The sequence below is a fragment of the Bradyrhizobium sp. 132 genome, assembly GCF_023074185.1.
In the GTDB taxonomy this organism is placed as follows: domain Bacteria; phylum Pseudomonadota; class Alphaproteobacteria; order Rhizobiales; family Xanthobacteraceae; genus Bradyrhizobium.
In genome coordinates, this window is record NZ_JADPKY010000030.1 from 57672 (window position 1) to 115155 (window position 57484).

50 protein-coding genes (2 of these 50 only partly in view) are annotated in these 57484 nt (G+C 65.1%); 23 read left to right on the forward strand and 27 right to left on the reverse strand.

Annotated elements, in window-relative coordinates:
• From IVA74_RS04475 to IVA74_RS04485, 3 genes are all read right to left on the reverse strand, one after another.
• On the reverse strand, positions 1-515 hold the 5' portion of the coding sequence (locus tag IVA74_RS04475) for a hypothetical protein (protein ID WP_247340273.1). Its footprint begins 85 nt before the window's first position; 515 of the gene's 600 nt are visible here — the first part of the coding sequence; it begins with the start codon at positions 513-515; its stop codon lies beyond the left edge, outside the window.
• 112 nt (positions 516-627) lie between these two features.
• Entirely contained in the window at positions 628-1614 is a 987-nt protein-coding gene (locus IVA74_RS04480; RefSeq protein ID WP_247340277.1) for an MDR family oxidoreductase, read from the reverse strand.
• 39 nt (positions 1615-1653) lie between these two features.
• Complete coding sequence (locus IVA74_RS04485; protein ID WP_247340278.1) at positions 1654-2907, reverse strand: MFS transporter; 1254 nt, start codon at positions 2905-2907, stop codon at positions 1654-1656.
• Positions 2908-3235: 328 nt separating this feature from the next.
• On the opposite strand from IVA74_RS04485, the gene nadA reads away from it, so the two are divergent.
• The 3 genes from nadA to nadC are packed head-to-tail and all read left to right on the forward strand — an operon-like array spanning position 3236 to position 6842.
• Entirely contained in the window at positions 3236-4342 is a 1107-nt protein-coding gene (gene nadA, locus IVA74_RS04490; RefSeq protein WP_247340279.1) for a quinolinate synthase NadA, read from the forward strand.
• 9 nt (positions 4343-4351) lie between these two features.
• Positions 4352-5953 (forward strand): L-aspartate oxidase, encoded by a 1602-nt coding sequence (locus tag IVA74_RS04495; protein ID WP_247340283.1) that lies wholly within the window; start codon positions 4352-4354, stop codon positions 5951-5953.
• A 10-nt stretch (positions 5954-5963) separates the two neighbouring features.
• Positions 5964-6842, forward strand: coding sequence for a carboxylating nicotinate-nucleotide diphosphorylase (nadC, locus tag IVA74_RS04500; protein WP_247340286.1), 879 nt, complete (start codon positions 5964-5966; stop codon positions 6840-6842).
• A 3-nt stretch (positions 6843-6845) separates the two neighbouring features.
• On the opposite strand, the gene IVA74_RS04505 is transcribed toward nadC, so the two are convergent.
• From IVA74_RS04505 to IVA74_RS04515, 3 genes are all read right to left on the reverse strand, one after another.
• Positions 6846-8300 (reverse strand): cell wall hydrolase, encoded by a 1455-nt coding sequence (locus tag IVA74_RS04505; RefSeq protein ID WP_247340292.1) that lies wholly within the window; start codon positions 8298-8300, stop codon positions 6846-6848.
• Positions 8301-8647: 347 nt separating this feature from the next.
• Entirely contained in the window at positions 8648-11626 is a 2979-nt protein-coding gene (gene ppdK / locus IVA74_RS04510; RefSeq protein ID WP_247340293.1) for a pyruvate, phosphate dikinase, read from the reverse strand.
• Positions 11627-11722: 96 nt separating this feature from the next.
• Positions 11723-11878: a DUF3096 domain-containing protein gene (locus IVA74_RS04515; RefSeq protein ID WP_247340294.1), complete on the reverse strand. Its 156-nt coding sequence runs from the start codon at positions 11876-11878 to the stop codon at positions 11723-11725.
• Between the two features lie 221 nt (positions 11879-12099).
• Between IVA74_RS04515 and IVA74_RS04520 the strand changes: the two genes are divergently transcribed.
• Positions 12100-12450: a DUF1236 domain-containing protein gene (locus IVA74_RS04520; protein ID WP_247340295.1), complete on the forward strand. Its 351-nt coding sequence runs from the start codon at positions 12100-12102 to the stop codon at positions 12448-12450.
• A 253-nt stretch (positions 12451-12703) separates the two neighbouring features.
• Here IVA74_RS04520 and glyS read toward each other — a convergent pair whose 3' ends face one another.
• The 6 genes from glyS to IVA74_RS04550 all read right to left on the reverse strand — a co-directional run bounded on the left by glyS (position 12704) and on the right by IVA74_RS04550 (position 18367).
• Positions 12704-14803 carry a glycine--tRNA ligase subunit beta gene (gene glyS, locus IVA74_RS04525; RefSeq protein WP_247340296.1) on the reverse strand — a complete coding sequence of 700 codons (2100 nt, stop codon included), beginning with the start codon at positions 14801-14803 and terminating at the stop codon, positions 12704-12706.
• Positions 14803-15738 carry a glycine--tRNA ligase subunit alpha gene (locus IVA74_RS04530; protein ID WP_247340297.1) on the reverse strand — a complete coding sequence of 312 codons (936 nt, stop codon included), beginning with the start codon at positions 15736-15738 and terminating at the stop codon, positions 14803-14805. Before IVA74_RS04530 ends, glyS begins: the two co-directional genes overlap by 1 nt.
• 220 nt (positions 15739-15958) lie before the next feature.
• On the reverse strand, positions 15959-16150 hold the full coding sequence (locus tag IVA74_RS04535) for a hypothetical protein (RefSeq protein WP_247340302.1): 192 nt from the start codon (positions 16148-16150) through the stop codon (positions 15959-15961).
• 106 nt (positions 16151-16256) lie between these two features.
• Positions 16257-17165 carry a S49 family peptidase gene (locus IVA74_RS04540; protein ID WP_247340305.1) on the reverse strand — a complete coding sequence of 303 codons (909 nt, stop codon included), beginning with the start codon at positions 17163-17165 and terminating at the stop codon, positions 16257-16259.
• Between the two features lie 214 nt (positions 17166-17379).
• Entirely contained in the window at positions 17380-18147 is a 768-nt protein-coding gene (locus IVA74_RS04545) for a methyltransferase (RefSeq protein WP_247340585.1), read from the reverse strand.
• Positions 18140-18367, reverse strand: a complete 228-nt coding sequence (locus IVA74_RS04550; protein ID WP_247340307.1) for a DUF2007 domain-containing protein — start codon at positions 18365-18367, stop codon at positions 18140-18142. Before IVA74_RS04550 ends, IVA74_RS04545 begins: the two co-directional genes overlap by 8 nt.
• 131 nt (positions 18368-18498) lie before the next feature.
• Here IVA74_RS04550 and IVA74_RS04555 point away from each other — a divergent pair, with 131 nt between their 5' ends.
• From IVA74_RS04555 to IVA74_RS04575, 5 genes are all read left to right on the forward strand, one after another.
• Positions 18499-19506: a polyprenyl synthetase family protein gene (locus tag IVA74_RS04555; RefSeq protein ID WP_247340309.1), complete on the forward strand. Its 1008-nt coding sequence runs from the start codon at positions 18499-18501 to the stop codon at positions 19504-19506.
• Between the two features lie 197 nt (positions 19507-19703).
• Entirely contained in the window at positions 19704-20219 is a 516-nt protein-coding gene (locus IVA74_RS04560) for a helix-turn-helix domain-containing protein (protein ID WP_247340311.1), read from the forward strand.
• A gap of 1 nt (position 20220) precedes the next feature.
• Complete coding sequence (fabF, locus tag IVA74_RS04565; protein WP_247340314.1) at positions 20221-21483, forward strand: beta-ketoacyl-ACP synthase II; 1263 nt, start codon at positions 20221-20223, stop codon at positions 21481-21483.
• A 43-nt stretch (positions 21484-21526) separates the two neighbouring features.
• Positions 21527-22159, forward strand: a complete 633-nt coding sequence (locus IVA74_RS04570; protein WP_247340316.1) for a LysE family translocator — start codon at positions 21527-21529, stop codon at positions 22157-22159.
• A complete protein-coding gene (locus tag IVA74_RS04575) occupies positions 22152-23027 on the forward strand; it encodes an alpha/beta hydrolase (protein WP_247340318.1) in 876 nt (291 codons plus the stop codon). Before IVA74_RS04570 ends, IVA74_RS04575 begins: the two co-directional genes overlap by 8 nt.
• On the opposite strand, the gene IVA74_RS04580 is transcribed toward IVA74_RS04575, so the two are convergent.
• The 3 genes from IVA74_RS04580 to IVA74_RS04590 form a co-directional block, all read right to left on the reverse strand.
• The gene (locus tag IVA74_RS04580; RefSeq protein WP_247340320.1) at positions 23024-23908 is read right to left on the reverse strand and encodes a 4-(cytidine 5'-diphospho)-2-C-methyl-D-erythritol kinase; all 885 of its coding nucleotides are present in this window, start codon (positions 23906-23908) and stop codon (positions 23024-23026) included. The genes IVA74_RS04575 and IVA74_RS04580 overlap by 4 nt on opposite strands.
• A gap of 86 nt (positions 23909-23994) precedes the next feature.
• A complete protein-coding gene (locus IVA74_RS04585) occupies positions 23995-25800 on the reverse strand; it encodes a tetratricopeptide repeat protein (protein ID WP_247340322.1) in 1806 nt (601 codons plus the stop codon).
• A gap of 338 nt (positions 25801-26138) precedes the next feature.
• The gene (locus tag IVA74_RS04590) at positions 26139-27800 is read right to left on the reverse strand and encodes an electron transfer flavoprotein-ubiquinone oxidoreductase (RefSeq protein WP_247340324.1); all 1662 of its coding nucleotides are present in this window, start codon (positions 27798-27800) and stop codon (positions 26139-26141) included.
• A 136-nt stretch (positions 27801-27936) separates the two neighbouring features.
• Here IVA74_RS04590 and IVA74_RS04595 point away from each other — a divergent pair, with 136 nt between their 5' ends.
• A complete protein-coding gene (locus IVA74_RS04595) occupies positions 27937-28743 on the forward strand; it encodes a uracil-DNA glycosylase (protein WP_247340325.1) in 807 nt (268 codons plus the stop codon).
• Positions 28744-28877: 134 nt separating this feature from the next.
• Here IVA74_RS04595 and IVA74_RS04600 read toward each other — a convergent pair whose 3' ends face one another.
• The 4 genes from IVA74_RS04600 to IVA74_RS04615 form a co-directional block, all read right to left on the reverse strand.
• Positions 28878-30386 (reverse strand): glycosyltransferase family 39 protein, encoded by a 1509-nt coding sequence (locus IVA74_RS04600; protein WP_247340326.1) that lies wholly within the window; start codon positions 30384-30386, stop codon positions 28878-28880.
• A gap of 98 nt (positions 30387-30484) precedes the next feature.
• Positions 30485-31321, reverse strand: coding sequence for a ribonuclease HII (locus IVA74_RS04605; RefSeq protein WP_247340327.1), 837 nt, complete (start codon positions 31319-31321; stop codon positions 30485-30487).
• A gap of 78 nt (positions 31322-31399) precedes the next feature.
• Complete coding sequence (locus IVA74_RS04610) at positions 31400-31855, reverse strand: VOC family protein (protein ID WP_247340328.1); 456 nt, start codon at positions 31853-31855, stop codon at positions 31400-31402.
• 24 nt (positions 31856-31879) lie between these two features.
• On the reverse strand, positions 31880-33043 hold the full coding sequence (locus tag IVA74_RS04615) for a PA0069 family radical SAM protein (protein ID WP_247340329.1): 1164 nt from the start codon (positions 33041-33043) through the stop codon (positions 31880-31882).
• Between the two features lie 210 nt (positions 33044-33253).
• On the opposite strand from IVA74_RS04615, the gene IVA74_RS04620 reads away from it, so the two are divergent.
• Together IVA74_RS04620 and IVA74_RS04625 are read left to right on the forward strand one after the other, a co-directional pair.
• A complete protein-coding gene (locus tag IVA74_RS04620; RefSeq protein WP_247340586.1) occupies positions 33254-35668 on the forward strand; it encodes a phosphoketolase family protein in 2415 nt (804 codons plus the stop codon).
• A gap of 8 nt (positions 35669-35676) precedes the next feature.
• Positions 35677-36867, forward strand: a complete 1191-nt coding sequence (locus IVA74_RS04625; RefSeq protein ID WP_247340333.1) for an acetate/propionate family kinase — start codon at positions 35677-35679, stop codon at positions 36865-36867.
• A gap of 166 nt (positions 36868-37033) precedes the next feature.
• On the opposite strand, the gene IVA74_RS04630 is transcribed toward IVA74_RS04625, so the two are convergent.
• On the reverse strand, positions 37034-37873 hold the full coding sequence (locus IVA74_RS04630) for an RMD1 family protein (RefSeq protein WP_247340334.1): 840 nt from the start codon (positions 37871-37873) through the stop codon (positions 37034-37036).
• Positions 37874-38208: 335 nt separating this feature from the next.
• Here IVA74_RS04630 and IVA74_RS04635 point away from each other — a divergent pair, with 335 nt between their 5' ends.
• Entirely contained in the window at positions 38209-38784 is a 576-nt protein-coding gene (locus IVA74_RS04635) for a glycosyl transferase (protein ID WP_247340335.1), read from the forward strand.
• Between the two features lie 62 nt (positions 38785-38846).
• Entirely contained in the window at positions 38847-39776 is a 930-nt protein-coding gene (locus IVA74_RS04640) for a helix-turn-helix domain-containing GNAT family N-acetyltransferase (RefSeq protein WP_247340336.1), read from the forward strand.
• A 101-nt stretch (positions 39777-39877) separates the two neighbouring features.
• Here the strand turns inward: IVA74_RS04640 and moaB are convergent, their stop codons facing one another.
• Complete coding sequence (moaB, locus tag IVA74_RS04645) at positions 39878-40441, reverse strand: molybdenum cofactor biosynthesis protein B (RefSeq protein ID WP_247340341.1); 564 nt, start codon at positions 40439-40441, stop codon at positions 39878-39880.
• A 155-nt stretch (positions 40442-40596) separates the two neighbouring features.
• A complete protein-coding gene (locus tag IVA74_RS04650) occupies positions 40597-41532 on the reverse strand; it encodes a neutral zinc metallopeptidase (RefSeq protein WP_247340343.1) in 936 nt (311 codons plus the stop codon).
• A 404-nt stretch (positions 41533-41936) separates the two neighbouring features.
• On the opposite strand from IVA74_RS04650, the gene IVA74_RS04655 reads away from it, so the two are divergent.
• The 3 genes from IVA74_RS04655 to IVA74_RS04665 all read left to right on the forward strand — a co-directional run bounded on the left by IVA74_RS04655 (position 41937) and on the right by IVA74_RS04665 (position 44389).
• Complete coding sequence (locus IVA74_RS04655; RefSeq protein ID WP_276000874.1) at positions 41937-43067, forward strand: site-specific DNA-methyltransferase; 1131 nt, start codon at positions 41937-41939, stop codon at positions 43065-43067.
• A 176-nt stretch (positions 43068-43243) separates the two neighbouring features.
• Entirely contained in the window at positions 43244-43570 is a 327-nt protein-coding gene (locus tag IVA74_RS04660; RefSeq protein WP_247340348.1) for a hypothetical protein, read from the forward strand.
• A gap of 132 nt (positions 43571-43702) precedes the next feature.
• On the forward strand, positions 43703-44389 hold the full coding sequence (locus tag IVA74_RS04665; protein ID WP_247340350.1) for a glutathione S-transferase family protein: 687 nt from the start codon (positions 43703-43705) through the stop codon (positions 44387-44389).
• A gap of 58 nt (positions 44390-44447) precedes the next feature.
• Here the strand turns inward: IVA74_RS04665 and IVA74_RS04670 are convergent, their stop codons facing one another.
• Both IVA74_RS04670 and IVA74_RS04675 read right to left on the reverse strand, forming a co-directional pair.
• Complete coding sequence (locus tag IVA74_RS04670; protein WP_247340353.1) at positions 44448-46457, reverse strand: methyl-accepting chemotaxis protein; 2010 nt, start codon at positions 46455-46457, stop codon at positions 44448-44450.
• A gap of 339 nt (positions 46458-46796) precedes the next feature.
• On the reverse strand, positions 46797-47231 hold the full coding sequence (locus IVA74_RS04675) for a nuclear transport factor 2 family protein (protein WP_247340354.1): 435 nt from the start codon (positions 47229-47231) through the stop codon (positions 46797-46799).
• Positions 47232-47321: 90 nt separating this feature from the next.
• Between IVA74_RS04675 and IVA74_RS04680 the strand changes: the two genes are divergently transcribed.
• The gene (locus tag IVA74_RS04680) at positions 47322-48239 is read left to right on the forward strand and encodes a LysR family transcriptional regulator (protein ID WP_247340355.1); all 918 of its coding nucleotides are present in this window, start codon (positions 47322-47324) and stop codon (positions 48237-48239) included.
• Positions 48240-48345: 106 nt separating this feature from the next.
• Here IVA74_RS04680 and IVA74_RS04685 read toward each other — a convergent pair whose 3' ends face one another.
• Entirely contained in the window at positions 48346-48966 is a 621-nt protein-coding gene (locus tag IVA74_RS04685; protein ID WP_247340356.1) for a glutathione S-transferase family protein, read from the reverse strand.
• Between the two features lie 140 nt (positions 48967-49106).
• Here IVA74_RS04685 and IVA74_RS04690 point away from each other — a divergent pair, with 140 nt between their 5' ends.
• On the forward strand, positions 49107-50387 hold the full coding sequence (locus IVA74_RS04690) for a flavin-dependent oxidoreductase (RefSeq protein ID WP_247340357.1): 1281 nt from the start codon (positions 49107-49109) through the stop codon (positions 50385-50387).
• Positions 50388-50597: 210 nt separating this feature from the next.
• Here the strand turns inward: IVA74_RS04690 and IVA74_RS04695 are convergent, their stop codons facing one another.
• Positions 50598-51026: a PaaI family thioesterase gene (locus IVA74_RS04695; RefSeq protein ID WP_247340358.1), complete on the reverse strand. Its 429-nt coding sequence runs from the start codon at positions 51024-51026 to the stop codon at positions 50598-50600.
• 68 nt (positions 51027-51094) lie between these two features.
• Entirely contained in the window at positions 51095-52198 is a 1104-nt protein-coding gene (mutY, locus tag IVA74_RS04700) for an A/G-specific adenine glycosylase (protein ID WP_247340359.1), read from the reverse strand.
• A 122-nt stretch (positions 52199-52320) separates the two neighbouring features.
• Here mutY and IVA74_RS04705 point away from each other — a divergent pair, with 122 nt between their 5' ends.
• The 4 genes from IVA74_RS04705 to IVA74_RS04720 form a co-directional block, all read left to right on the forward strand.
• Positions 52321-52815 (forward strand): DciA family protein, encoded by a 495-nt coding sequence (locus IVA74_RS04705; protein ID WP_247340360.1) that lies wholly within the window; start codon positions 52321-52323, stop codon positions 52813-52815.
• 127 nt (positions 52816-52942) lie between these two features.
• Complete coding sequence (locus tag IVA74_RS04710) at positions 52943-53599, forward strand: DsbA family protein (RefSeq protein ID WP_247340362.1); 657 nt, start codon at positions 52943-52945, stop codon at positions 53597-53599.
• 218 nt (positions 53600-53817) lie between these two features.
• Positions 53818-57282 carry a chromosome segregation protein SMC gene (gene smc / locus IVA74_RS04715; protein WP_247340364.1) on the forward strand — a complete coding sequence of 1155 codons (3465 nt, stop codon included), beginning with the start codon at positions 53818-53820 and terminating at the stop codon, positions 57280-57282.
• 79 nt (positions 57283-57361) lie between these two features.
• On the forward strand, positions 57362-57484 hold the 5' portion of the coding sequence (locus IVA74_RS04720) for a small ribosomal subunit Rsm22 family protein (RefSeq protein ID WP_247340366.1). Its footprint extends 858 nt past the window's final position; only the first 123 of its 981 coding nucleotides appear in the window; the start codon lies at positions 57362-57364; its stop codon lies beyond the right edge, outside the window.

Consider the following 57484-nt stretch of genomic DNA (forward strand, 5'->3'; position numbering starts at 1 on the left):
CTGCTCTCGACGCGCGGGGTCTCGATGCGCGCGGCGACTTCGGTGTTGGACGCACCGACCGAACCCGTGTGTTCCGAGGTGCGCAGCGAGCGCGGCCGCGCCGCGGCGCGCGCCATCAGCATTTGGTTGCCGCCCTGGTGATGGAAGTCGCAATAGGCGAAGCCCATCCCCGACACCGAGCCGCGGAAACTGCGATCGTCGGTCTTTTCAAGGTTGAAACAGGGCTCGAACGGAATGCCCTTGATCGAGGCGCAGACGTTCTGGCCGCGGATCTGAAGCGTGTTGCCGGGCAGGCGGAGATGCTTCACCGGACCTGCGCCCGAGAACTGCACGGCGCCGGCGGCGCCGAGGTCGTCCAGGATGCGGCCTGCGCCGCGGGTGCCGTCAAAACAGGTGAACGCAAACACCTTGCCGGCGACGAAGCGGCGCGCCTCGTCGGCATTCATGCCACCGGCAATGGCCGGCGCAAACGTCACGGCCGCCGTGACAGCCCCCAACACAATACGCGCAAGCATGCTCAACTCCGAACCAACCCCGCAGCGGGCTATGCCTTGTCCCTTTACCTGCTGCTTACCATACTAACCATGGCGACATTGAAGCAGCTTGGTTGGTAAAGTCTGAACGTCGTTAGACAATTTTTACCACGATGCGACCGCGGACCTGGCCGGCCAGGATTTTCGCGCCCCACTCGGAAACTTCGGAAAGCGGAATTTCGTGAGTGATTTCAGCTAGTTTTGTCCGATCCAGATCGGACGCCAGGCGTTGCCAGGCGGCTTTCCGCGGCTCCATCGGGCACATCACGGAATCGATGCCGAGAAGGCACACCCCGCGCAAAATGAAGGGTGCGACAGAAGACGGCAGGTCCATGCCGGCAGCCAGGCCGCACGCCGCAATCGCGCCGCCGTACTTCGTCATCGACAGCAGATTCGCGAGCGTGGTCGAGCCGACACTGTCGACGCCACCAGCCCAGCGTTCCTTGCCAATGGGCTTGGCCGCTGCCGACAATTCGTTGCGGTCGATCACCTCAGTTGCGCCGATCTCCTTCAGATAGTCGGCTTCGGACGCACGGCCGGTGGACGCGATGACGTGATAACCGAGCTTCGAGAGCACGGCGGTCGCAACCGAGCCGACGCCGCCGGCCGCGCCCGTCACCACGACCGGACCACTCTTCGGCGACAGCCCGTGCTTCTCCAGCGCCAGCACGGACAGCATCGCGGTGAAGCCGGCGGTGCCGATCGCCATGGCGTCGCGCGCCGACAGGCCCTGCGGCAAGGCGACCAGCCAGTCGCCCTTCACCCGCGCCTTCTCGGCATAGGCGCCGAGATGGGTCTCGCCCATGCCCCAGCCGGTACAGACGACCTTGTCGCCCGCCTTCCACTGCGGATGCGAGGACTGCTCGACCGTGCCGGCGAAATCGATGCCGGCGATCATCGGGAAGCGGCGCACCACCGGCGCCTTGCCGGTGAGCGCGAGGCCGTCCTTGTAGTTCAGCGTCGACCATTCCACGCGAACGGTGACGTCGCCCTCCATCAGCTCTGCTTCGTCGAACTGCGTGAGCTGCGCGGTGGTGCCCTTGTCCGCCTTGTCGATCCGGATCGCCTTGAAATTGGCCATAGCAAAACTCCCTGACTTGTTTCAGGGATGTTTAGCCGATCAGGCAGGCTGCGCAACCGCTCGGACGACAGGTTTCTCCACGATCGGAAGATTGATCAGCGCGGAGAGCACGCCAAACAGGATCGAGAGCCACCAGATCGGCGTGTAGGAACCGAACCGCTCGAACACGATGCCGCCGAGCCAGACGCCGAGGAAGCCGCCGACCTGATGACTGACGAAGGCAAAGCCATAGAGGGTGGCGAACCAGCGCGTGCCGAACATCAATGCGACCAGCGCCGAGGTCGGCGGCACCGTCGACAGCCACGTCAGACCCGAGACCGCACCGAACGCGATCGCCGAGAACGGCGTGATCGGGAACGAGATGAAGGCAAGCGTCGCAAGCGCGCGGGTAAAATAGATGGTCGAGAGGATGTAGCGCTTCGGTAGTGAGTTCTGGAGATAGCCGACGCTCAGCGATCCCATGATGTTGAACAGGCCGATCGCCGCGATCACCCAGCCGCCGGTTTGCGTGGAGATGCCGCTATCGACCAGGAAGGCCGGCAGATGCACGGTGATGAAGGCGAGCTGGAAGCCGCAGGTGAAGAAACCGAGCACCAGCAGCACGTAGGAGCGATGGCCGAAGGCCTCCGCGAGTGCTTTGGTGAAGGTCTGCTCGTCCGCTGGCGCCGCGGTGGCTGTGCTTGCGACCGGTGGGGTCGAGAGCGCCAGCGACAGCGGGATGATCAGCAGCATCAGGAAGCTGAACACGGTGAGCGCCTGCTGCCAGCCGAAATTGTCGATCAGCGCCACGCCGATCGGCGCGAACAGAAACTGCCCGAACGAGCCCGCCGCAGTGCCGGCGCCAAGCGCAAGGCCGCGCTTTTCCGCCGGCAGCAGCTTGGTGAACGCCGACAGCACCAGATTGAACGAGCAGCCGGCAAGGCCGAAGCCGACCATGACGCCCGCGCCGATGTTGAGCGACAGCGGCGTCGAGGAGTAGCGCATCAGGAGCAGGCCGCCGGCATAAAGCAGAGCGCCGACGCACATCACCCGGAACAGGCCGAAGCGATCGGCGACTGCGCCGGCGACGGGCTGGCCCAGTCCCCACAGCAAATTCTGAAAAGCGATGGCGAGGCCGAACACGTCGCGGCCCCAGGCGAACTCGTGACTCATCGGCTGCACGAAGAAGCCCAGCGCCGAGCGCGGGCCGAAGCCGAGCATGCCGATTGCACAACCACAGAGAATGATGATCGCCGGCGTGCGCCAGGAGGAGGAACGCGAAACCGGACCGAGCTCGCCCGCTTGAATCGACATGGTGTTCCCCATCAGTCGGTGGCGCATCCGGAATAGGCCGCCACGAGTCAGGCGTTTAATGCAGGTGCATGAAAACCCCAAGTCAAAAATGATTGCGTTCCACGAAGAGCTGCCGCGGGAGCATTGCGTTTCGCCGAGACCTCCTGGGCGAGATGCGCCACGCCTTGACGAGAATGTGTGCGGCGGGACCTAGCGACCCTCTCCACGACGTGTTATCTTCAATTTACTCAGATTGAGTATATCAGATGCTCCGCCGGCCTCTCGGCCGGATTTCTCGGGCTCTATATATACTCATATTGAGTATATATGACATGTACGGGAGGCTTCAATGCCGCTAACTGGAATTTACGGCCCCGACGACTTTGCCAACCGGCCGCAGGGCCAGGTCACCACCTCGCCCCGGGCAGCGCCGGCGCGAACCGGACCTCCGCTGCCGATGCCTTCGCTGGAATGGACGCCGGAGGTCGAGCGCGCCACCGCGCCGCTCTATGAGCGCGTCAAGCACGTGATCCCGCCAATCGAGTGGCCGCTGATGGCGCCGACCATCAAGGTGATCAACGAGCTGAAGCGCGCGCGGGGCGCGGTGATCCTCGCGCACAATTACCAGGCGCCGGAGATCTTCCACTGCGTCGCCGACATCGGCGGCGATTCACTCCAGCTCGCGGTCGAAGCCACCAAGGTGAAAGCCGACATCATCGTCCAGTGCGGCGTGCACTTCATGGCGGAGACGGCGAAGCTGCTCAATCCGGACAAGATGGTGCTGATCCCTGATACGCGCGCCGGCTGCTCGCTCGCCGCCAGCATCACCGGCGCGGACGTTCGCCTGCTGCGCGAAAAATTTCCCGGCGTGCCTGTCGTTGCCTATGTCAACACCTCCGCGGAGGTGAAGGCCGAAGTCGACATCTGCTGCACCTCGTCGAACGCAGTGCAGGTTGTCGAGAGCCTGGGCGTGCCAAGCGTGATCTTCCTGCCCGATCGCTATCTCGCCACCTACGTGGCTTCGAAGACCGACGTGAAGATCATCGCCTGGAAGGGCGCCTGCGAGGTGCACGAGCGCTTTACGGGCGCGGAGCTGCGCAGTTACCGCGAGGCCGATCCCTCCGTGCAAATCATCGCGCATCCCGAATGCCCGCCGGACGTGCTGGCTGAGGCCGACTTCACGGGCTCGACCGCGCATATGATCAACTGGGTGCGCGAAAAGCGGCCGCGGCGGCTGGTGATGATCACGGAATGCTCGATGGCCGACAATGTGCGCGCCGAGCTCCCCGATGTGGAGATGCTGCGCCCCTGCAATATCTGCCCGCACATGAAGCGCATCACGCTCGCCAACATTCTGGAGAGCCTGCTGACGCTCCGCGAGGAGGTGACGATCGATCCCGCGCTCGCGGAACGCGCAAGGCGTTCGGTCGAGCGGATGATCAATCTGAAGAATTGAGAGCACGACATGCAAGATAACATCCATAACCTCACCCGTTCCGACGACGTCGTCATCGTCGGTGGCGGGCTTGCCGGATTGTTCTGCGCGCTAAAACTCGCGCCGCGGCCGGTGACATTGATCTCGGCCGCGCCGCTGGGACAGGGCGCGTCGTCCGCATGGGCGCAAGGCGGCATCGCGGCGGCAGTAGCCGAAGGCGATACGCCGGAAGCACATGCTGCGGATACGATTGCGGTCGGCGGCGGCCTCGTCGACGAAGCGGTGGCACTGGGAATCGCGCGCGAGGCCGCCCCGCGGGTTCACGATCTTCTCGCCTATGGCGTGCCGTTCGACCGCGATCTCGAAGGCAAGCTCGCAGTCGGGCGCGAAGCCGCACACTCCGCGCGGCGCATCGTGCACGTGCGAGGCGATGGTGCGGGGGCGGCCATCATTGCGGCGCTGAGCGATGCCGTGCGGCGCACGCCGTCGATCCGACTGATCGAAGGTCTCGTCGCCGAAGCGCTGTTGACCGAGGATGGCGCCGTCACCGGTCTTCAATTGCGTGAAGCCGGCAATTTCGCCGCACAGACGATCCTGCTCGCCGCTCGCACGGTGGTGCTCGCCACCGGCGGCATCGGACATCTCTATGCCACCACCACCAATCCGCACGAGGCCAGCGGATCCGGCCTTGCGATCGCCGCGCGCGCGGGCGCGGTGATTGCAGATCCCGAGTTCGTGCAATTCCACCCGACCGCCATCATGGCCGGACGCGATCCGGCGCCGCTCGCGACTGAAGCTCTGCGCGGCGAAGGCGCGACGCTGATCAACGGCCATGGCGAGCGTTTCATGACGGCGCGCCATCCGCTTGCCGAGCTCGCACCGCGCGACATCGTGGCTCGCGGCGTATTCGCGGAGATCGCGGGCGGGCGCGGCGCCTTCCTCGATGCGCGGCGAGCGCTGGGCGCGCGCTTCGCCGAAAGATTTCCAACGGTGCATGCAAGCTGCATCGCCGCCGGCATCGATCCCGCCACGCAGGCCATTCCGATCGCACCGGCGGCGCACTATCACATGGGTGGCATCGCGGTGGACGATCGCGGCCGCAGCTCGATCGACGGGCTCTGGGCCGGCGGCGAAGTGTCGTCCACCGGCGCGCATGGTGCCAATCGCCTCGCCTCGAATTCACTGTTGGAGGCCGTGGTCTACGCCGCGCGCATCGCCGACGACGTCGCCGGGCGCACGATCCCCTCGCCTGCCCGTCTTTCGGACGTGGTGATGCCGCGCGGCGGCGCGCCGGATACTGCGGCCGTGAAGCGGCTGCGGACGATGATGAGCGCGCATGTCGGCGTGATCCGCGACGGCGACGGGCTCGCGGAAGCGGTTCGCAGCTTCGCCACGCTCGAACGCGAGGCCACGAGCATCGCAGTCTGCAACATGGCAACGGCAGCCCTGCTTGTGGCGGCCTCCGCCTGGGACCGGCGCGAAAGCCGCGGCGCGCATTTCCGGTCCGACCATCCGGCCGATGTACCTGCGCTGGCACGACGCACCATGACCACGCTCTCGGCGACACGCGAGGTCGCGCACAGCTTGACCGAACGTCCGCTCCCACGCACCGCGCAACCTATAATCGCCTGAAGGAAACCCCATGATCACGCCGACTTCTCTGCTCTATCCCGACGCCTTCCTCTCCCCGCTCGCGATCGACGAGGCCGTGCAGCGCGCGCTCGACGAGGATCTCGGCCGCGCCGGCGATATCACCTCGGTGGCGACGATTCCCGAAGCAACCAAGGCGCAGGCGATCCTGGTCGCGCGCCAGTCCGGCGTGATCGCCGGCTTGCCGCTGGCGCTCGCAACCTTGCAAAAGCTCTCGTCCGACATCGAGGTGCGCGCACATGTTCGCGACGCCGCGCGCGTCGCCCGCGGTCAGCAGGTGCTGACGATCTCTGGACCGGCACGCGCCATTCTCACGGCGGAGCGGACCGCGCTGAATTTCGTCGGCCGCCTGTCGGGCGTTGCGACGCTCACGGCGGACTACGTTGCGCGCACCGAAGGCACCAGGATGCGGATCTGCTGCACGCGAAAGACCACGCCGGGATTGCGGGCACTGGAGAAATATGCGGTGCGCTGCGGCGGCGGCTTCAATCACCGTTTCGGCCTCGATGATGCGATCCTGATCAAGGACAATCACATCGCGGTCGCCGGCGGCATCCGCCCCGTGCTCGAGCGCGCCCGCGCCCATGCCGGCCATCTCGTCAAGATCGAGATCGAGGTCGATACGCTGTCGCAGCTGCGCGAGGTGCTCGACACCGGCCTCGCCGATGCCGTCCTGCTCGACAACATGGACAATGCGACGCTGCGCGATGCGGTCAGGCTCAACGAGGGGCGCCTCAAACTGGAGGCCTCCGGCGGCGTCACGCTGGATTCGATTGCTGCGATCGCAGCGACCGGCGTTGATTACGCGTCGGCAGGCGCGTTGACGCATTCGGCGCCGAATTTCGATTGCGCGTTGGACATCGAAGCTTAGCGGCTACCGCCGCTCGGTCGCGCCCATCTCGGCGGAGCTCTTGGCTTCCTGGGTGAGTTCGGCGGAGAGCGCGGCGGTTTGCGCCGGGGTGCCCCAGCTCGGCTCCTCGCTGCCGTCGCCCCAGGCGCGCGGGCGATAGAAGGTGTGGACGCCGGTCTTGTACATCTTCTTCATCTCGGCGACCCAGGACGGGCGCACCCAATAGGCGTGGTAGTGCGTGGACTTGCCGACTTCGGGCAGCCAGATCTGGCCGTCGAGCATCGCCTTCGATATCTTCTTCGCACGCTCCCACATCTCGGGCTCGCGGATCACGTCGGCGTTGTTGTCGCAGGCGAAGGTGAACTGGCAGGCGAGATGGCGATGCTTGTTCTGATAGACCGCGCCGCACACGGTATCTGGATATTTGCCGGAGAACACGCGGTTCATCACCACCTGCGCAACCGCCATCTGGCCGCGCACGGCCTCGCCTCGCGATTCAAAGTAGACAGCCTCCGCGAGGCACTTCTCGGACTTCGCGCGCGACTTGTCGTCGAGTGCGAGCCGCTCCGCCGGCGATCTGGCGCGCTGGTTGTCGACGTTGACCTCGCCCTTCGGCGCGACGCTCTCGCCGTTCTCGATGTCCTTCGCAATCTCCTCCGTCGGCGGCGTCAACGAGGCCGTCACCTTCATATCAGGGTCGGGCATCACGATCAGCGGCTCGGCACCGGGCTGCCAGCTCTCGATGCTCTCGACATTGCCGCCGAGCGAGGAGCTGCCGAAGAACAGGTTCGATGTCTTGACGCGGAATGGATCGCGTGGCGGTGCAGCCGGAATGGTGGCCTGCTTCAGCGCTTCGAGCGGCTGGAGCGCGAGCGAGCGCGCCGCGTCACTGGCTCGTGGCGCATTGGTGTATTGCGGCAGCGGCGGCGCACGCAGTGCTTCCGCGAGCTCGGGATCGAGCGCGGCCGCGGACTCCGGCGACATCGCTTGTGGCAGCGCGACGGTCTTGGCGCCGAACACCGAGCTATTCGAGGTCGCGGGATCTTCCTGCGCGGGCGCTGCCGTCGGCGCGCTCGCCTCGGGAGCCTGCGTCGGTGTGATCGTTGCGAGACGATCACCCTTCATGGAGCGATCGACCTTGGGAAAATCAGAGGCTTGGTAGCGGGGCGGCGCCTGAAGCGCCGGGTTGCGGTTGATCGCGCCGGTGACGTCGCGGCCATCGAGGCTTGCGAGGCGAACCATCGTGCTCTGCGGAACCGAAGTACCGATCGGCCGCGAAAAACTGTAGGTGGCGAGCTGTATGGAGGACGCAGCAGAGAACACCTGCTTTTGCCAGCGCTCAGCGACGCCGGGTTGGCGCGCCAGCAGCGAGGCAATGTCCTGATAGCCGGTCTCTCTCGGCATCAATGCGAAGATGCAGAGACCGATGCCGAAGGACGCGAACCGCGCGCCCTTCGGATGGTTACGCCACAAAAACATCGCTACGCTCACGCTACGCTTACGCTAGAAGAATCGAGCAGCAGTACATCCGTGCAATTCGATCTTTATCGTGAGTATCTAATTTAGGTTGCCGGGGCGTTAATCGACGTTGCGCATGCGGCACACGCAAGCGATCTCAGGTGTTTTCACGGGGGCGACGATGCGCATTGGTAAATGCGGCCTCACGCGACGAGGTAAACAATTGGTCAACGCGAATGGTGAAGGAACTCTTGCGCGCACGTATCCTTACGCGAGGCGCGCGGTTCCCTCCCCGACGTTGTGCTTCAAATGAAAGAGGCGGGGTTTTGCCCCCGCCTCCTTCGCTGTCAATATTTCAACTCTTCGATTTACGCCTGGCTCGCGACCGCCTTGCCGAGCGCGGCTTGCGCCGCGGCGAGGCGGGCGATCGGGACCCGGTAGGGCGAGCAGGAGACGTAGTCGAGGCCGATCGCGTGGCAGAAGGCGACTGAGGCCGGATCGCCGCCGTGCTCGCCGCAGATTCCGACCTTGAGCGAGGCGCGCGTCTTGCGGCCGCGCGCGACGCCAATCTTGACGAGCTCGCCGACGCCTTCCTGGTCGAGCGCCACAAAGGGATCGACCAACAGGATGCCCTTCGTAACGTACGGACCGAGGAAGCTCGCCGCGTCGTCACGGCTGATGCCGTACGTCGTCTGCGTGAGGTCGTTGGTGCCGAACGAGAAGAACTCGGCACTCTCCGCGATCTCGCCCGCGAGCAGGCAGGCGCGCGGCAACTCGATCATGGTACCGACCTGATAGGTCAGCTTGGTGTTGGTGTCGCGCATCACCGCCTTCGCGGTGGAATCGATCCGCGCCTTGACGAGATCGAGCTCCATCTTGGTGGCAATCAGCGGCACCATCACCTCGAGGCCGACGGCCTTGCCGGTGCGCTTCTCGGCCTCGACCGCCGCCTCGAAGATCGCGCGCGCCTGCATTTCGGCGATCTCAGGGTAGGCGATCGCGATACGGCAGCCGCGGAAGCCGAGCATCGGATTGAACTCCGACAGCTCGCGCGCACGGTCGGCCAGGCGCCGCGGGTCGGTGTTCATGGCGCGCGCCACTTCCTCGACCTCGGCATGGGTGTGCGGCAGGAACTCGTGCAGCGGCGGGTCAAGCAAGCGGATCGTGACGGGCAGGCCCTTCATGATCTCGAACAGCTCGACGAAGTCGGCGCGCTGCATCGGCAGCAGTTTTGCCAGCGCGGCGCGGCGCGACTGCTCGTCCTCGGAGAGGATCATCTCGCGCACCGTGCGGATGCGCGTCTCCTCGAAGAACATGTGCTCGGTACGGCAGAGGCCGATGCCTTCCGCGCCGAACTTGATCGCGGTGTGCGCGTCCTCCGGCGTGTCGGCGTTGACGCGCACGCCGAGCTTGCGGACCTGGTCGGCCCATTTCATCAGCGTGCCGAACTCGCCGGACAGCTCCGGCTCGATCATCGGCATGCGGCCGGCGAGCACCTGGCCGAGCGAGCCGTCGATGGTGATGACGTCGCCGGTCTTGTAGGTACGCGAGCCGATGCTCATGGTGCCGCGGCCGTAATCGACGCGGATGGTGCCACAGCCGGAGACGCAGGGCTTGCCCATGCCGCGCGCGACCACCGCAGCATGCGAGGTCATGCCGCCGCGGGTCGTCAGGATGCCTTCGGCGGCATGCATGCCGTGGATGTCTTCGGGGCTGGTCTCGATGCGGACCAGAATCACCTTGCGTCCGTCGGCCTGAAGCTTGGCCGCTTCGTCCGAGGAGAACACGATCTCGCCGGAAGCCGCACCCGGCGAGGCCGGCAGACCGGTCGCGATCACGTCGCGCTTGGCGTTGGGATCGATGGTCGGATGCAGCAGCTGGTCGAGCGAGGCGGGGTCGACCCGTGTCACCGCTTCCTTCTTGGTGATCAGGCCTTCATTGGCGAGCTCGACCGCGATGCGCAGCGCCGCTTTCGCAGTGCGCTTGCCGCCGCGGGTCTGGAGCATCCAGAGCTTGCCCTGCTCGACCGTGAACTCCATGTCCTGCATGTCGCGGTAGTGCTTCTCGAGCTGCGTGTAGATCCGCGTCAGCTCCTTGAAGGCCTCCGGCATCGCGGATTCCATCGACGCCTTGTCGGAGCCGGAGTCCTTTCGCGCTTCCTCGGTGATGTCGTGCGGCGTGCGGATGCCCGCCACCACGTCCTCACCTTGCGCGTTGATCAGGAACTCGCCGTAGAGCTTGCTCTCGCCGGTCGAGGGGTTGCGGGTGAAGGCAACGCCGGTCGCCGAGGTCTCGCCCATGTTGCCGAACACCATGGCCTGCACGTTGACCGCGGTGCCCCAGGATTCCGGAATGTCGTGCAGCTTGCGGTAGGTCACCGCGCGCGCGTTCATCCAGGAAGAAAACACCGCGCCGATCGCGCCCCAGAGCTGGTCGTGCGGATCCTGCGGAAAATCCTTGCCGGTCTCGCGCGCGACTGCGTCCTTGTATTTGCCGACCAGATCGACCCAGTCCTCGGCGGTGAGGTCGGTGTCGAGCGTGTAGCCCTGGCCGTCCTTGAAGGTGTCGAGGATTTCCTCGAAATGATGATGCTCGAAGCCGAGCACCACGTCCGAATACATGGTGATGAAGCGGCGATAGCTATCATAGGCGAAGCGGCGGTCGCCCGACAGTTCCGACAGCGCTTCCACGGTCTCGTCGTTGAGGCCGAGATTGAGCACAGTGTCCATCATGCCCGGCATCGAGGCGCGGCCGCCGGAGCGAACCGAAACGAGCAGCGGGTTCCTGGAATCGCCGAAGCTCTTGCCGGTCAACTTGCCGACATGCGCGAGCGCCTTCTCAACCTGCGACTGCAATTCCTTCGGGTAGGATTTGTCGTGCGCGTAGAAATAGGTGCAGACCGAGGTCGGGATGGTGAAGCCCGGAGGCACCGGCAGGCCGAGATTGGCCATCTCGGCGAGGTTGGCGCCCTTGCCGCCGAGCAGGTCGCGCATCTCCGCTTTGCCTTCGGCCTTGCCGTCCCCGAACGTATAGACCCACTTGCCGGCCTTGGCCGTAACAGGCGCTGCCTTGGCCGGCGCAGCCTTGCTCGGCGCGGGCTTCACGGCAACCTTCGGCGCAACCGGTTTGGTCGGTGCCTTTGAAGCACTCTTGGAAACAGTCTTGGAAACGGTCTTGGAAACAGTCTTGGCGGCAGGCTTCACAGCCGGCTTGGCAGCGGGTTTCACAGCGGCCTTGGCCACTGGCTTCGGGGCGCTCTTGGCAAGTGCCTTGCGGGCCGCCGGCACGGCTTTCGCCTTGGCGGAAGACTTTGATTTCGCTGGGATTTTCGAGGCGGCTTTGGCCATAGCTTGCACACAACCTGCGAGAGGAATGGGTAATGGCGCGCCTTACACCACTTTGGGCAGGCCCGCGCAAGTCGAAGAGTTCCGGAGAATGAAGGCCTAGAGATGGAGCCACTTCAACAATCCGAGCCCGATCGCACCATTTATGATGAGAAAAATCGCGACGATCAGGTTCAGGAGGCGCGGCATGACCAGGATGAGCACGCCCGCAAGCAGCGACAGGATTGGCGAGATGTGGGCGACGGTGATGTGCATGAATTGTCTTTCCGTGGGTGGGGCGAATCGCGGCCGGATCATAGCGGACCGGGTTCCGCGGGTAGAGACGCACATGGGACGTGGGAGTTCCCGGCTCCGCGAAAACTGCCCGAAAATGCCGCGAATGCGGCAGGTGTTTTCCGGAACATCGCGAAGACGCGCGCATTGGCAACCGGTTGCGCCAGTGGCGCTTCCCGAAAACCTTCTCGAAGGAGTTGCCCATGCGGAACAGGATTCTTGCTCTTGCAGCGCTCGCGGCCGCGATCGGCTCGCCCCTTGCGGCGCAGGCGCAAAGCGGCACGGTGGGACGCGCACCCGTCGTCGTCGACAGCGGCCCGACCATTCCGGTCGAACAGCGGCCGGCTTTCCGCGACTATGTCGTCGAACAACGTGTGCCGGCTTTCCGTATCCCCGATCGCGTGGTGGTCGGTGCCACCTTACCCGAAAGCGGCGTCACCTATTATGACGTGCCGCAACGTTTTGGCGCCACCACCTATCGCTACACCGTCGTGAACGGCGAGACCGTGCTGGTCGAGCCGCGCTCGCGGCGCATCGTCGAGGTGATGGACTAGCGCTTTCAAGGATCAACTAGATGTCCGGCGCGTCACATCAATCAGGCTGACGCGAACAGTGTAATCGGACATCTGGCCCTGTCCGGTCTTCCCCCCGCCGGGCGGGGCTTTTTTGTGCATCTCGTGTGCGTGCTCTCGTGTCCCGGGTAAGCGAAGCGCGACCCGGGACCCAGAAGCTCCAAGTCCCCGCGGCATGGGCCCCGGCTCTGCAGCGCACCGCAAAGATGCGCTGCGCTGCGTCCGGGGCACGAGATCAATCCTGGATCTTCGAGAAATCCGCGACCGCACGCGTGGCGCTGCGGATTTCGTTCAGCAGCTTCAGGCGGTTTTCGCGCACTTTCGCGTCGTCGTCGTTGACGCGGACCTTCTCGAAGAACGCATCGACCGGTGGACGCAGTTTTGCCATCGCGCTCATCGCGGCGGCAAAATCTTCCTTGGCGACGGCGGTGCTGGCTTCCGCTGTCACCTCGCCGATCGCCTTCGCCAACGCCTTTTCCTCGTCGAGGCTGTAAAGCGCGGCATCAGGTGCGCCGTCGAAGCTGCGCTTGTCCTTCTTCTCCTCGATGCCGAGAATATTGCTGGCGCGCTTGATACCGGCGAGCAGGTTCTTGCCGTCGTCGGTCTCGAGGAATTTGCCCAGCGCCTCGACGCGGCGGACGATCATCAGGAGATCGTCCTGGCCACCGAGCGCGAACACGGCGTCGACGAGATCGTGACGCGCGCCCTGCTCGCGGAGCTGGACTTTCAGGCGGTCGGCGAAGAAAGCCAACAGGTCGCTCGGAAGCTTCTGCGCATCGGCAGGCTTCACGGACAAGCCGGCGAGTGCGGACGCCGCCACCTTCATGAGCGACAGACGCAGTGCGTTTTCGGCAATCAGCCTGATCACACCCAGCGCCGCGCGACGCAGCGCATACGGGTCCTTGCTCCCCGTCGGCTTCTCATCGATGGCCCAGAAACCAACGAGCGTGTCGAGCTTGTCGGCGAGCGCCACCGCGACGCTGACCGGATCGGTCGGCACGCGATCAGCAGGGCCTTGCGGCTTGTAGTGCTCCTCGCAGGCGGCGGCGACGGAAGCGTCCTCGTCTTGGGCCAGCGCGTAGTACTTGCCCATCAGGCCCTGCACCTCGGGGAATTCGCCGACGACTTCGGTCAGCAAATCCGCCTTCGCCAGATGCGCGGCGCGCGTTGCCTTCGCGACATCGGCGCCGACCAGTGGGGCGATCTCGGCGGCGAGGCGTTCAATCCGCTTGATGCGCGCGGCCTGCGTTCCAAGCTTCTCGTGAAACACGATATGCTCGAACTTCGGCAGGCGATCCTCGAGCTTCGTCTTCAGGTCAGTCTCATAGAAGAATTTCGCATCCGACAGCCGCGGGCGGATCACGCGTTCGTTGCCGGCGACGATGGTCTTGCCGCCGTCCGCCGCCTCGATATTGGCGGTGAGGACAAACTTATTGGTCAGCTTGCCGGTCTTGGAATCCTTGACGACGAAGCACTTCTGGTTGTTGCGGATGGTGGCGCGGATCACCTCTTCGGGGATCGCGAGATATTCTGCTTCGAACGATCCCATCATGACGACCGGCCATTCGACGAGACCGGACACTTCGTCCAGCAGCACCTGATCTTCGACGAGCTCGAACCCTTGCGCGAATGTCAGCTCCTTAGCGTCCGCAAAGATGATATCCTTGCGCGCCTGCGGATCGAGGATGACTTTTGCAGCCTTCAGCTTGGCCTCATAGTCCTCGAACCGGCGCACGCTTATCGCGTCAGGCGCCATGAAGCGATGACCGTAGGTGGTCTGGCCGGTCTCAATGCCGTCCACCGAGAATTTGACGACATCGGGCTCTTCGGTCTCGGGCCCGAAGGTCGCGATGATCGTGTGCAGCGGGCGCACCCAGCTCAGCGAACCCGGTTTCCCCGAGCGCGCGCCCCAGCGCATCGATTTCGGCCAGGGGAAGGTGCGGATGATCACCGGGAGAATTTCTGCGAGTACGTCGATCGCGTCGCGGCCGGGCTTTTCGATCAGCGCGATGTAGAAATCGCCCTTCGGGTCGCGCTGGATCTTGGCTTCGTCGAGCGATGTCAGACCCGTCGCTTTCAGAAAACCCTGCACGGCCGCATCGGGCGCGCCCATTTTCGGTCCACGGCGTTCGGTCTTCAGATCAGGCTGGCGCGCAGGGATGCCGTGCACGGTGAGCGCCAGACGGCGCGGCGTCGCGAACGCCTTCGCGCCTTCGTAGACGAGGCCTTCGGCGACGAGCTTGTCGGTGACCATGCGGCGCAGATCGTCGGCCGCCTTGGCCTGCATGCGCGCGGGGATTTCTTCCGAGAACAGTTCAAGCAAAAGATCGGGCATCAGGCCGCTCCGCCCGCTTCAGTATGGATCCAGGCCTCGCCGCAGGCCTTGGCCAGCTCGCGCACGCGGAGAATGTAGCTCTGCCGCTCGGTCACCGAGATCACGCCGCGGGCATCGAGCAGGTTGAAGACGTGGCTCGCCTTGATGCACTGGTCATAGGCCGGCAGCGCCATCAGATGCGCCTCGCGCTTGCTATCCTTCCAACCGGCGTCGAGATATTTCCTGCAGGCAGTCTCGGCCATCTTGAATTGCTCGAACAGCATCGCGGTGTCGGCGACTTCGAAATTGTGCTTCGAATATTCCCGCTCGGCCTGCAGGAAGACGTCGCCATAGGTGACCTTGGCGTCACCATCGCGGCCGTTGAAGTTGAGGTCGTAGACGCGATCGACGCCCTGCACATACATCGCGAGGCGTTCGAGCCCGTAGGTGAGCTCGCCCGCGACCGGCGCGCATTCGACACCCGCGACCTGCTGGAAATAGGTGAACTGGCTCACTTCCATGCCGTCGCACCAGCACTCCCAGCCGAGGCCCCAGGCGCCCAGCGTCGGGCTCTCCCAATCGTCCTCGACGAAGCGGATGTCGTGCACGGCGGAATCGATGCCGATCGCGGCGAGCGACTTCAGGTACAGCTCCTGAAGGTTCGGCGGCGACGGCTTCATGATCACCTGGAACTGGTAGTAGTGCTGCATCCGGTTCGGATTCTCGCCATAGCGGCCGTCCTTGGGCCGGCGCGAGGGCTGCACATAGGCCGCGTTCCAGGGCTTTGGCCCGAGCGCGCGCAGCGTGGTGGCCGGATGGAAGGTGCCCGCACCCATCTCCATGTCGTAGGGCTGCAGGATCACGCAGCCCTGCTCGGCCCAGAACCGCTGGAGCGCGAGGATAAAACCCTGGAACGAGCGTTCCGGGCGCATATGGGCGGGCAATGAGGCGTCCATCGTCAGATCAGGCTCTCGCGGGGGTTTGAATCGCGCGGGACCGTATCGACGGCAGGGGTGGGAATCAAGGTGAAGGGGGCCGTTTCGGGCCAAACACTCCATCGTCCCGGGACGATGCGGCAGTGTGGGCCAAGGCGCAATTGCGTCGTGCCCACCATCTTTCCAAGATCGCGATGCCGGTGGTGGGCACGCTTCGCTTTGCCTAGGCCTACGGCACCAACTAACCCGGCCGGTAGGCTCCGGTGACGGGGTCCTGTTTCAGCGTCTGGACGGCCCCTCTATGGGCGGCCTCGGCGACGCGCGAGAGGCGCATCTCCTCCAGCTCCCGGTTGATCCTGACAGCGGTCTTGTAGGCCCAGCGGACCACGGCAAGCCCGCCCAGGACGCCCGCGAATGCGACGAACGGCGGCATTGGTCGTTCCTTGTTCACAATGCTCAGCCCCCACGCGCATTCTTGCGCAGACCGGGCCGCACCGCAATCGGCACGCCCCGGGCGAAATGGCGCGGGCGGCCTCGGTCTAGAACCCGAATTTCGCCCAGATCGCCCGTGTCTCGACAGCCGAGATCAGATCGTCCGGCAGGCCAGCCACTGATTCCATGGCCGAAAGCTGCCCGGCGCCCGGCGATTTCCGGCCCAAAAGACTGGAAAGCAGACCGGTCGGCTGGGCAATCACGGGCGTGAGAACCTTCTCACCAAAGCGGGCACGAAGAGTTGAGCGGAGATCGCCGATGCTGTCGGCGAGCCCCAGCGCGATTGAGCTTTCGCCAGCCCAGTATTCGCCCGTGAACAGGGTGTCGTCGTCGCCCTTCAACCGCGCGCCGCGGCTCTCCTTCACCAGCGCGATGAAGATCCGGTGGATCTCGCGCTGGAGCGCCTTCAGCTTGGCGACGTCTTCGGGATTCTCGGGGAGGAACGGATCGAGCATCGCCTTGTGCGCGCCGGCGGTGTAGAGGCGCCGCTCGATGCCGAGCCGCCTGATCGCTTCCTGGAAACCAAAGCTGCCGCCGACCACGCCGATCGAGCCGAGGATCGAGGACGGATCGCAGATGATCTCGTCGCCGGCGCAGGCGATCATGTAGCCGCCGGATGCGGCGACATCCTCGACGAACACCAGCACCGGCAGCTTCTTCTCCGCCGCGAGTTGCTTGATGCGCAGATAGATCTGGCGCGACTGCACCGGCGAGCCGCCGGGCGAGTTGATCACCAGCGCCACCGCCTTGGCGTTGCGCATCGAAAACGCCCGCTCCAGCACCCGCGCAACGGTCGCGAGTGTCATGCCCGGGCGCAGCGGCGTCACCGCGCCGATCACGCCGGACAGCCGCACCACCGGCACCACGGCCGTGCCGGGACGGAAGCGCGCCGGCAGATATTGCATGAGCTTGTCGGCCAGGCCGGAACTCTCACGATCGTTCAATTGTTCGGCCATGCCGTTACCTCTGATTAACCATTTCTTATCACGCGACTGTCATTGGAAGGGCCCGGAACGTGTTTTGCGGAAACTCCGTTGAGAGGCTGCAATGGGCCAGCGGAGAACACCATGAAAATCTATCTGCTGATGCTGCTGATCGGTGCGCTGTTCACGGCGATCCGCCTGACGACTCCGCAAGAGCAGCAGTCGGAATCACTTCCGCAGTAGGCCGTCACGGCTCCACCAGCGGCAACACCGCCCTTCCCTCCAGGATATCCCTCACCTCGTTGTTCGGCACGCGCGGCGCGTCGTTGAGCATGAGGCCCGGCAGCACGCGCGTCGGAGCCCGGCCGCCCTTGACTGCGCGCACCAGCACCCGGATCGCGGGCCGTCCCGCTTCGCCATGAACCGGCAGGATCGCGAGACTTCCGAAGCCGTGTGACAGCGCTGCCAAAACGTCGGCGATTCCATCTGCGCGCCAAATCAATGTCAGCGCGCCATCCGATCGGAGGATGCGCCGTGCCGCATGCACCCACGCATTCAACGTCCCGTCGGTCGCCACATGCGCGGTGTGGCGCGCTTGATCGGGCGAGCCACGATGGCGAGCGGGATCGTTGAAGGGCGGATTCATCAGCACCACGTCGACGCTGTCGGGCGCGAGCCCGCTCGCCGCAAACGCCTGTGCGTCCGCGGTGACGTCGAGCACGATGGTCTCGGCGGCAATCGCATTCGCCGCCGCATTGGCGCGCGCAAGCCCTGCCAGTTCCGGATCAATCTCGACCAGGCTGAGCCTGATACCGGCCACGCGCCGGGCCAGCGCCAACCCGGCTGTGCCGATGCCGGCGCCGAGATCGACCACGCGGTCGCCCGCTTGGGCCTGCGTCGCCGCCGCGAGCAAAATGGCGTCGTGCCCGGCGCGATGGCCGGACCGCTTCTGCTTCAGTCGCAACTGCCCGCCGAGAAAGGCGTCTTCGGTGAGGTCTGTCAGCGCTTCACCTATCGCTGCGGAGTTCGTGGCTGAGGCCGGCCTCGGTCAGGAGCTGCCGGGCCTCGAGGGCGTCGTCTTCATGGACCAGGATCCGCCGCGGCAAAATGCCCAGCGAGCCCTCGATGATGCTCATGTTCTGGTCCAGCACCAGATGATGGATGTTGGCGCCGTCGAGCAGCGCGCCGACCGCCGACACCAGCACCATATCGTTGGTCCGAACCAGTTCTCGCAAAACACAGGCCTCCTGCCTGACGGGGATTAAGCGGCAATGTCAATGGTTCCACGGCCCTTGCCGCATCCCCGTCCAGTTTCTATTGTCTTTCGATCAGAATAGCCCTTCCGGGGCAAATATTGGAGACCGGCGTGGCCGTCATCGTACCTTTCGAAACTCCCGGCGCGTCGATCGAAGAGCTGGTTGTCCTTGTCGCCGGTGACATGGAGCGCGTCAACGCCACGATCCTGTCGCGGACCGGTTCTGATGTGACCATGATCCCCGAGGTCGCCAATCATCTGATCTCCTCCGGGGGCAAGCGCCTGCGGCCGATGCTGACGCTCGCCATGGCCAACCTCGCCGGCTACGCCGGTGACGGCCATATCAAGCTCGCCGCCTCCGTCGAGTTCATGCATACCGCCACGCTCCTGCACGACGACGTCGTCGACGAGAGCGAGATGCGCCGCGGCAAGCTGTCGGCGCGGATGCTCTGGGGCAACGAAGCGAGCGTGCTGGTCGGCGACTTCCTGCTCGGCCAGGCTTTTCGCATGATGGTCGAGGTCGGCTCGCTCCGCGCGCTCGACATCCTCTCCGCGGCCGCCGCGACCATCGCCGAGGGCGAGGTGATGCAGCTTGCCGCCGCCAAGAACACCGCGACCACCGAAGACGAATATCTCGCCGTGATCCGCGGCAAGACCGCCGAGCTGTTCGCCGCTGCCTGCGAGGTCGGCCCTGTCATCGCCAACCGCCCCAAGGCGGAACAGACCGCCTGCCGATCAGTCGGCATGAATCTCGGCATCGCTTTCCAGCTGGTCGACGACGTGCTCGACTATGGCGGCAAGAGCGCAAAACTCGGCAAGAACACCGGCGACGATTTTCGCGAGGGCAAGATCACGCTGCCAGTCGTGCTCGCCTTCCGCCGCGGCAACGACACCGAGCGCGCCTTCTGGATCCGCGCGCTCGAGCGCGGCGAGGTCGGCGACACCGACCTCGACCACGCCATCGGGTTGATGAACAAGCACCGCGCCCTCGAAGACACGCGGAGCCGCGCCCAGCACTACGGCGCCATGGCTGTGGACGCGCTGGCGCTGTTCCCGTCCTCGCCAATGAAGAGCGCACTGGAGCAGGTCGTGGCGTTCTGTCTGGCACGGTCGCATTAGGGCTCGCACGCTACCCGCACATTTCGGTGTCTTGCCGGCGAAGGTCGGTGAGACAGCGCCCGACTGCATCAACAATCGTCATTGCGAGCGCAGCGAAGCAATCCAGTCTGCCACCGCGGCAAGACTCTGGATTGCTTCGCTGCGCTCGCAATGACGAGTAACTTGCATTTTGCAAGTTACCTCTCTACCTTCCCAGGATGCAGCCCAAATCCCCCTCCATCCTGGAATGCCCGGTCGGCCGCGCCGTGGAGACCGTTGGTGAATGGTGGAGCATTTTGATCCTGCGGGATGCGTTCCAGGGCGCAACAAAGTTCGACGAATTTTCACAAAGTCTCGGGATCGCGCCGAACATCCTGTCGCGGCGGTTGGCCCATCTCACCGAAAGCGGCATGTTCGTGCGCCGCCGCTATCACGAGCGGCCGCCGCGTTACGAATATGTGCTGACGGACAAGGCGCGGGATTTCTTTCCCGTGATCGTCGCGCTGCTCGCCTGGGGCAACAAGCATCTCACGCCGAAAGGCGAATCCATTTTGCTGGCGAACCGCGACGATAGTCGTCCGTTCGATCCGGTCGTGGTCGATGCCGCCGACATGCGGCCGATCACGCTCGCCAATGCGGTCATCATCGCCGGCCCCCGCGCCAGCGGTGTCATGCGCAAACGGCTGACCTCGCTCAAAGCCATGAACCCGGCCATCGCGCCGGTGGGAGACTGACATGCGTCGTATCGTCGTGACGGGAATGGGCGCGGTGTCGCCGCTTGGCTGCGGTGTCGAACTGTCCTGGCGCCGGCTGCTGGCCGGTCAAAGCGGGCTGCGCCCGCTGCCGGAATGGTCGCTGGCGCTGCCCGCGCGCATTGCCGGCCTCGTGCCCGACAAGGCCGATGACGCGGATGGCGGCTTCGATCCTGCGCAGGCCGCCGCGCCGAAAGACCAGCGCAAGATGGACCGGTTCATCCTGTTCGCGCTGCTCGCCACCGCGGAAGCGGTCGCGCAGTCCAAATGGACGCCGCAGGATGCGACCGCACTGGAACGAACCGCGACGATCATCGCCTCCGGTGTCGGCGGCTTTCCGGCGATGGCGGAGGCGGTGCGCATCACCGAACAGCGCGGCCCGCGCCGGCTGTCGCCGTTCACGATCCCCTCCTTCCTCGCCAATCTCGCGGCCGGCCACGTCTCGATCAAATACGGCTACAAGGGTGCGCTGGGCACACCGGTCACGGCGTGCGCCGCCGGCGTTCAGGCGATCGGCGACGCTGCGCGCATGATCCGCGCAGGCGAGATTGATGTGGCGATCTGCGGCGGCGCGGAGGCCTGCATCGACATCGTCAGCCTCGGCGGCTTTGCTGCGGCCCGCGCACTGTCGAGTTCCTTCAACGACGAGCCCGCACGCGCCTCGCGCCCGTTCGATCGCGACCGCGACGGTTTTGTCATGGGCGAAGGCGCCGGCATCCTGGTGATCGAGGAGCTGGAGCATGCATTGGCGCGCGGCGCGACGCCGATCGCGGAGATCGTCGGATACGGCACGACCGCGGACGCCTATCACATGACGTCGGGTCCGCCGGATGGCGACGGCGCCCGGCGCGCGATGGAGATCGCGCTCCGACAGGCGAAGCTTGCGCCCGCGGACTTGCAGCACCTGAACGCGCACGCGACGTCGACGCCGGCCGGCGACGAGAGCGAGCTTGGCGCGATTGCCGCGCTGTTCGGCCGTCACCACGGCATTGCCGTGAGCGCGACCAAATCGGCCACCGGCCATCTGCTCGGCGCCGCCGGAGGGCTCGAGGCGATCTTCACCATCCTCGCCCTGCGCGACCAGATCGCGCCGCCGACGCTCAATCTCGAAAACCCTGATCCGGGTGCGGACGGCATCGACATCGTCGCCGGCGCGGCCCGGCCGATGCCGATGCTCAACGCCATCTCCAACGGGTTCGGCTTCGGCGGGGTGAATGCCAGCGTGATCTTCCGCCGGATCGGCTAGGCAAGAGGGCTTGCAATCGCGGCAAGCTGCGCTACGAAACAGGATGATCGAAACGAATTTCTGGCTGTTCCTGGCCGCCGCTTGTCTCATTGCCGCCGTTCCCGGCCCCGGCATTTTCTACGTCGCGGCACGGACCATGTCGGAAGGGCGCGCTAGCGGTTTTGCATCGACCGCGGGCACCGCGCTCGGCGGGCTGGTTCATGTGGTCGCGGGCAGCCTCGGCATCTCCGCGATCATCCTTGCCAGCGCCGAGCTGTTTGCCGCCGTGAAATTAGTCGGCGCACTCTATCTGGTCTGGCTCGGCATCAGAACTTTCCGCAGCGCCAGCCACGCGCTGTCATTCGACAGCGAGCCCGTCGGCGACAAGCGCGCCTTTCGCGACGGCGTGCTGGTCGAGGCGCTGAACCCGAAGACCGCCGCGTTCTTCCTCGCCTTCATTCCGCAGTTCCTTGACCCGGCGGGATCGAACCCGACGCTGCAATTCATCGTGTTCGGCGCGATCTCGGTGACGCTGAACACGCTCGCCGATATCGTGGTGGTGCTGATGGCCTCCGCGACACGTACGCAGCTGATTGGAAGGCCGCATTTGATGCGGCGTCTCACCCAGGGCTCGGGCGTCTTCATCGCGGGCCTCGGCCTGTCGCTCGCACTGGCGCGGCGGCCCGTGAATGGATAGCTCCACGACGCTCGCCCCGCAAAGCCGATTCTATGAGTCGCACGGCCTGCGGCTGCATTATGCCGACTGGGGCAACGACGGCGCGCCCGTAGCCGTCCTGGTTCACGGCGGCCGCGATCACTGCCGGAGCTGGGACGTCATCGCCCGGTCGCTGCAGCCGCATTTTCACGTGCTCGCGCCCGACCTGCGCGGGCACGGCGATTCCGAATGGACCAAGGGCGGCAGCTACGCGCTGACCGAATATGTGTACGATCTCACCCAACTCGTCCGCAGCATCGCCGCGCCCCAAGTCACTCTCGTCGGCCATTCGATGGGCGGCATGGTGAGCCTGATTTTTTCAGGATCATTCCCCGAACTGGTCTCGAAGCTGGTCGTGCTCGACGGTGTGACCATGCTGCCGGATACACCGAAGTCACCGACGCATGAGCGCATCAGCAAATGGGTCGGCCAGCTTGACAGACTGCACGACCGCACGCCGCGCCGCTATTCGACCCTTGAGGATGCGGCCGCGCAGATGGTGCTTCACAACAAGCGGCTGTCCCGCGACCTCGCGCTGCATCTTGCCACCCACGGCGCGCGGCAGAACGACGACGGCACCTATAGCTGGAAGTTCGATCCGTACCAGCGCGCCTCTGCGCCGCACCGGTTCTGGCCGGACGACCACGTCGCGCTGTGGTCGCGCATCACCTGTCCGACGCTGCTCTTGAATGCCGGCGAGAGCTTTCTCGCGGGCGCCAGGGCCGCAGGCCTTGAGCGCTACTTCCCGCAGGCGCGCGTCGTGACCATTGCCGAGGCCGGACACTGGCTGCAGCATGACAAGCCGCAAGAGGTGTTGGGTGAGATTCGAAAGTTTCTCGGGCTGGCCTAGCTCAATGTCCCCGCGTGCACCCACCACCGGGAATGATCTCTGCGGATCTTCTCGGCGGCGGCATGCGCATCAGTGGACGCGCCATAGATCGCAAAGCACGTCGCACCCGAGCCGGACATGCGGGCGAGCTTGACGCCGGCGGAGTCACGCAAGGCTTCCAGCACGTCGCCGATCACGGGCTCGATGCGCATCGCCGGCGCTTCGAGATCGTTGGCGACGGTCTCGAGAGTATCGACCCAATCGGCAATGGTGGCGCCCTCGTCCGGCCAGGCCGGGGCGTCGAAGACGGAGGTGGCGCCGACCAGGAGTTCGCCGTTGCGCAGGCCCAGCGCCTGGAACACATCCTTGGTCGCGACCGGCACGCGCGGATTGACCATCACGCAGGGCATGCTCGGCAGCATCAAGGGCAGCAGCTGCTCGCCGACACCGGTCATGTCGCAGGCGCGCGAGAACAGGCACACCGGCACGTCGGCGCCGGTCGCAAGCGCGACCGTCTGGAGCCGCGGATCGTCGAGCGACAGATTGTTGAGACGTGCTAGCAACCGCAGCGCCGCCGCGGCGTCGGCCGAGCCGCCGCCAATGCCGGCCGCGACGGGGAGCACCTTGTCGAGCGCGAAGGCGCCCAGCTTCAGGTTCGGCACGGCGTCGGCCAGGAGCTTGGCCGCCTTGAACACGAGGTTGTTGGCCATATCACCGCAGGCCGCCGCGAGCGGCCCCGTGGTGGTGAGCTTCAACTCGCCGCCGGGCTCCAACGTCAGCCGGTCGGCGCAGTCGGCAAATGCGACGACGCTTTCGAGATCATGATAGCCGTCGGCACGACGGCCGACCACGCGAAGGCTCAAATTGACCTTCGCGCGCCCTTCTTCAATGAACGCCGGCATTGGCGACACGCCCCCAGAACTTAGTTTTTCCTTCGCATGATCTTGCCGGAAAACCGCTACACACTTTTCCGGATCGTGCGCTCAGCTCAGCCGCCGCCCTTGCCGTCGTCCTTCTTCTTCTCCTTCTCCGCCTGCGCAGCCGAGGAGTTCGAATTGTCGTCGGTCATACCGTTTGCGATCTTGGCTTCGATCTTCGGAAGCTCATCCGCCTCGGGCTTGAGATCGCGGGCGTGCGCCCACTGGAACTTGGCTTCCAGCGTGCGGCCGACGCGCCAATAGGCGTCGCCAAGGTGGTCGTTAATGGTGGGATCCTCGGGCTTGAGGTCGATCGCGCGCTCGAGGTTCTTCACCGCGTCCTCGTAATTGCCGATGCGGTAATAGGCCCAGCCGAGGGAGTCGACGATGTAGCCGTCGTCCGGGCGCTGCTCGACCGCCCGCTTGATCATCTTCATGCCTTCGTCGAGATTGACGCCCTGGTCGATCCAGGAATAGCCGAGATAGTTGAGGACGTGCGGCTGGTCGGGCTGCAGCTCGAGCGCCTTCTTCATGTCGGCTTCGGCCTTGCCCCACTGCTTGGAGCGCTCCTCGCAGATGCCGCGATAATAGTACCAGACGCTGTTGGCCTTGTCGTTGCCGGCCGGCAGCACGTCGACGCCTTGCGAATAGGTCGCGCCGCATTCGCCGAACTTCTTGCGGCCGCGCTCGATGTTGCCGAGCGCCATGATGGCTTCGAGATCCTTGGAATCCTCAGTGGTGACACCCTTGAGGATCTTGATCGCCTCGTCGGTGCGGTCGGCGGAATCCAGATCGATGGCGAGCTGGATCTGCGCGTTGCGCTTGAGCGGCGAGGACGACGGCACCCGCTCATAGACCTTGATCGCCATCTGCGGCCGCTTCACCGATTCATAGAGATCGGCGAGCGAGAGCAGCGCCAGGGGATGGCTGGGCTGGAGGTAGAGCGAGAGCTGGAGATAGACCAGCGCCAGATCCTCGCCGCCGCGGCGGGTCAGCGTGGCGCCAATGCCGTAGAGCGCTTCGGCGGCGCCGGCTTGCGCGGAATCGGCCAGCGGCGGCATCTTCTTGCCGGCCTTGGTCTCGCGCAGGCCTTCCACGATCAGCGGATGGCGGGCGAGCTTCTTGTCGAACGCCTGGTAGACGGTGGTCGCGGCGGCCGAGTCCTTGTTGCGCGACAGCCAGCGCGCATAGGCCTCGGTGACACGCAGCATGGAATCGTCCAGTTTGTAGGCGCGCTCGAACCGGGTGCCGGCGTCCTTCTCCTTGCCGGAGAGTTCGAGGATCATGCCGGCGTGGAGGTCCTTGAAGAGCGGATACCATTCCGGACCGGCCAGCTTGTCGATGGTCGCGACACCGCCCTTGGCATCGCCCGCACCATAGGCGGCCCAGCCCGACAGCAGCGTGGCGACGAGATCGGTGATCGGACCGCGGATCGACTGGTTGATGTTGGTCTGCGCGGTCGCGTACTTCTTGAACTTGAGATCGTGCACGCCGACGACGAGGCGCGCGACGCGGTTGGTCTTGTCGATGGTGAGGATGCGCTCGGCGAGCTTGACGGCTTCGTCGATGTCACCGTCGGCGACTGACGAGATGAAGGCGCGGTCGAGCAGCTCGTTGTTCTTCGGGTCGGTGCGCAGAGCGGAGCGGTAGAACGCGGCGGCGGAGGCAGCGTCGCGCTCGACGCTGGCGTGGCGGGCGGCGAGATAGCTGCCGGAGGTGGTGAGCGCCTTCAGATCGTTTCGGGTCGGAAACTGTACCGCCGTGTCGGACGGATGATCCGGCGTTTGCGCCAGGACCGCGCCGGGGACCGTCGCGATCGCTGTGCCCATGAGGGCGATGGCGGCAACAGTCCAGCGGTTGAAACGATTTGAAAGCATCAGGGCTCGCCTTGAGTTGGTAGTGCCTGGGTCTGCAGCAAAAGGCCGTATCGCAAGCGAACGCGGCCGGTGGCATCGGGACCCGGAACCGTCGGGCCGACAATGCCGCTTTTGGCGCTTCACCGCAAGGATTCGGGCCGGGCGATCCCCGCCGCACGTCCCAAATCGGCCAAGTGACCGGTCAAGAGCGCCCCAAGACGCTGCTAGTATGGCCTTATCGTGGCCACGGGCCGCAACCGCAGCCGGGTTCTCACGCGAACGTGCGTCACAGGGCCTGGGTCACGTCGCTTTGGTCACATTGGGCCTTGATCACCAGGGTCTTGGCTCGGTGACCCCCCTTACATCGCCTCGTAGTTCGGGCCGCCGCCGCCCTCCGGAGGAACCCAGGTGATGTTGCCGTTGGGGTCCTTCACGTCGCAGGTTTTGCAGTGAACGCAATTCTGGGCGTTGATCTGGTAGCGCGGGCTCGAACCCTCCTCGACCCATTCATAAACGCCGGCCGGGCAATAGCGATTCGAAGGACCCGCGAACACGTCGTGCTCCGAGGTCTTCTGAAGATTCATGTCCGTGACCTTGAGATGGACCGGCTGGTCCTCCTCATGATTGGTATTGGACAGGAACACCGAGGACAGCTTGTCGAAGGTAATCTTGCCGTCCGGCTTCGGGTAGTTCTTCGGCGCGTGGGCCTTGGCCGGATCGAGTGTCGAGCGATCAGGCTTGGCGTGCGGCCGGGTTCCGAACAGCGAACCTCCGAACAGCGTGTTGCACCACATGTCGAAGCCGCCGAGCGCGACGCCGAGCACGGTGCCGAATTTCGACCACAACGGCTTGACGTTGCGGACCAGGAACAAATCCTTGCCGACCGAGGAAGAGCGCCAGGCGTTCTCGTAGTCGACGATCTCGTCATTGGCGCGATTGGCGGCGAGCGCGGCCGCAACATGCTCGGCGGCAAGCATGCCTGTGCCCATCGCATTGTGCACGCCCTTGATGCGGGGAACGTTGACGAAGCCGGCCGCGCAGCCGATCAGCGCGCCGCCGGGGAAGCTGAGTTTCGGCACCGACTGATAGCCGCCCTCGGTGATGGCCCGCGCGCCATAGGCGAGCCGCTTGGCGCCCTCGAAGGTGCCGCGGATCGAGGGATGCGTCTTGAAGCGCTGGAACTCGTCGAACGGCGACAGATACGGATCGTCGTAGTTGAGATGCACGACGAAGCCGACGGCAACGAGATTGTCGTCGTAGTGATAGAGGAACGAGCCGCCGCCGGTCTTCAGGTCGAGCGGCCAGCCGAACGAATGCTGGATCATGCCCTTCTGATGCTTGGCGGGATCGATCTGCCAGACTTCCTTGAGCCCGATGCCGAACTTCGACGGTTCGCTGTTGGAGTCCAGCGCGAACTTCGCGATCAGCTGCTTGGTCAGGCTGCCGCGGGCGCCTTCGGCGAACAGGGTGTACTTGCCGAGCAATTCCATGCCGCGGGTGAAGGAGTCCTTCGGCTTGCCGTCCCGGCCGATGCCCATGTCGCCGGTGGCGATGCCCTTCACCGCGCTCTGCTCGTCATAGAGCACCTCGGCGGCGGCAAAGCCCGGATAGATCTCGACACCGAGCGCCTCGGCCTTGCGCGCGAGCCAACGGCAGACATTGCCGAGCGAGCCGATATAGCAATGATGGTTGTCCATCAGCGGCGGCATCATGAAATTCGGCAGCTTGATCGCGCCGCCGCCCGTCATCCAGTAGAAGCGGTCGTCCTTGACCTGCGTCTTCAGCGGGCAGTCGGAATCCTCGCGCCAGTCCGGGATCAGTTTGTCGAGCCCGGCCGGATCGATCACGGCGCCGGAGAGAATATGCGCGCCGACCTCGGAGCCCTTCTCCACCACGACAACGTTGAGATCGGCATTGATCTGCTTCAACCGGATCGCCGCGGCCAGGCCCGAGGGGCCGGCGCCGACGATGACGACGTCGAATTCCATGGATTCGCGCGGGGGAAGTTCTTCGGTGCTCATCTGATCTCAGCCCTTGAGACGGTCCTTGGTCGATTGCGCCCTCTTGTTTCCGATTTTTCCGGGTAGGACAACCTAGGAAATGCGTTTCGCTGGGATACAAGGCGGCCTAAACTGAACCAATAGTCAGACTTTCCAAATGATCCCAGAACCCGCACCCACCGTCCGAGAGCTTCTCGCCTTCTATCTGGAGGCTGGAGTCGATTGCGCGCTCGCGGAGGAACCGACCGACCGCCTGGCGGAATTGGATACCCCGCCTCCGGCCCCGCGTGCGCCACCTCCGGTCGAAGCACCGCGTCCGGTGGCCGCCCCCGCGGTGATACGCGGCGAGACCGCACCCGCGCCCGACATCGCGATCGCCTCGGCGCGCGAGGCTGCGCGCACCGCGCCGACGCTGGAGGCGCTACGCGAGTTGATGCAAAGTTTTGACGGCTGCGCGCTAAAACACACGGCGACGCGGTTGGTGTTCGCCGACGGCAATCCGCAGGCGCGCATCATGTTCGTCGGCGAGGCACCGGGCCGCGACGAGGACATCGAGGGGCTGCCCTTCGTCGGGCGCAGCGGAAAGCTGCTCGACCTCATGATCGGCGCGATCGGGCTCAACCGCACCACCGTCTACATCGCCAACGTGATTCCGTGGCGGCCGCCCGGCAACCGCACGCCGACGCCGCAGGAGACGCAAATCTGCCTGCCCTTCATCCAGCGCCAGATCGAGCTGGTGAATCCGGATGTGCTGGTGACGCTCGGCAATCCCGCGACGCAGACGCTGCTCTCGACCCGCGAAGGCATCATGCGCACCCGCGGCCGCTGGTTCGACTACGAGACGGGTGGCCGCACGATCCGCGCGCTGCCGACCTTCCACCCGGCCTATCTGTTGCGCTCGCCTTCGTACAAAAGGCTGGCCTGGCAGGATCTGCGGGCGATTGCGAAGATCCTGGCGGGATAGTCCTCTCGTGTCCCGGACGCGATGCAGCGCGATAGCGCTGCTTCGCAGAGCCGGGACCCAGACTGCTGCAACATGGGCCCCGGCTCTGCAGCGCATCACTTCGTGCTGCGCAGCGTCCGGGGCACGAGCGCAGTCTAACTCCCCTTCGGCCGCACGATGGCCCAGCCGATACGCAGGAGCTGCTGGCGTCCGGTCACCAGCCATTCGAAGGCGCGCGGCACTTCCGGGACGATGCCGGGAAAGCGCGCCAGGATTTCCGGCGGTGGGGTGCCGGCGGTATCTGAGGCGCGCCAGACCACGACGCCGCCGGTCTCGCTGAATTTGGCCTGATTCATCCACGGCGTACGCGCGGGCTCGGCATCGATGAAGAGATGCGGCCGGCCGGAATGCAGCGTGATCAGGCTCGCAAGCTGGGTCTCGCCGGCGACCGCGCGCAGGCGATGATTGGTGCGGCGGGCAAAGCTTTCGTCGAAGAAGTCCGAAATCGCTCGCGCCGGCATCGAGGTCGCGATCTCGTTGGCACCGGTCCAGGGCAGGAACAGGACGGCGAGCACGACGCCGATTGCGGGCGCCACGACGGCGCCGGCCCACACCATCCGCAGCATCTTCGCTCGGCGCATCGCGATGAGATCACCGGCCACCACGACCACGGCAAGCCCCGATATGACCAACACGACGCCGGCGCCGCCGACGACGGCATCGAGGCCCAGCAGGCCGGAGATCAGCACCGCGCCGAGCGCCGGCGCCAGCGCGAAGAAATAGACGAAGTTGCGCGCGAGCGGCTCGACCGGCGGGCGGTAGATGATCGGCGCCTCCTCGCTCCTGGGAACGAACAGGCCGGTGTTGAGGATCGTCAGCGCCGGGATCGCCGCCGCGCCGAGCAGGAGCCCTCCGAGCAGCCAGCCCGCGTGCAGCGCGCGGGCATTGAGTTCGGCGACCTCAGGCCAAGCCGGCAGGACGAGCGCCTCGGCGCGCATCAGCCAGACCGCATAGGGCAATGCCAGCACGGCGACGACCACCAGCGCAAACAGCGGGTCGAATGCGCGCAACGTGCGGCGGCCGCCCGCGGTTGCGAGCGCGAAGGCGATAAGCAGCAGCAGGAGGAAGATCGCCGCGGGCGTCGTCAGCAGCAGGAGGCCGGCCTCGATCGACCAGGCGAACCAGGCATTGCCGCGGCGCTGGCCGATGATCTGCCAGGAATGCAGTAGCAGCAGTGCCCAGAGCGGTCGCGCCAGCACAAGGGGGCCGAAGTCGAGTGCGGGCGACGAGAAGGCCAGCATCGTCATGGTCAGCAGCACGGCCAGCACCGCCTGCTGGGGGCCGACCACGGCGCGGGACAGATGATAGAGCGTAATGAAGGTTGCGATCCCGCAGAACTCGGCCAGGACGTAGACGCCGAACACGTGGCCGCCGGCGGCGCGATAGGCGATGTCGGCGAGCCAGACCGGCAAGGGCGGGCCCAAATCAGTGCCGACCTGGTATTCGCGGCCGAAGGCCAGCAGCGTCGCGAGGCTGCCGGGCGGGCTGCGATAGAACGCCAGCGCCACAAACAGCCACATCGCGGCCTGGAGCAGCACGGCGATCCACACGATCAGCCGCGGCCGGGCGCGAATGAGCTCGATAACCAGGGAGGTAAACCGCATGCAACGTCCGAAAGATGCAGCCAACCCGTCCAGCCGGCCCTATTCGCTCACGACTGTTTTGATAGAGGGCGCTGCGCGTCGTGGCAACCGAGTCTGGTCTAGAGATTTGCCGACGCGTCCACTTCCAGGCTGGTGTCCACCTGCACCTCGATCTCGGTCACCGCAAACAGGTCCTGCGCCGGCACAACCGTCCAGGGCATGTGCTTGGCGCGGGCGGCGACGACGGGAGCAAAGAAGCTGCGGTGGTGGACGGTGGGGCCGAGGCGGTTGAGCGCGTCGAGGTGCTCGGGAACGGCGTAGCCCTTGTGCTGCTCGAAACCATAGCCAGGGCAGTCCTGCGCCAGCGCGCACATCAGGCGGTCCCGCGTCACCTTGGCGACGATCGAGGCCGCCGCGATCGACAGGACGATGCCGTCGCCGCCGATCACGGCCTCGCAGTCGCATTCGGTATCGAGCCGGTCGCGGCCGTCGACGAAGACGTGGCGGGGCTGCTCGGGCAGCGCCACCACGGCGCGCTTCAGCGCCCACAGCGAGGCGCGCAGGATGTTGTCGCGGTCGATGCGGGAGCGCGAAGCGACGGCGACCGAGACTTGCGCGGTGGCGCAGATCTTGTCGAACAGCTTTTCGCGCGCCTCGGGCGTCAGGCGCTTGGAATCGTCGATGCCGCGCGGGATGCGGTCGGGATCGAGAATCACCGCAGCCGCCACCACAGGACCGGCCAGCGGCCCGCGGCCGGCCTCATCGCAGCCCGCGACCGGCCAGATCCCGCACTTGATCAGCGCGCGCTCGCGGCGGAAGCTTGGGGGAACGATGGTGGCGCTTTTTCCGCCGGCCAGCGCCTTGGCCAATTTTTTGGGCGCAGTCTTCTTGTTACTGGGCGCAGCCTTCTTGGGCGCACCTTTGGCCGGCTTCTTGGCGGATTGATCCCGAATCATGGCCGGGATCGTGCGCAAGCGACGTGGCCTGCGCAACCGGGAACCTCGGACAATTCCCGTTATTCAGGGTCAGCCGCCCTATTCCGCCAGATGCACCCGCCGGTCCTCGCCGACCTCGATGCCTGGCGCGACCACGACCTCCCAGGGATGGCCGTCAGGATCGGCGAAATAGCCGGAATAGCCGCCGTAGTCGGTCTGATGCGCGGCCTTCAGCAGCGCGGCTCCCTTGCTGAGGGCGAATGCCAGCACCGCGTCCACCTCCTCACGCGCGCGACAGTTCCATGCGAGCGTCATGCCGCGGAACGTCGATGGCCTCGGAGTATCGGGCAATTTGGCGTCGGCCGCGAGCTGATCCCAGGGAAACAGCGCAAGCACCGGACCGCCGGTGTCATAGAACGCAACGGCCTCACCGGTTAGCTTCAGCCGGCGCGAGAAACCAAGCGCGTCGTAGAAAGCGATGCTGGCGCGGATGTCGCTGACGCCCAGCGTGATGACCGTGAGCCGCGGCACCGGCGGCGGCAATTCCTTACTCATACGACACCTCTTCCACTTCGTCGCTCAGAACAGGCTGAGCTGATCGCCGTTCCGCTTCGGCTTGGCAAAATGATCCGTCGTCAGCTTGGAGCGCCGCTTGTTCAGCCCGAGCCTGTCGCATGCGATCTCGAAGCGGCGGCCGATGGTCCAGGCCATCGGGCCGGTGCCCTTCATGCGCTCGCCCCATTTCGCGTCGTAGTCGCGGCCGCCGCGCATGTCGCGGATCAGCGTGAAGACGTGGCGGTAGCGGTCCGGATAGTTCGCCATCAGCCATTCACGAAAGAGATCGCGTACCTCAAGCGGCAACCGCAGCAGCACGTAGGAAGCTTCCTTGACGCCGGCATGGGCGGCGGCATCCAGGATGCGCTCGATCTCGGAATCGTTCAGCGCGGGGATCACGGGCGCGACCATGACGGTGGTCGGAATGCCGGCCTCCGAGAGCTGCTTCAGCGCCTCCAGCCGCTTCGGCGGCGTCGATGCCCGCGGCTCCATGGTGCGCGCGAGCTTCGGATCGAGCGAGGTCACCGAAATCCCGACCTTGGCGAGGTTGCGCTTGGCCATACGCGCGAGAATGTCGATGTCGCGGGTCACCAGCGCCGACTTGGTGACGATGCCGACGGGATGGCCGGCGCGTTCCAGCACCTCCAGAATGCCGCGCATGATCTTGCGGTCGCGCTCGATCGGCTGATAGGGATCGGTGTTGGTGCCGATCGCGATCATCCGCGGCTCGTAGCCGGGCGCAGCAAGCTCCTTCTCGAGCAGCGCCGGTGCCTCAGGCTTCACGAACAGCTTCGATTCGAAGTCGAGCCCCGGCGACAGGCCGAGATAGGCATGGGTCGGCCGCGCGAAGCAATAGACGCAGCCGTGCTCGCAGCCGCGATAGGGATTGATCGAGCGATCGAACCCGATGTCGGGAGAATCGTTGCGGGTGATCACTTTGCGCGAGGTGTCGACGCCGACGGTGGTCTTGAACGGCGGCAGCTCTTCCAGGCTCTGCCAGCCATCGTCGAAGGCGACGCGCGCCTCAGCCTCGTACCGGCCGCTGGCATTGGATTGGGCGCCCCGCCCTCGCCTGCGCTGCTTGTCGATGGCGACCGCAAGCTCAGGGAAAGCAGAAGGCGCACCCGCCGGCTCGGAGGGCGCCGTGACCGGCGGGTGCTTGAGAGCATGAGAGGATGCTGGACTCATAAAGCCAAGATAGCATGTCGAAGGAACAAATCAAGAACACAAACAAAAAACTGAAAAACAACCCCATGCACAGTAACCGCCCAAATGTCGGGCGGGCGCCTTTGACCTCGCGCAACACGCCCGTTCCGACGAGTTCGTTTGGTGCCGGTCAGGGATCAATCGCCGCAGATCGATGTTGGTGACAATCGCTGGGTGAAGGTCGGCAAGAACATGACAAATCGAAGACAATCGCCTGCGGCGAGCAGCGACCTCGGCCTCCTCGATCGCTACTGGCGCGCTGCGAACTATCTCTCCGTCGGGCAAATCTACCTGCTCGACAACCCGCTGCTGCGCGAGCCCTTGCGGCCCGAGCACATCAAGCCGCGTTTGCTCGGCCATTGGGGCACGACGCCGGGTTTGAACTTCATTTATGCCCATCTCAACCGCGTCATCCGCGCGCTGGACCTGAGCGTGATCTATGTCTGCGGTCCCGGCCACGGCGGCCCCGGCATGGTCGCCAACACCTATCTCGAAGGCAGCTACAGCGAGATCTATCCCGATATCGCACGCGATACGGACGGATTGCGCAAGCTATTCAGACAGTTCTCCTTCCCCGGCGGCATTCCCAGCCACGCGGCGCCGGAAACGCCGGGCTCGATCCATGAAGGCGGCGAGCTCGGTTACGCGCTGGTGCATGCCTATGGCGCGGCCTTCGACAATCCCGACCTGATCGTCGCCTGTGTCGTCGGCGACGGCGAGGCCGAGACCGGCCCGCTCGCGGCGTCCTGGCAATCCAACAAGTTCCTCAATCCCGCCCATGACGGCGCGGTGCTGCCGATCCTGCATCTCAACGGCTACAAGATTGCCAATCCGACTGTGCTCGGGCGGATGCGCGATGAAGAGATCCGCGATCTCTTCCACGGGCTCGGCCACGAGCCGCTGTTCGTCGAGGGCGACGATCCCAAATTGATGCACCGGGCCATGGCGGACGCGCTCGACGTCGCGCTCGCCGGCATCCGGTCGATCCAGCAGCACACCCGCGACGGCCGCAAGAGCGTCGAACGTCCGCGTTGGCCGATGATCGTGCTGCGCAGCCCGAAGGGCTGGACCGGCCCCAAGGAGGTCGACGGCAAGAAGGTCGAAGGTTTTTGGCGTGCACATCAGGTGCCGGTCGCGAACTGCCGGGAGAATCCGGCGCATCTGAAGATTCTCGAAGACTGGATGCGCAGCTACGAGCCGGAAAAGCTGTTCGACGGGAGCGGCGCGCTCATTGCCGAGCTCCAGGCGCTCGCGCCCGAAGGCAATCGCCGCATGGGCGCCAATCCGCACGCCAATGGCGGCCTTCTGAAGAAGGAGCTGAAGCTGCCGGACTTCCGCAGCTTCGCGGTGGACGTGCGAGAGCCCGGCGGCGTCATGGGGGAAGCGACGCGCGAGCTCGGCAAATTCCTGCGCGACGTCATCCGCCTCAACGCGCAAGAGCGCAACTTCCGTATCATGGGTCCGGACGAGACCGCGTCAAACAGGTTGGACGCAGTGTTCGAGGCGACCGAACGCGTCTGGATGGAGCCGATCGAATCTTACGACGTGCATCTCGCGCAGGATGGCCGCGTGATGGAGGTACTGAGCGAGCATCTCTGCCAGGGTTGGTTAGAGGGATATCTGCTCACCGGACGGCACGGCTTGTTCTCCTGCTACGAGGCCTTCATCCACATCGTGGATTCCATGTTCAACCAGCACGCCAAATGGCTCAAGGTGACGCGGCATCTCGCATGGCGGCGCCCGATCGCCTCGCTCAATTATCTGCTGACCTCGCATGTCTGGCGCCAGGACCACAACGGCTTCAGCCATCAGGATCCCGGCTTCGTCGATCTCGTCGCCAACAAGAAGGCCGACATCGTTCGCATCTACTTCCCGCCGGATGCCAACACGCTGCTGTGGATCGCGGACCATTGCCTGCGCACCTATGATCGCATCAATGTGATCGTCGCCGGCAAGCAGCCGGCGCCGCAATGGCTGTCGATGCAGGAAGCGGCCACGCATTGCGATGCCGGCATCGGCATCTGGAGCTGGGCCGGCACGGAAGACGTGGGACAAGAGCCCGACGTGGTGATGGCCTGCGCCGGTGACGTGCCGACGCTGGAAACGCTCGCCGCGATCGACCTCCTGCGCAAGGCACTGCCCGACCTGAAGATGCGCGTCGTCAATGTCGTCGACCTGATGACCCTGCAGCCTCGGGAGCAGCATCCGCACGGTCTCGACGACCGCGACTTCGACAGCCTGTTCACGCGCGACAAGCCAGTGATCTTCGCCTATCACGGCTATCCTTACCTGATCCACCGTCTCACCTACAACCGCACCAACCATGCCGGCATGCATGTGCGCGGCTTTGCCGAGGAAGGCACCACCACCACGCCGTTCGACATGGTCGTGCTCAACGGGCTCGACCGCTATCACCTCGCGATCGAGGCGATCGAACGTGTGCCTGGGCTCGCCGCCAAGGCGGCGCAGGTGAAGCAGCAATTCCGTGACAAGCTGATCGAGCATTCGCGCTATGTGCGCGAGCACGGCGAGGACATGCCGGATGTCCAGGGCTGGGTCTGGCCGAACAGCGCAGGCGGCAACACTCCGGCGGAGGCGGGCGACTGACAGCAGCCATGTCGAAAACGGTTCTCGTTCTTAACTCGGGATCGTCGAGCATCAAGTTCGGCCTGTTCGGCATGTCGGCGGCCGAGCCCGCCCTGCTCTGCAAGGGCTTGCTCGACGAGCACGAGACCAGGCCGCGGCTGGTCGTGAAGAGCCCCGCGGGCGACGATCTGTTCGAGAAGCAGAGGAAAGCATCGGATCCGGACAGCGATCATCTTTTCGTCGACGTGCTGGGCTTCATCGAGGACCGTTTTGGCGACCGCCGCTTGGTCGCCGTCGGCCACCGCATCGTCCATGGCGGCCCGGACTATTCCGGTCCGGTCGAGCTGACGGATGATGTCTACGCGAAGCTGGAGGCGCTGACGCCGCTTGCCCCGCTGCACCAGCCGCGTTGTCTGGAGCCGGTCCGCACCATCAAGGCGATCCGGCCGGCGCTGACGCAGATTGCCTGTTTCGACACCGCCTTCCATCACGGCCTGACGCCGCCCGCGAACCGGTTCGCCATCCCGAGGCGCTATGAAAAGCGCGGCGTCCGGCGCTACGGATTTCACGGCCTCTCATTCGAATATGTCGCGGGGCGTCTCGCTGCGACCGCGCCGCAGCTCATCACAAAGCGCACCGTCATCGCACATCTCGGCAACGGCGCAAGCCTGTGCGGCTTGCGCGATGGCCGCAGCATCGACACCACGATGGGCCTGACGCCGCTCGACGGTCTGGTGATGGGCACGCGCTGCGGCACGATCGACCCCGGCATGCTGCTCTATCTGCAACAGCACGAGAAGATGTCGGTCGAAGATGTCCAGCGCCTGCTCTATCACGAATCAGGCCTGCTCGGCGTCTCCGGTATCTCCTCGGACATGCGCGTGCTGCTTGCGAGCGGCGAGCCTGCGGCGCGGGAGGCGGTCGAGCTCTTCACGTTCCGCGCGGCGCAGCAGGTCGCGATGATGGCGACCACGCTCGGCGGCCTGGACTGCCTGGTCTTCACCGGCGGCATCGGCGAGCACGCCAAGGAAATCCGCAGCGCAATCGCCGAGCGTCTCGGCTGGCTCGGTGTGCGCGTGGATGCCGCGGCGAATGACGAGGGATGCGAGCGCATTAGCGGAGACGGAGGCACCGTCGATGTGTACGTAGTCCCGACGAATGAGGAACTGATGATCGCACGGCATTGTGCGGCGGTGCTGCGACAAGAAAATCACATTTGAGAGTACGTGGCAGGGCAATCTTTTCGTAGCCCATCCTTCGAGACGCCCGCCGTTGGCGGGCTCCTCAGGATGAGGTCCTGCTCCGCGACGAAATCTTAGACCTTCATGGTGAGCAGCGCCGCCCTACGGCGCGCCTCGAACCATAAGGCCAAGGACGCTCGCAGAGTCAGTGCGTCCCCGACCAAATCTGGAAACAGCCGATCGCAACCTCGATCACGATCAGAACCACCACCGCGATTTCGAGGCGGAGCGAGCGCTGGGTGTCGATGATGTCGGTGAGCGCGTTGGCAGTCTCGGACACGGCGGTGAGCTTGCGCTCGAGCGTGTCGAGGCGCTCCTTCAGTTCGTACTCGTCTTCCAGGCGGGCATAGAGCCGGTCGAGCTCGGGCTTCTCCCAAAGCACGTCCGGCTTCTCGGCCACCGCAACACGGCCGGCGACGCGCTGCTGGACCAGAAGCGCATTGCCGATCAGTTGCAGGATGCCCTTGCGCCGGGGCGGTGTGCGACCCTGCTCGGCGAGCTTGCGCGCAAAGGGCTCGATCACGTCGAAGACCGCGGCGACACGCCGCTCGTCGCGCGCAAGCGAGGTACTCTTGGCGAGCGCATCCGCGATCAGCAGCAGCCGGTCGTCGGAGAATTTGGCGAGGCAGATCGGGCCGCCCGGCTGGATCGCCTCGGCGCTTTCGTCCTTGCAGAGCTGCGCCTGCGCGATCTCCTCCTCATAGGGGCTGAGCTCGCCGGTCACGCGGGGCTTCAGGCTGTCGATCAGCACCTTCTCTTCCGAAGGGAGAAGGCCGATCAGCACCACGACGCCGTACCGGAAGATCACCGCAAGGCCGGCATGGACGCGGAAGGCGGCTGGCGTCGAGGAGACGGTCGCGCCTATCTCGAGGCCTGAGGGATTGATGCGTTCGCCCAGCATCACGGCGCGGATCCGCAAGATCGGCGCGCCATCCAGCCTGGGAGATGTTGCCGGCGTGTTAACAGCAAGTTGATCGGCGTTCATTCGAAGCCCCTCGTCAGCGGCGCGATTGCACGTTTTTCCCGTTCCCGCGCTGGTCAGCTATCGGATCCGCTTTTTGCAGGATTGCGAACGGCCTGGGCGTCGCGCAAGGTTGCGGCAACCTCCGCACTAATACGGTCAAGCAAGGACGGCGCCGAAACATTCGGCAATATCGCCACGCCGCACGGGACATATTTGGATGCGACGGCTCCGGCGGTTTACCATCGTAGACCGAAGCGCGGCCGAAAAGTTGCACTCGGCGACGCTGCATGTTTATGACAACATCATAATATAATTAGTTGCGCTTCTCCCGAAGTGCGGAGACTGAAGCCTCAATCATGCTAAGCGTCATCATTCCGACCGAAGGCGTCGAGCAGACGGCGGTCGCAACTCTGGCCGCGCTGGTACCCGGTGCCGCCGCGGGCATCATCCGGGAAGTGCTCCTGGTCGATGGCACCCGCAACGGCGTCATCGAGCGCGTTGCCGACGTCGCGGGCTGCCGTTTCATCGGCTTCGAGGGATCCTCGCAAGGCGCAGCCCTCGCCGCCGGCGCACTCCAGGCCCATTCGCCCTGGCTGATGTTCCTGCCCGCAGGCGCCGTGCTGGAAACCGGCTGGATCGAGGAAACCACCCAGTTCATCCAGACCGTCGCGTCCAGCGGCCGGGACCGTGCGGCCGTCTTCCGCTATGCGCGCTCGCCATACGCCGACGCCGGATTCCGCGACATCTTCCGGGCCGTGACGCGCAAGCTCATCGGCCCCTTCGGCGATCAGGGACTTTTGATCGCGCGTGATCACTACGACCGGATCGGCGGCTACCCGCCCCAGGCCCGCCGCCCCGAGGCACGGCTGCTGCGGCGGCTCGGCCGCTCGTCCCGGATCATGCTGCGCAGCCGGATCGTCATGGTCGGCTGAGGCCACCAGATACTTGCCAAAGTCAATTAATTGTTTGACAATGGCAAATATCGAGGTGACCCATGCCGTTCAACGCTACCGACGACCACATCGCAGCGGTCCGCGCCTTCAACCGCTTCTACACTCGCAAGCTTGGCGTGCTCGACCAGCACCTTGGAAAGAGCCCGTTCTCGCTCAGCGAGGCGCGCGTGCTCTACGAACTCGCGCAACGGGACGATCTTGCCGCAAAGGAGATCGGCAACGAGCTTGGCCTCGATCCCGGCTATCTCAGCCGCATCGTGCAAAGCTTCGACGAAAAGGGGCTGATCACCCGCAGGCCCCTGCCCGCGGATCGTAGGCAATACCAGCTCAGTCTCACCGCTAAGGGCCGCCAGACCTTTGCCAAGCTGAACCTGGGCTCGCAAAATGAGGTCGCCGCAATGCTGGCTCAGCTTTCGGCCAGCGATGCAACGCGGCTCACGCAGGCTATGGCGAGCATCGAGGCTGTGCTGGAGCAACGTCGAAGCCAGCCCGCGGCTTTCATGCTGCGCAGCCATCGCGTCGGTGACATGGGCTGGGTCATCTCCCGGCAGGCCGCCGCCTATGCGGCCGACTACAACTGGGATATCAGCTACGAGGCCCTGGTCGCCGAGATCTGCGCACAGTTCATCAAGGGCTATGACGCCGCGCGCGAGCACTGCTGGATTGCGGAAGTGGGTGGCGAGCCGGTCGGCTCGATCTTCCTGGTCAAGGCCACGGACGAGATTGCGAAGCTGCGCCTGTTGCAGGTGGAGAAGAAAGCGCGTGGACTCGGTGTCGGTCGCGCGCTGGTCGAGCAATGCATCCAGGGCGCACGCGAGAGAGGCTACAGCAGGATGACGCTGTGGACCCAAAGCATCCTGGTCGCCGCGCGTGGCATCTATCAAAGTGCAGGCTTCAAGCTCGTGAAGGCAGAGAAGCACCACAGCTTCGGTGCCGATCTGATCGGCGAGACTTGGGAGCGGGATCTCTGATTATTCGCAACGAGCGGGATGCAAGTAAATGTGCCCGTGCGGATGGACCCCTCATCCGGCGCTTCGCGCCACCTGCTCCCACAAGGGGAAGAAGAGCGCGACTACACCGTCGCGCCCTGGGCCTTCGGGCGGCGCAGGTGTTCGTCCAGCCGCGGCATGATCTCGACGAAATTGCAGGGACGCGTGCGGTAGTCGAGCTGGGCCTTGAGAATACCGTCCCAGCCGTCGCGGCAGGCTCCGGGCGAGCCGGGCAAGCAGAAGATGTAGGTCGCGCCAGTCACGCCGGCGGTGGCGCGGCTCTGGATCGTCGAGGTGCCGATCTTGGCGTGGCTCAGCATGTGGAATGCGATCGAGAAACCGTCCATGCGCTTCTCGAACAAGGGCTCGATCGCCTCCGGCGTGACGTCGCGTCCCGTAAAACCGGTGCCGCCGGTGGTGATGACGACATCAACGCCCGCGTCCGCAATCCAGCCGCGGATGACGGCGCGGATCGCCTCGACGTCGTCGGTGACGATCTCGCGCGCGGCGAGATGATGGCCGGCCGCAAGGATCCGGTCGGCGAGCGTCTGGCCGGACTTGTCGTCAGCGAGCGCGCGCGTGTCGGAAACAGTGAGAACCGCAATGTTGAGCGGGATGAATTGTTTTGTTTCGTCGATGGACGCCACGACTCTTTCCTCTCGTGTCCCGGACGCGATGCAGCGCGAAGCGGTGCAGCGCAGAGCCGGGACCCATTATGAAGCTCGGCAGGACCGGCTTTGTAGGCCCCGGCTCTGCAGCGCATCACTTCGTGCTGCGCAGCGTCCGGGGCACGAGATCATCGCTACAACGACCCGCCGCCGAACGTGTTGCAGGCCTGGACCGTGCCCTGCTGGTAGCCGGTCATGAACCACTGTTTGCGTTGCGCCGCCGAGCCGTGGGTGAAGGAATCGGGCACGACGCGGCCCGTGGCCTGGCGCTGCAGCGTGTCGTCGCCGATCGCGCTCGCCGTGGTGAGTGCGGCGTCGATGTCGCCCGGCTCCAGGAAGTTCGGCCGCTTCTTCGCCTCGCGATTGACCCAGACACCGGACAGGCAATCGGCCTGCAATTCAACCTTCACCTGGAGCGCATTCGATTCCGCCTTGCTGCCGGCCTGCTGCTGCAGTCGCGTCACGCGCGGAATGATGCCGAGCAGGTTCTGGATGTGATGGCCCGCCTCATGGGCAATGATGTAGGCGGTGGTGAAGTTACAGGCGGACTTGCCGGAGCAGCCGCGAAAACGCGTCTCGACCTCGCGGAAGAAACCGGTATCGAGGAAGATGGTCTTGTCGGGCGGACAATAGAACGGTCCCATTGCCGACTCTGCCCGGCCGCAACGGCCGCCATTGGTGACGTTGCGGAACAGCACGACCTTCGGACCGGTGTAGGACTGGCCCGAGGCCTGGAAGATCTCGCTCCAGCGATCGTCGATCTCGCCGAGGATGCCGGAAATCATGCTGCCCATCTCGTCGGTCGGCGCACCGCGCTTCGCCGAGGACGACTGGCGATCGGTCTGGTAGGACGGCGCCTGACCGCCGCCGGTCAGGATCTCGGCGCCGCCGATCAGGATGCGCGGATCGATCCCGAAGGCATAGCCGACCAGGCCGAGCACGATCATGGCGCCGATGCCGAGCCCGCCGCCGCCCATGGGCAGGCCGAACCCGCCTCCTCCACCACCGCCGCCGCCATCGTCGCGACGATCCTCGATATCGTCGCTGCGGCGGAAATCATCGTAGCGCATGGCGGCTTCCCTCGGTCCTGGATGGCATCATTTGGGCGCAAGAAAGCTCAACGCGCCACACACGTAAAATTTCCATGGCGTTAATCAATATCCCGCTCGGCAATTATTGCCTAGTGCGACAGCATGACCATGGCAGCAATTTTTTCCGGGCGTCGTGCAATTTTTTCCGAGAGAAATTTGAAGTTTTTTGGCACTCCGGCCGCTCCCGCAACACGAAGAAACGCGAAATGCGCTGTAAAACACGGCTAAAGCGTGCAGCAAACCACGCACGACGCGCGACGCGACGACTGCTCACGAAAGCGGCGGGTTAAGTCGATTTTTACTTTGCCGCTGCAATGTAACGGTCAGTCGGTTGTTTGGTCCCGCGTCGCCGACAGCGTCGCCTGAGTCAGAGTTCTTGAGTCATGGTAGAGTCGCGTCGCGGGGCGTCTGCAAGGGCGCCCCGCACAAATTTTGAATCTCCTTCGCACAGCATCGTCCTCGGCGATTGCGTCGCCGAGATGTCGAAGCTTCAGGCTGGTTCGGTCGACCTGGTGTTCGCCGATCCGCCCTACAATCTCCAGCTCAAGGGCGATCTCAAACGCCCCGACGAATCCCATGTCGACGCCGTCAACGACGACTGGGACAAGTTCGATTCGTTTTCCGCCTATGACGATTTCACCCGCGCCTGGCTGCTTGCCGCCCGCCGCGCGATGAAGCCGTCGGCGACGATCTGGGTGATCGGCTCCTATCACAACATCTTCCGCGTCGGCGCGGTCATGCAGGACCTCGGCTTCTGGCTCCTGAACGACATCGTCTGGCGCAAGACCAATCCGATGCCGAATTTCCGCGGCCGCCGCTTCACCAACGCACACGAGACCATGATCTGGGCCGCGCGCGACGAAAAGGCCAAGGGCTACACGTTCAACTACGAGGCGCTGAAGGCCGCCAACGAGGACGTGCAGGCACGGTCCGACTGGCTGATCCCGCTCTGCACCGGCGAGGAGCGCCTCAAGGGCGCCGACGGCAAGAAAGTACATCCGACGCAGAAGCCGGAAGGCCTGCTCGCGCGCGTGCTGCTGTCGTCATCGAAGCCCGGCGATCTCGTGATCGATCCCTTCAACGGCACCGGCACGACGGGCGCGGTCGCAAAGCGCCTCGGTCGCTCCTATATCGGCTTCGAGCGCGACAAGACCTATGCGAAAGCGGCCCAAGCGCGCATCGCCGCGGTCGAGCCGCTGCCGGAGGCGAGCCTTGCCCCGTTCATGACCGCGCGCGAAGCGCCGCGGGTGGCGTTCTCCGAGCTGATCGAGCGCGGCATGATCATGCCCGGCACGAAACTGTTCGACGCCAAGAAGAAGCTCGGCGCACTGGTGCGCGCTGACGGCGCCATCATGTTCGGCGACAAGGTCGGCTCCATCCACCGCATGGGCGCGGTGGCGCAAGGTGCGCAAGCCTGCAACGGCTGGACCTTCTGGCACATCGAGACCAAGAAGGGTCTCAAGCTGATCGACGAACTCCGCGCCGAAATCCGCGCCGGCATGGCGGCCGGGTAGGCTTCCCGCGATCTTGAAGGGTGGGCAAAGCGAATCGTGCCCACCATCCCTGTCAATCCGGACCGAAGCAGTGCTGGTGGGCACGGCGCTTTGCGCCTTTGCCCACCCCACGGCGTCTTGAATGACGTGACGGCCGGGACTAGATTTGAGAGGTCAGTCCCGACCGGTCGGCTCCCATGCGACGACAGTCCGAGACATTGCTGCTGCTACCGCTACTGCCGATCTTCCTGGTCGGCATGTTTCCGATGTTCCTGATCGCGCTGCTGGGCTTCTTCGGCCTCGCCTTGTTCGGCGTGCTCGTGGTCTGCGCCGGGCTCGCCAGCAGCAACGAGGCACACGACAATTTCAATCATGACGTCATCATTCACGGCAACGCGCGCGGATCTGAACGCAAGGCGCGGGCCTCCGACATGCATATCGCCACGCGGCTCGGGCTGCGCCTGGAGGCCGTGGGCGCGGCCATGGTCATTACGGCGGCGATTGGCCTTTGTTACGCCGGCTGATCTGCATGGCGCGCAGGTGCCGCCCGGCAAACTCGCCGGTTGCTCCCACCGACAAGGTTCAGGCAAGAGAAGGCCGTCAGCGACAGTGACGCTGCCTCCGCTCTCGGCCACCAAACACTGGGGAGACGCCCGATGCTCAAATTCTATTTCAACGGTTCGCCGAACCCGACCAAGGTCGCGCTTTATCTCGAAGAGTCCGGCCTGCCCTTCGAGCCGGTGAAGATCGACACCCGCAAGGGCGAGCAGTTCACGCCGGACTATCTGAAGATCAATCCGAACGGCAAGGTGCCGGCGATCGACGACAACGGCACCATCGTGTTCGATTCCAACGCCATCCTGCTCTATCTCGCCGAGACAACCGGCAAATTCCTGCCCGCCGCCGATTTTCGCGGCGAGACGCTGTCATGGCTGATGTTCATCGCCACGGGCGTCGGGCCCTATTCGGGTCAGGCCGTTCACTTCAAGCATTTTGCGCCGAAGGACCAGAACCACGACTACGCGCATAACCGCTATCAGTTCGAGACCGATCGCCACTACAAGATTCTCGACGGCCACCTCGCCAGCCGCCGCTATGTGGTCGGCGACGGCTATTCGATCGTCGACATGGCGCTATGGGGTTGGGCCCGGATGGTGCCGTTCAAGCTCGGCGACGACGCCTTTGCACGATATCCGAACGTGAAGCGGCTGGTGGACGAGGTCTCGGCGCGGCCCGCGGCGGCGCGCGCGATCGCGTTGAAGGACAAGTTCACCTTCAAGGCCGAAATGGACGACGAGGCCCGCGGCAACATGTTCAAGCACATGACCACGAAAGTGGCCTGATCGCGCCACGCCGCTAAGCGAGGCCACGCGCATGCGCGTGGCTTTTTGCCTTCAAGCCTCAGGCGGCGTGGACCGAGTTGAGGAACTTGGTGACCTCTTGCTTCAACCGGTTGCTGTCGGCCGACAGCGAACGCGCCGCCGAGAGCACCTGCGAGGAAGCCGAGCCGGTCTCGGAGGCGCCGCGCTGCACGTCGCCGATGTTGGACGACACAAGCTGCGTGCCTTGGGCAGCCTGCTGGACGTTGCGGGAGATCTCCTGCGTGGCCGCGCCCTGCTCTTCGACGGCAGCGGCGACGGTCGACGAGATCTCCGACAGCCGCTGGATGGTGCCGCTGATTTCCCTGATCGAGCCAACCGACTCCTCCGTCGCGGCCTGGATGCCCGAAACCTGCTGAGCGATCTCGCCAGTGGCCTTCGCGGTCTGCTCGGCGAGCGCCTTGACCTCCGAGGCCACCACGGCAAAGCCGCGGCCGGCTTCGCCTGCGCGCGCCGCTTCGATGGTGGCGTTCAGCGCCAGGAGGTTGGTCTGGCCGGCGATGGTGCTGATCAGTTCAACCACGTCACCGATGCGGGCCGCGGCCTTGGAAAGCTCGCCGACACGCGCGTTGGTCCTGCTCGCCTGACCGACGGCTTCGCCGGCGATGCGGGCCGATTCCTGTACCTGGCGCGCGATCTCCGTCACCGACGAGGACAGCTGTTCCGTCGCCGAGGCAACCGCCTGCACGTTGGCCGTGGCTTCCTGCGACGCGGAGGCGACTTCCGTCGATAGATCCTGGGCCCGCGAAGCGGTCGTGGTCAAAGTGCCTGCGGACGCCTCGAGCTCGTGCGATGCCGACGACACGGTGTCGACGATCTCGCCCACGGCCTGCTCGAACTGGTCGGCCAGTTTCACCATGTCGGCTTTGCGGCTCTCGGCCTGGCGCGCCTCGATTTCGGTCTGCTCATGGCGCAGGCGCTCGGTGTCGATCATGTTGGTCTTGAACACCTCGATCGCCTTGGCCATGTCGCCGATCTCGTCAGGCTTGCCGCGGCCGGGGATCGCGACCTCGAGATTGCCGCCGGCAAGCAGCCCCATCGCGCGCGTCATCGAGGTCAGGGGACCGACGATGCTGCGGGCGATCAGGAAGGCGACGATCAATCCAAACAGGATGGCAAGGCCGCCCGCGATCTCCTGCACGGTCGTCGTGCCGTCAATGACGGCTTCGGCCCTGCTGCGCGAATCCTTGTAGTCCTTCTTCAAGGCCGTTTCCGCGACCTTGAGCTTGGCGATACTGTCGACGATGAGAGGCGCGAGGTTCTTGTGGTAGATCTCGTCGGCCTGGAGCATCGCCGCCGACGTCGTCTCGAAGGCGGTTTTGTAGATTCCGAGCGAAGTCTTCACCGGGGCGAGCGTGGTTCGTAATTCGGTCGCCTGCGGGCTCTTTTCGATCGCTGCGAGCCGCTGCGACGCCCTGTCTACATTGGTTCTGAAGTTCGCGGGCCCCTTCACGTCGCGCAGGGCCAGGAAACGCCAGTTTGCGATCTGAACGAGAAGAAGCCTGGATTCGAGGTCGGCGACGAGGGACGCAGTGTCTTCATCGACGGCTGCGCGCGCCACATCGACCAGCTTGTTCATCTTGACGGTGAGCTCATCGCCGCTCGGCAGCAGCGTCGCCTTGCCGGTTCTCGCCTCGTTGACGGCGTCGCCGAGATTGTCACGCAGGCTTCGCATCTTGGCGATGTCGGCGATCAGATCATTGTAGAGCTTTCGGCGCTCCTCGGAGAGCGTGCCCTTCGCCCCGACTTGCAACAGCTCGGTCGCCGCGGCCTCCCGTTCCGCCGCCTCCCGCATTGCAGGCTCGTTGGCGTCATAAATGTATCGCAGATTGGCCCGCTGGATCGCCTGAAGATGGGTCGATATCTCCAGAACCCGTGCCGTACTGTCCGAAAACGCCGAGGCCTTTGCGACCTGATCCTGCACGGTCCGTAAATTCCAGACGGCGACCACCGCCATTACGAGACCAACCGCCACCAAGGCCATGAAACCTGCGTACAGGCGTCCCCTGATCCGCAAACGAAAACTCGGCATTCCCACTGTCCACCCAGATGCATGTGAATTCGGGCGGACGAACAACTCCGGCGATCGTCACGGCCACCCCCGGCAGCCGCGCGTCACGCTTTACGCGACTCACGCTGCACTGCGACACAATGGGGGACACTCGTTAATTGAACCTTCAAATTTTTCGAGCGCGCATGCGTCAGACGGCACAACATCGCTGATTTTATCGGCAGGTTGAGCACGGTTTTGGCGCGAAGCCCGCAGCAGCGTGCAGGCCGCTGCAGCTTATCCGGACTGCGCCAGACCGACACGACCATCGCCGACGGGGCGGACGGCAGCGGTCGCCGAACGCGACGCCGCTCGACCCGCTCAGCTCACGGCCGTTTGCGGAAACGGGCCGAGTGCCTTCTCGGTCAGCACCGAGTCGCAATATTCCCGGATCTCCTTGATCTTGCCGTCCTCGAGACGAAACACGAGACAATAGTCGTTGTCATAGCGCACCCCCTCGGGCGTGACGTTGTCGCCCTTGGCCTCCACGACGACGATGTCGCCGTCGGCAATGAAGCGGTGGGCGACGGTCCGTGTCCGGTCGACCAGACGGGTCCGCACATAGGCATGCAGATCGTTGAGGATCGCCTCTTTCCCTGCGAAGGTGCGCGACCAGGAGTACTGGCCGGTCACGACCCATCTGGCGTCGTCGGCAAGACTTGCGGTGAACAAGGCGCGGTCGCGCGCGACCGGATCGGAACTGGCGGCGGCCGCGAAAATATCCTGCATCAGTTTTTTGTTGGCATTTGCGCTCATGGCGGCATCTCCGTTGGTGAGAACACCGGGATCATCGCCGCCGGCTCTAAATTCTTCAAATCGATAGCGGATATGATATCTATTCGCCTCATGAATTTGAATTCGCTCGACCTCAACCTTCTGACCGCGCTCGACGCGCTGCTGCGCGAGGCCAGCGTCAGCCGCGCCGCCTTGCGGATCGGACTCTCGCAGCCGGCGGCGAGCCATGCGCTGCAGCGCCTGCGCGACATCTTTGGCGATCCGCTCCTGGTGCGCACAGGCGCGCGGATGGAGCTGACGCCACGGGCGCACGCCTTGCGCGCGCCGCTGGCGCAGGCGCTCGACCAGGTGCGCGGGCTGTTCGTGCCTGACGACTTCGACGCCGGCCGCAGCGAACGGCAATTCCGCCTGATGATGCCGGATCTCGCGGTTGAGCTCCTGATGCCGCCGTTGATGGAGAAGGTGACGCGCGTTGCGCCCAACGTCCGCATCGACATCGTGCCGTGGCGGGGACCTGCGATCTTCAACACCGAGTTCGCCCGCACCATCGATCTCGTGATCTCGATCGGCAACGCGTTCAAGGGCTTTCATCGGCAGCTGCTCTACACCGACAGCGATGCGCTGGCAGTGCGGCGCGGCCATCCCATGGCTGTGAAGCTGAAGCGGCGCGAGACGTTCCTCGCCGCACGCCATGTCGGCGTCATCATCCGCGGCAGCGCTGAGGACCTGATCGACACCTGGCTGCGCACCAAGGGCATCGACCGGCACATTTCACTGGTGGTCCCGGGTTATCTCGAAGCGCTGCACGTCACTGCCCGCACCGACCTCGTTGCCTTCGTGCCGCGCCGGCTGATCGCGGCGCTGTCGAAGCAGTTCGGCCTCGTCACGGTGACGCCGCCGCTCGACCCCGGCGTCGACGAGCAGTTCATGTTCTACCCGACGCGGTCCCAGATGGACCCGGGATCGATCTGGTTGCGGCGATTGATGCTGGAGACGGGACGAGAATTGGAGAAGCGAAAGGCTTCCTAACGTCGCAGTCCCACAGGGTGGCAAAGCGAAGCGTGCCCACCCCTTCTGCTGTCGCGTGGAAGTTGATGGGCACGGCGCTTTGCGCTTTTGCCCGCCCTACAAGATCCTACGCCTTCTGCGCGTCCATCACCTTGCGCACGGCGGGACGGTCGGACATGCGCTTGAAGTGATCGGCGATCTTCGGCGTTGCGTTGATGTCGACGCTGTCGCCTTCAAGCCAGGTCGACAGGGTGTAGAGATAGGGGTCGCAGATCGTGTACTGCTCGCCCATCACCCAGGGCCCCTTGTACATCTTCTGCTCGATCAGGGAGAAGCACGCGCCCATGGTCTTCGGGATCATCTGCTTCATGTCGGCGAACGAGCTCTCTTCGCTCGCCCAGCGGGCGCCGCGCATCTTGTGGGCATGGTTGATGTGCACGGTCGAGCAGAGGTAGGAGTTGAACGACTGCACCTGGGCGAAGTCGAAGGGATCGTCCAGTGGCGCGAGCTCCGCCTTGGGGAAGGTCTGCGCAAGATAGGCCAGCATCGCCGGCGTCTCGGTCAGGACGCCGCGATCGGTCACCAGCGCGGGCACGCGGCCCTTCGGGTTGATCGCGAGATAATCCGCGCTGGTCTGCTGGTTGGTCTTGAAGCTCAGCCGCTCGGCCGAATAGTCGGCACCGGCCTCTTCCAGGGTGATGTAGGTGGCGAGCGCGCAGGTGCCGGTGGCGTAGTAGAGCTTGAGCATGTCGGACCTCATGAGAAAGCCGGAAGTTAACGGCTGCTGGCCCCGAGGTCCATAGTAGGGCATTCTCAGTGCTCTTGCTCTTCGCAGTTGCCCACCGGCGCCCGCCTGTGCCAAGACCCCCCAATTGGAGGGGTTTTCTCATGACCGTACTCATCGCCGGTGGCGGCATCGGCGGGCTGACGCTTGCGCTCAGCCTGCACGGAATCGGCATTCCCACGAAAGTGTTCGAGAGCGTCGCCGAACTGCGGCCGCTCGGCGTCGGCATCAACGTGCTGCCGCATGCGGTGCGCGAGCTGATCGAGCTCGGCCTGATGGACAAGCTCGATGCCAGCGGCGTGCGCACCCGCGAGCTTGCCTATTTCTCCAGGCACGGCAAGCCGATCTGGAGCGAGCCGCGCGGGCTTGAGGCCGGTTATCAATGGCCGCAATTTTCGATCCATCGCGGCACGCTCCAGCAGCTCCTGCTCGACACCGCGATCGAACGCCTCGGACGCGACAACATCCTGACCAGCCATCATCTGACCGGCTGGAGCGAAACCGCTGACGGCGTGCGCGCCGATTTCATCGACAAGGCAACCGGCAAGGCCGCGGGGACTTACGACGGCACGATCCTGATCGCCGCCGACGGCATCCATTCCGCCGCGCGAGAAAAACTCTATCCCGACGAGGGCCCCCCGATCTGGAACGGCCGCATCCTCTGGCGCGGCGTCACGCCTGCAAAAGCCTTCCTTACCGGCCGCACCATGATCATGGCCGGACATGAGATCCTGAAATTCGTCTGCTATCCGATATCGAAAGAGCCGGACGCGGCGGGCAACCATTTGATCAACTGGGTTGCCGAGCGCCACATGCCGCCGACCTATCAATGGCGGCGCGAGGACTATAACCGCACCGCGCGGCTGGAAGAGTTCTTGCCCTGGTTCGAGAGCTGGCAGTTCGACTGGCTCGACGTGCCCGGCCTGATCAAGAACTGCCCGCATGCCTATGAATATCCGTTGGTCGACCGCGATCCGGTGTCGCAATGGACCTTTGGCCGGGTCACGCTGATGGGCGACGCCGCGCATCCGATGTACCCGATCGGCTCCAACGGCGCCTCGCAGGCGATTCTCGATGCCCGCACCATCACGCGCGAGATCCTGGCGCACGGCCCGACGCAGGCGGCGCTGCTGGCTTATGAGGCCGAGCGGAGGCCTGCGACCACCGACCTGGTCCTGCTCAACCGCAAGAACGGCCCCGAGCAGGTGATGCAGCTCGTCGAGGAGCGCGCGCCCGATGGCTACAAGGTCGTCACCGACGTGCTGTCGCAGCAGGAGCTCGAGAATATTGCCGCCAACTACAAGCGCGTCGCCGGGTTTCAGGTGGAGGCGCTGAATGCGAAGCCACCGATCGTCAGCGCGCGTGCGAAACGCGTGGGAGCGTAGTACTCTTGCTCAAGCGAGATGCACATTGATGTGCCCTCGCCCGTTGTGGGAGAGGGCAGCGATGCCGGTCGACGCAGACTCACTTGGGTGAGGGGTTTATCGCCACGCGTTCGTCCCTCACGATTTGAACGCGCGGAGAGATACCCCTCATCCGGCGGTTTGCGCCACCTTCTCCCGCAAGCAAGGGGAGAAGGGGTACCGCACGCGCGGCTAGATTATTTGCCGCACCACCCTCGCCGCCTCCAGCAGCCGCTCGCTCGCGGTCGCCGTCGCCAGCAGCGTGCCGTCTTCCGCCGTCAGCCTGGCCTCGACGAACGCGATCGTCTTGCCGAGCTGGGTCACTTTGGCCTCGCCGATGATCGGCCCGGGCTTTGCGGGGGCCAGGAAATTCACGGTCATGCTGATGGTGGTGGTGTAGAGCCGGCCCTCGCTCATCACCAGCACGGCGGGGCCCATGGTGTCGTCGAGCATGGCCGAGAGCATGCCGCCCTGGATGAAACCGGCAGGATTGCAGAACTCAGGCTTGCCGTCGAAGGCGAGCTTGATCCAGCCTTCCTCCGGGCGAGCATCGAGCAGGCGCCATCCGAGCAGCTCGGCGCAGGGCGGCCTCTTGAAGTTGTCGAGCGCGGTCTTGATCATGCGAACCCTCCGTTGCCCTGCGTGAGTAGCCCAGGGTTGCTGACAGCATGGTGTCAGCAGGATGGGTCCTAGCGACCCAATCCATGCGCAATCACCTTGCGCATGACATTGGGCAGCGCTTCGCCGGCCAAGGTCGCAATCGGAACCCAGCGCATCCCCTCGGGCGCGCGCGTGCGGGCCTCGGCCCTGGCCGTGTAGACCACCAGTTCCAGCGGAAAATGCGTGAAGACGTGGGTGACCACGCCGACCTTGCGCTGCCAGCGCGACAACCCCTTCAGCTCCAGCGCCTGCTGCTTCGCCTTGGCATCGTCCTGCCCGGCCAGCCAGGCCGAGCCCGGCACCTCGGTCATGCCGCCGAGCAGGCCCTTTTCGGGACGGCTGCGGACGAGAAGCTCGTCGCCGCGCGTGACGACGAAGGCCGCACCGCGCCGTAGCGCGCCGGTCTTCTTTGGCGCCTTGCGCGGAAACGTTTCCTGCGTTCCCAGCGCGCGCCCCGTGCAGTCCTCGTTCAAGGGGCATAACGAACAAGCCGGCTTTTTCGGCGTGCAGATCGAAGAGCCGAGGTCCATCAGCGCCTGTGCACTGTCTCCCGCGCGAGAATCGGCAAGCAGCGTCGCCGCCAGTTGCTGGATCAGCGGTTTTGCCTGCGGGAGCTCTTCTTCAACTGCAAAGAGCCGCGACACCACCCGCTCGATATTGCCGTCGACCGGCATGGTGCGGCGGTCGAAGGCGATCGCCGCGATCGCGGCCGCCGTGTAAGGCCCGATGCCCGGCAGCGCGCGCAAGCCCTCTTCGGTGCCGGGAAAGGTGCCGCCATGCTCGCGCGTCACCGCAACCGCGCAGGCATAAAGGTTTCGCGCGCGTGAGTAATAGCCGAGCCCGGCCCACATCCGCAGCACGTCGTCCTGCGAGGCCCGCCCCAGCGCCGTGACATCAGGCCAGCGCGCGACGAACTTTTCGAAATAGGGCCCGACCGCCTTCACCGTGGTCTGCTGAAGCATGATCTCGGACATCCAGACACGGTAAGGGTCGGACGCCTCCCCGGGCGCGGCGCGCCAGGGCAATCGGCGCCGGTGGCGGTCGTACCAGGCAAGGAGCGCGAGCGGACGCGACGAGGTCTCCTCCGGCTGAACTGGTTCCGATTTCGCCTTGAGGGCAGATTTTGGGCTCATGCTCTCACTGTAACGGCGTCAGGCCGATCTCTCCACGCCATGACCGCGCTCGTCGCGGGCATCCACGTCTTTCTTCGCAGCGAGGAGCCTATGGGCCACGCCCCGGAGTGCTATAAGGGCGCATGTCCAAGCTTCGTCCTATCAAACCCGGTCCCATCAGCGCAAAGCCGCTCGCGGTCCTGCTCAACGACGTCTTTGCCGAGGCCTATGCCAAGCAGGGGTTTGCCGCGCGCGAACTGGTGACGCGGTGGGCGCAGATTGCCGGGCCGGAGATCGCGGCCCATGCCGAGCCGCTGAAGATGCAGTGGCCGCGCCCGGTCGAGGGCCAGCCGCAGGAGCCGGCGACGCTGGTGCTGCGGGTTGAGGGGCCGATCGCGCTGGAGATCCAGCACTCCGCCGACGTGATCCTGGAGCGGGTCAACCGCTTCTTCGGCTGGAGCGCGGTCGGCAAGCTGGCCTTCCGCCAGGCCCCGCTCTCGCGCGCCCGGCGGCCGGCACGCCCCGCCCCGCCGGACGCCAAATCCGTGGCCAAGGTGGCGGAGAGCCTGGGCGACATCGAAGATGAACAGCTCAAGTCGGCGCTGGCCCGGCTCGGGGCCGCCATCAAGCGAAATTGAGCCTCATTCGGCTGCCAATCTGAACCCGTCCTTGTCGCTCGCCATTGCCTCAAACGAGGTTTCAAGCTAGCGACAGGCCGCCCAAACGGGAATTTCGGGCGAGACCACGCCAATCCGGGAGCCGACCTTGATCATCACCCGCCGCGCCTTCACCACGATGCTGTCGCTGACCGGGCTTGCCGCGGTCGCCGGGTTCTCGCCGCTGCGGTTCATCTCCGAAGCGATGGCGCAGGCTGCCACCGATGTGGCGAAGCCGGTGTCGTTGCCCGACATGGCGCTGGGCCCGAAGGACGCCGCCGTCACCATCACCGAATACGCCTCGATGACCTGCCCGCATTGCGCGGCCTTCAACGAGCAGGTGTTCCCCAAGATCAAGTCGGAATACATCGACACCGGCAAGGTGCGTTACATCTTCCGCGAGTTCCCGCTCGACATCAAAGCCGCCGCCGGCTCGATGCTGTCGCGCTGTATCGCCAATGGCGACGCGCCGAAATACTTCGCAGTCACCGACATGCTGTTCCGCCAGCAGAACGACTGGGTGGTGAAGAACACCACGGAGACCTTGACGCGGATCGGCAAGCAGGCCGGCCTTACCCAGCAGCAGGTCGAGGCCTGCCTGAAGGACCAGGCCCTGCTCGACAAGATCGCCGCCGACCAGAAATACGCCAGCGACGTTCTGAAGGTCGATTCGACGCCGACCTTCTTCATCAACGGTGAGAAGATCAAGGGCGAGACCACGTTCGAGGAATTCGCCAAGAAGATCAATCCGCTGCTGAAGAGCTGATTCTTCGCATACAAAGCCTGATTCGCATCTCGATGGCCGTATCTTTCCCGGCATAAATCCCTTGGGAAAAGCGGCTTTGGCCGGTTGCCCTCGCGGCACACCGCGGCCATTGTCCAGCCGCATGAGGCGCCTCGCGCGACTCGCCCGGATAGCGACATTGCCTTCCATGGTAGTGTCCCGGCAGGGGGATTCGCGCCTGCCAACAGAGATGCGTGCTTATGAAAATCACCCGCCTGCGCCTTCACGGCTTCAAGTCCTTCGTTGAGGCCACCGACTTCGTCATCGAACCCGGCCTGACCGGCGTGGTCGGCCCCAACGGCTGCGGCAAGTCGAATCTCGTCGAGGCGCTGCGCTGGGCGATGGGCGAGACCTCCTATAAGTCGCTGCGCGCTGCCGACATGGACGCGGTGATCTTCGCCGGCTCCGGCAATCGTCCTGCGCGCAACCACGCCGAAGTGACGATGACGATCGACAATGCCGATCGCACCGCGCCGGCGGCGATGAACGACAGCCAGCTTCTGGAAATTTCCCGCCGCATCGAGCGCGAGGCCGGTTCGGTCTACCGCATCAACGGCCGCGACGTGCGCGCCCGCGACGTGCAGATTCTGTTCGCCGACGCCGCCACCGGCGCGCGCTCGCCGGCCCTCGTCCACCAGGGCAAGATCGGCGAGATCATTCAGGCCAAGCCCGAGCAGCGCCGCCGCGTGCTGGAAGACGCCGCCGGCGTCGCCGGCCTGCATGCCCGCCGCCACGAGGCCGAGCTGCGGCTGAAGGCGGCCGAAACCAACCTCACCCGCGTCGAGGACGTGATCGGCCAGCTCGCAGGGCAAGTGGAAGGCCTGAAGAAGCAGGCTCGCCAGGCCGTGCGCTATCGCGAAGTTGCGGCCAAGGTCCGCAAGGCCGAGGCAACCCTATTCCATTTGCGCTGGATCGGCGCCCACGCCGACGTCAACGAATCCGGCCAGATCCACGATCTCGCGGTCCGCGAGATGGCGGAGCGTACCCAGCACCAGGCCGAGGCCGCCCGCATCCAGGCGATCCGCGCCGCCGAAATGCCGGCGCTGCGCGATGCCGAAGCGCGCGCGGCAGCCGGGCTGCAGCGCCTGACCAACGCCCGCGAGCTGCTCGACCGCGAGGAAGAGCGCGCCAAGGAGCGCGTCGCCGAGCTCGAGCGCCGTCTCGCACAATTCGAAGGCGACATCTCGCGCGCCCAGCAGCAGACCATGGACGCCGACGTGGCGCTGCAGCGCCTCGACGCCGAGGATTCCGAGCTGAAGGAAGAGATCAAGTCGCGCGTCGAGAAGCGCTCAGGCGTCGACGAGCGCGTCGGCGAAGCCGAGGCGGTGCTGACCGAAACCGAGCACCAGTTCGCCGAGCTCACCACCGCGCTCGCCGACCTCACCGCCAAGCGCCATCAGCTCGAAGCCAACGTTCGCACCCACCGCGACAAGCTCGCCCGGCTCGACCAGGAGATTTCGAACGTCGCGGCGGAAGAGCAGAAGCTCACTGCGGAGACCGGCGGCTTCGGCGATCTCGACGAGTTGACCGCAACGGTCGAGAACGCCGAGCAGACGCTTGCGGCCTCGGAAGCCGCCGCTCAGGACAGCGAAGCCGCCCACGTCGCCGCGCGGCAGACGCTGGAATCCTCGCGCTCGCCGCTCGTCGAAGCCGACAAGCGCGTGCAGCGGCTCGATACCGAAGCGCGCACGATCTCCAAGATCCTCAACGGCGAGACCAAAAATCTGTGGCCGCCGATCATCGACGGCATCACCGTCGACAAGGGTTTTGAAAAGGCGATCGGCGCAGCCCTCGGCGACGATCTCGACGCCCCGGTCGATCCGTCCGCGCCGATGCGCTGGACCAATGCCGGTGTCACCGAGGGCGATCCGGAGTTGCCCGAGGGCGTTGTGCCGCTCGCCAGCCACGTGCAGGCACCGGCCGAGCTGGCCCGCCGCCTGGCGCAGATCGGCGTGGTTCCGCGCGAGCGCGGCGCCGAGCTGGTCTCGCAGCTCAAGACCGGCCAGCGGCTGGTCTCGCCCGAAGGCGACGTCTGGCGCTGGGACGGTTTTGTTGCCGCGGCCCACGCGCCGACCGGCGCCGCGCGGCGCCTTGCCGAGCGCGCCCGCCTCGTCGACATCGAGAACGATCTGGAGCAGGCCCGCATCGACGCGCAGATCAAGCGTCAGGCGCTGGAAGACGCCGAGTCCGAGCTGCAGATGGCCGCCAGCACCGAAGGCGCAAGCCGCGAAGCCTGGCGCGCCGCGCAGCGCGAGCTCAACGTCGCGCGCGAGCGCCACGCCACCACCGAGCGCGAGATCAATCGCCACGCCGCGCGCAAGGCGACGTTGTCGGAAGCGCACAGCCGTCTCGCCGCCGACCGCGCCGAGGCCGAAGCCGCCTACGAATACGCCGAAGCCGGAATCTCCGAGCTGCCGTCGAGCGAGGACACCGAAACCCGTCTCGCCGCCGTCCGCAGCGACATCGAAGGCCATCGCCGCATGGCCGCCCAGGTCCGTGCCGAGGCGCAGGCGCTGGCGCGCGAGGCCGAGCTTGCCGACCGCCGCGTGCAGGCGATCCTCGCCGAACGCACCGAGTGGCAGAACCGCAAGGAGAGCGCGGCCTCCCACATCGACACCATCCAGGCCCGTATCTCCGAAGTCACCATCGAGCGCAGCGACCTCGAGAACGCACCGGCCGTGTTCGCGGAGAAGCGCAGCGCGCTGATCACCGAGATCGAATATGCCGAAAACGACCGCCGCATGGCCGCCGACGCGCTCGCCAGCGCGGAAACCGCGATGGCCGAAACCGATCGCGCCGCGAAGCTGACGCTCGAAGCGCTGTCCAGCTCCCGCGAGGCCACGGCCCGCGCCGAGGAGCGCATGGAAGGCGCGCGGCGCCGGCTCGAGGACATCGAGCGCGAAATCCGCGACATGCTGGAAGTCGAGCCGCAGGCCGTAGCCGGCCTTGCCGAGATCGAGCCCGGCGCGGAGCTGCCGCCGCTGCACGACATCGAGGAAGACCTCGAAAAAATGCGCCGCGATCGCGAGCGTCTGGGCGCGGTCAACCTGCGCGCCGAGGAAGAGCTGCGCGAGGTCGAGACCCAGCACAACGGTCTGGTCACCGAGCGCGACGACCTCGTCGAAGCCATCAAGCGGCTGCGCCAGGGCATCCAGAGCCTCAACAAGGAGGCGCGCGAGCGGCTCCTGACCTCGTTCGAGGTCGTCAACAGCCACTTCAAGCGCCTGTTCGTCGAGCTGTTCGGTGGCGGCGAGGCCGCGCTGCATCTGATCGAGAGCGACGACCCGCTGGAAGCCGGCCTCGAAATCATCGCCAAGCCGCCGGGCAAGAAGCCGCAGACGCTGTCGCTGCTCTCGGGCGGTGAGCAGGCGCTGACCGCGATGGCGCTGATCTTCGCGGTGTTCCTCACCAACCCCTCGCCGATCTGCGTGCTGGACGAAGTCGACGCGCCGCTCGACGACCACAACGTCGAGCGCTATTGCAACCTGTTGCACGAGATGACCAGCTCGACCGACACGCGCTTCATCATCATCACCCACAACCCGATCACGATGGCGCGGATGAACCGCCTGTTCGGCGTCACCATGGCCGAGCGCGGCGTCTCGCAACTGGTGTCTGTGAATCTGCAAGAGGCAGTGGACATTCTCGACCAGAACGTTGCGTGAGGCTACGGACGAGCCGCACCCATTGACGTCATCATCCGCCTTGTGCGCAATTGCGCACTCGGGCAGATGATGGCCACGAATGATGATCTCACCCAACCTCCCGGCGGAACTGAAAGCGGCCCTCGACGGCAAGCTCCAGGGCTTTTCGCGCACCGATGCGGCGCGACGATCGTCGCAAATCTCGACCACCTATCGCGCAGGC

Bases quoted from the DNA above. Each gene is read 5' to 3' on its own strand.
- IVA74_RS04590 (WP_247340324.1), bottom strand. From the start codon at position 27,800: ATGAGCACCGAAGAACTTCCCCCGCGCGAATCCATGGAATTCGACGTC.
- IVA74_RS04655 (WP_276000874.1), top strand. From the start codon at position 41,937: ATGGTAGAGTCGCGTCGCGGGGCGTCTGCAAGGGCGCCCCGCACAAAT.
- IVA74_RS04650 (WP_247340343.1), bottom strand. From the start codon at position 41,532: ATGCGCTACGATGATTTCCGCCGCAGCGACGATATCGAGGATCGTCGC.
- IVA74_RS04530 (WP_247340297.1), bottom strand. From the start codon at position 15,738: ATGGACGCCTCATTGCCCGCCCATATGCGCCCGGAACGCTCGTTCCAG.
- IVA74_RS04560 (WP_247340311.1), top strand. From the start codon at position 19,704: ATGCAGCCCAAATCCCCCTCCATCCTGGAATGCCCGGTCGGCCGCGCC.
- IVA74_RS04665 (WP_247340350.1), top strand. From the start codon at position 43,703: ATGCTCAAATTCTATTTCAACGGTTCGCCGAACCCGACCAAGGTCGCG.
- IVA74_RS04610 (WP_247340328.1), bottom strand. From the start codon at position 31,855: ATGAGTAAGGAATTGCCGCCGCCGGTGCCGCGGCTCACGGTCATCACG.
- IVA74_RS04675 (WP_247340354.1), bottom strand. From the start codon at position 47,231: ATGAGCGCAAATGCCAACAAAAAACTGATGCAGGATATTTTCGCGGCC.
- IVA74_RS04570 (WP_247340316.1), top strand. From the start codon at position 21,527: ATGATCGAAACGAATTTCTGGCTGTTCCTGGCCGCCGCTTGTCTCATT.
- IVA74_RS04625 (WP_247340333.1), top strand. From the start codon at position 35,677: ATGTCGAAAACGGTTCTCGTTCTTAACTCGGGATCGTCGAGCATCAAG.
- IVA74_RS04580 (WP_247340320.1), bottom strand. From the start codon at position 23,908: ATGCCGGCGTTCATTGAAGAAGGGCGCGCGAAGGTCAATTTGAGCCTT.
- IVA74_RS04495 (WP_247340283.1), top strand. From the start codon at position 4,352: ATGCAAGATAACATCCATAACCTCACCCGTTCCGACGACGTCGTCATC.
- IVA74_RS04635 (WP_247340335.1), top strand. From the start codon at position 38,209: ATGCTAAGCGTCATCATTCCGACCGAAGGCGTCGAGCAGACGGCGGTC.
- IVA74_RS04540 (WP_247340305.1), bottom strand. From the start codon at position 17,165: ATGGCCGAACAATTGAACGATCGTGAGAGTTCCGGCCTGGCCGACAAG.
- IVA74_RS04640 (WP_247340336.1), top strand. From the start codon at position 38,847: ATGCCGTTCAACGCTACCGACGACCACATCGCAGCGGTCCGCGCCTTC.
- IVA74_RS04605 (WP_247340327.1), bottom strand. From the start codon at position 31,321: ATGATTCGGGATCAATCCGCCAAGAAGCCGGCCAAAGGTGCGCCCAAG.
- IVA74_RS04515 (WP_247340294.1), bottom strand. From the start codon at position 11,878: ATGCACATCACCGTCGCCCACATCTCGCCAATCCTGTCGCTGCTTGCG.
- fabF (WP_247340314.1), top strand. From the start codon at position 20,221: ATGCGTCGTATCGTCGTGACGGGAATGGGCGCGGTGTCGCCGCTTGGC.
- IVA74_RS04485 (WP_247340278.1), bottom strand. From the start codon at position 2,907: ATGTCGATTCAAGCGGGCGAGCTCGGTCCGGTTTCGCGTTCCTCCTCC.
- IVA74_RS04520 (WP_247340295.1), top strand. From the start codon at position 12,100: ATGCGGAACAGGATTCTTGCTCTTGCAGCGCTCGCGGCCGCGATCGGC.
- IVA74_RS04595 (WP_247340325.1), top strand. From the start codon at position 27,937: ATGATCCCAGAACCCGCACCCACCGTCCGAGAGCTTCTCGCCTTCTAT.
- IVA74_RS04505 (WP_247340292.1), bottom strand. From the start codon at position 8,300: ATGTTTTTGTGGCGTAACCATCCGAAGGGCGCGCGGTTCGCGTCCTTC.
- IVA74_RS04705 (WP_247340360.1), top strand. From the start codon at position 52,321: ATGTCCAAGCTTCGTCCTATCAAACCCGGTCCCATCAGCGCAAAGCCG.
- IVA74_RS04685 (WP_247340356.1), bottom strand. From the start codon at position 48,966: ATGCTCAAGCTCTACTACGCCACCGGCACCTGCGCGCTCGCCACCTAC.
- IVA74_RS04615 (WP_247340329.1), bottom strand. From the start codon at position 33,043: ATGAGTCCAGCATCCTCTCATGCTCTCAAGCACCCGCCGGTCACGGCG.
- IVA74_RS04620 (WP_247340586.1), top strand. From the start codon at position 33,254: ATGACAAATCGAAGACAATCGCCTGCGGCGAGCAGCGACCTCGGCCTC.
- nadA (WP_247340279.1), top strand. From the start codon at position 3,236: ATGCCGCTAACTGGAATTTACGGCCCCGACGACTTTGCCAACCGGCCG.
- IVA74_RS04630 (WP_247340334.1), bottom strand. From the start codon at position 37,873: ATGAACGCCGATCAACTTGCTGTTAACACGCCGGCAACATCTCCCAGG.
- IVA74_RS04660 (WP_247340348.1), top strand. From the start codon at position 43,244: ATGCGACGACAGTCCGAGACATTGCTGCTGCTACCGCTACTGCCGATC.
- mutY (WP_247340359.1), bottom strand. From the start codon at position 52,198: ATGAGCCCAAAATCTGCCCTCAAGGCGAAATCGGAACCAGTTCAGCCG.
- nadC (WP_247340286.1), top strand. From the start codon at position 5,964: ATGATCACGCCGACTTCTCTGCTCTATCCCGACGCCTTCCTCTCCCCG.
- IVA74_RS04690 (WP_247340357.1), top strand. From the start codon at position 49,107: ATGACCGTACTCATCGCCGGTGGCGGCATCGGCGGGCTGACGCTTGCG.
- IVA74_RS04695 (WP_247340358.1), bottom strand. From the start codon at position 51,026: ATGATCAAGACCGCGCTCGACAACTTCAAGAGGCCGCCCTGCGCCGAG.
- ppdK (WP_247340293.1), bottom strand. From the start codon at position 11,626: ATGGCCAAAGCCGCCTCGAAAATCCCAGCGAAATCAAAGTCTTCCGCC.
- IVA74_RS04680 (WP_247340355.1), top strand. From the start codon at position 47,322: ATGAATTTGAATTCGCTCGACCTCAACCTTCTGACCGCGCTCGACGCG.
- smc (WP_247340364.1), top strand. From the start codon at position 53,818: ATGAAAATCACCCGCCTGCGCCTTCACGGCTTCAAGTCCTTCGTTGAG.
- IVA74_RS04575 (WP_247340318.1), top strand. From the start codon at position 22,152: ATGGATAGCTCCACGACGCTCGCCCCGCAAAGCCGATTCTATGAGTCG.
- IVA74_RS04535 (WP_247340302.1), bottom strand. From the start codon at position 16,150: ATGCCGCCGTTCGTCGCATTCGCGGGCGTCCTGGGCGGGCTTGCCGTG.
- IVA74_RS04480 (WP_247340277.1), bottom strand. From the start codon at position 1,614: ATGGCCAATTTCAAGGCGATCCGGATCGACAAGGCGGACAAGGGCACC.
- glyS (WP_247340296.1), bottom strand. From the start codon at position 14,803: ATGCCCGATCTTTTGCTTGAACTGTTCTCGGAAGAAATCCCCGCGCGC.
- IVA74_RS04670 (WP_247340353.1), bottom strand. From the start codon at position 46,457: ATGCCGAGTTTTCGTTTGCGGATCAGGGGACGCCTGTACGCAGGTTTC.
- IVA74_RS04600 (WP_247340326.1), bottom strand. From the start codon at position 30,386: ATGCGGTTTACCTCCCTGGTTATCGAGCTCATTCGCGCCCGGCCGCGG.
- IVA74_RS04585 (WP_247340322.1), bottom strand. From the start codon at position 25,800: ATGCTTTCAAATCGTTTCAACCGCTGGACTGTTGCCGCCATCGCCCTC.